The organism is Dermacoccus sp. GAS27A, from assembly GCF_044909235.1.
GTDB classification, from domain to species: domain Bacteria; phylum Actinomycetota; class Actinomycetes; order Actinomycetales; family Dermatophilaceae; genus Dermacoccus; species Dermacoccus nishinomiyaensis.
This window is the reverse complement of sequence record NZ_JBIYDW010000002.1, coordinates 228,326-285,996: the sequence shown is the minus strand read 5'-3', so window position 1 is coordinate 285,996 and position 57,671 is coordinate 228,326. Positions and strand designations below refer to the sequence as shown.

49 protein-coding genes and 1 pseudogene (2 of these 50 running past the window's edge) are annotated in these 57,671 nt (G+C 68.6%); 35 read left to right on the top strand and 15 right to left on the bottom strand.

The window, feature by feature from the left end; all coding sequences use genetic code 11:
* On the bottom strand, positions 1–2 hold a 2-nt sliver of the coding sequence (gene thiM / locus ABH936_RS03280; RefSeq protein WP_288756644.1) for a hydroxyethylthiazole kinase. Its footprint begins 961 nt before the window's first position; a 2-nt sliver of its 963-nt coding sequence is all that appears in the window; only part of the start codon is in view: it crosses the left edge, with 2 bases visible at positions 1–2; its stop codon lies beyond the left edge, outside the window.
* A gap of 439 nt (positions 3–441) precedes the next feature.
* Between thiM and ABH936_RS03275 the strand changes: the two genes are divergently transcribed.
* Together ABH936_RS03275 and ABH936_RS03270 are read left to right on the top strand one after the other, a co-directional pair.
* Complete coding sequence (locus tag ABH936_RS03275) at positions 442–1,323, top strand: Dyp-type peroxidase (protein WP_288756643.1); 882 nt, start codon at positions 442–444, stop codon at positions 1,321–1,323.
* A 237-nt stretch (positions 1,324–1,560) separates the two neighbouring features.
* Complete coding sequence (locus ABH936_RS03270; protein WP_074046082.1) at positions 1,561–2,187, top strand: GNAT family N-acetyltransferase; 627 nt, start codon at positions 1,561–1,563, stop codon at positions 2,185–2,187.
* A gap of 272 nt (positions 2,188–2,459) precedes the next feature.
* Here the strand turns inward: ABH936_RS03270 and ABH936_RS03265 are convergent, their stop codons facing one another.
* Together ABH936_RS03265 and ABH936_RS03260 are read right to left on the bottom strand one after the other, a co-directional pair.
* On the bottom strand, positions 2,460–3,347 hold the full coding sequence (locus ABH936_RS03265) for a CPBP family intramembrane glutamic endopeptidase (protein WP_144708304.1): 888 nt from the start codon (positions 3,345–3,347) through the stop codon (positions 2,460–2,462).
* 1,307 nt (positions 3,348–4,654) lie between these two features.
* Complete coding sequence (locus ABH936_RS03260) at positions 4,655–4,858, bottom strand: hypothetical protein (protein WP_062256080.1); 204 nt, start codon at positions 4,856–4,858, stop codon at positions 4,655–4,657.
* Between the two features lie 191 nt (positions 4,859–5,049).
* On the opposite strand from ABH936_RS03260, the gene ABH936_RS03255 reads away from it, so the two are divergent.
* The 13 genes from ABH936_RS03255 to ABH936_RS03195 all read left to right on the top strand — a co-directional run bounded on the left by ABH936_RS03255 (position 5,050) and on the right by ABH936_RS03195 (position 23,112).
* Positions 5,050–6,696, top strand: coding sequence for an SDR family NAD(P)-dependent oxidoreductase (locus ABH936_RS03255; protein WP_062257413.1), 1,647 nt, complete (start codon positions 5,050–5,052; stop codon positions 6,694–6,696).
* Between the two features lie 96 nt (positions 6,697–6,792).
* The gene (locus ABH936_RS03250) at positions 6,793–9,552 is read left to right on the top strand and encodes a DEAD/DEAH box helicase family protein (protein ID WP_404602628.1); all 2,760 of its coding nucleotides are present in this window, start codon (positions 6,793–6,795) and stop codon (positions 9,550–9,552) included.
* Positions 9,549–10,781 (top strand): restriction endonuclease subunit S, encoded by a 1,233-nt coding sequence (locus ABH936_RS03245; RefSeq protein ID WP_083607287.1) that lies wholly within the window; start codon positions 9,549–9,551, stop codon positions 10,779–10,781. The genes ABH936_RS03250 and ABH936_RS03245 overlap by 4 nt, the downstream gene beginning before the upstream one ends.
* Entirely contained in the window at positions 10,778–11,716 is a 939-nt protein-coding gene (locus tag ABH936_RS03240) for a restriction endonuclease (RefSeq protein WP_241725596.1), read from the top strand. The genes ABH936_RS03245 and ABH936_RS03240 overlap by 4 nt, the downstream gene beginning before the upstream one ends.
* A gap of 136 nt (positions 11,717–11,852) precedes the next feature.
* Positions 11,853–13,373 carry an RNA-binding domain-containing protein gene (locus ABH936_RS03235; RefSeq protein ID WP_241725597.1) on the top strand — a complete coding sequence of 507 codons (1,521 nt, stop codon included), beginning with the start codon at positions 11,853–11,855 and terminating at the stop codon, positions 13,371–13,373.
* A 225-nt stretch (positions 13,374–13,598) separates the two neighbouring features.
* Positions 13,599–13,904, top strand: a complete 306-nt coding sequence (locus ABH936_RS03230) for a type II toxin-antitoxin system RelE/ParE family toxin (RefSeq protein WP_074046090.1) — start codon at positions 13,599–13,601, stop codon at positions 13,902–13,904.
* A gap of 13 nt (positions 13,905–13,917) precedes the next feature.
* Positions 13,918–15,009: a HigA family addiction module antitoxin gene (locus ABH936_RS03225; protein ID WP_241725599.1), complete on the top strand. Its 1,092-nt coding sequence runs from the start codon at positions 13,918–13,920 to the stop codon at positions 15,007–15,009.
* A 51-nt stretch (positions 15,010–15,060) separates the two neighbouring features.
* Positions 15,061–16,563 (top strand): class I SAM-dependent DNA methyltransferase, encoded by a 1,503-nt coding sequence (locus ABH936_RS03220; protein ID WP_074046092.1) that lies wholly within the window; start codon positions 15,061–15,063, stop codon positions 16,561–16,563.
* 174 nt (positions 16,564–16,737) lie between these two features.
* Positions 16,738–16,995 carry a hypothetical protein gene (locus tag ABH936_RS03215; RefSeq protein WP_143181537.1) on the top strand — a complete coding sequence of 86 codons (258 nt, stop codon included), beginning with the start codon at positions 16,738–16,740 and terminating at the stop codon, positions 16,993–16,995.
* Entirely contained in the window at positions 16,992–17,348 is a 357-nt protein-coding gene (locus tag ABH936_RS03210) for a hypothetical protein (RefSeq protein ID WP_062257424.1), read from the top strand. Before ABH936_RS03215 ends, ABH936_RS03210 begins: the two co-directional genes overlap by 4 nt.
* Positions 17,345–20,671, top strand: a complete 3,327-nt coding sequence (lysX, locus tag ABH936_RS03205) for a bifunctional lysylphosphatidylglycerol synthetase/lysine--tRNA ligase LysX (RefSeq protein WP_404602627.1) — start codon at positions 17,345–17,347, stop codon at positions 20,669–20,671. Before ABH936_RS03210 ends, lysX begins: the two co-directional genes overlap by 4 nt.
* 283 nt (positions 20,672–20,954) lie before the next feature.
* Positions 20,955–21,848, top strand: a complete 894-nt coding sequence (locus tag ABH936_RS03200; protein WP_171969859.1) for an SGNH/GDSL hydrolase family protein — start codon at positions 20,955–20,957, stop codon at positions 21,846–21,848.
* A 154-nt stretch (positions 21,849–22,002) separates the two neighbouring features.
* A complete protein-coding gene (locus ABH936_RS03195; protein WP_239303399.1) occupies positions 22,003–23,112 on the top strand; it encodes an LLM class flavin-dependent oxidoreductase in 1,110 nt (369 codons plus the stop codon).
* A 139-nt stretch (positions 23,113–23,251) separates the two neighbouring features.
* On the opposite strand, the pseudogene ABH936_RS03190 reads toward ABH936_RS03195, so the two are convergent.
* A pseudogene (locus tag ABH936_RS03190) lies at positions 23,252–23,485 on the bottom strand (DUF2252 family protein); the annotation flags it as partial.
* Between the two features lie 321 nt (positions 23,486–23,806).
* Here ABH936_RS03190 and ABH936_RS03185 point away from each other — a divergent pair.
* From ABH936_RS03185 to ABH936_RS03165, 5 genes are all read left to right on the top strand, one after another.
* Positions 23,807–24,283, top strand: coding sequence for a low molecular weight protein-tyrosine-phosphatase (locus tag ABH936_RS03185; RefSeq protein ID WP_241725602.1), 477 nt, complete (start codon positions 23,807–23,809; stop codon positions 24,281–24,283).
* A gap of 764 nt (positions 24,284–25,047) precedes the next feature.
* Positions 25,048–25,653 (top strand): antitoxin, encoded by a 606-nt coding sequence (locus ABH936_RS03180; protein ID WP_338811655.1) that lies wholly within the window; start codon positions 25,048–25,050, stop codon positions 25,651–25,653.
* A gap of 180 nt (positions 25,654–25,833) precedes the next feature.
* The gene (locus ABH936_RS03175) at positions 25,834–27,621 is read left to right on the top strand and encodes a hypothetical protein (protein ID WP_404602626.1); all 1,788 of its coding nucleotides are present in this window, start codon (positions 25,834–25,836) and stop codon (positions 27,619–27,621) included.
* Positions 27,622–27,662: 41 nt separating this feature from the next.
* The gene (locus ABH936_RS03170) at positions 27,663–28,040 is read left to right on the top strand and encodes a DUF6394 family protein (RefSeq protein ID WP_038569849.1); all 378 of its coding nucleotides are present in this window, start codon (positions 27,663–27,665) and stop codon (positions 28,038–28,040) included.
* A gap of 3 nt (positions 28,041–28,043) precedes the next feature.
* Positions 28,044–29,792 carry an NAD-binding protein gene (locus ABH936_RS03165; RefSeq protein ID WP_404602625.1) on the top strand — a complete coding sequence of 583 codons (1,749 nt, stop codon included), beginning with the start codon at positions 28,044–28,046 and terminating at the stop codon, positions 29,790–29,792.
* A gap of 90 nt (positions 29,793–29,882) precedes the next feature.
* On the opposite strand, the gene ABH936_RS03160 is transcribed toward ABH936_RS03165, so the two are convergent.
* A complete protein-coding gene (locus tag ABH936_RS03160; RefSeq protein WP_144708300.1) occupies positions 29,883–30,512 on the bottom strand; it encodes a GNAT family N-acetyltransferase in 630 nt (209 codons plus the stop codon).
* A 235-nt stretch (positions 30,513–30,747) separates the two neighbouring features.
* Between ABH936_RS03160 and ABH936_RS03155 the strand changes: the two genes are divergently transcribed.
* The gene (locus ABH936_RS03155; protein ID WP_006945141.1) at positions 30,748–31,176 is read left to right on the top strand and encodes a DUF6918 family protein; all 429 of its coding nucleotides are present in this window, start codon (positions 30,748–30,750) and stop codon (positions 31,174–31,176) included.
* 361 nt (positions 31,177–31,537) lie between these two features.
* Positions 31,538–32,029 carry an NUDIX domain-containing protein gene (locus ABH936_RS03150; protein ID WP_404602624.1) on the top strand — a complete coding sequence of 164 codons (492 nt, stop codon included), beginning with the start codon at positions 31,538–31,540 and terminating at the stop codon, positions 32,027–32,029.
* A 34-nt stretch (positions 32,030–32,063) separates the two neighbouring features.
* On the opposite strand, the gene ABH936_RS03145 is transcribed toward ABH936_RS03150, so the two are convergent.
* Both ABH936_RS03145 and ABH936_RS03140 read right to left on the bottom strand, forming a co-directional pair.
* Complete coding sequence (locus tag ABH936_RS03145; protein WP_404602623.1) at positions 32,064–32,285, bottom strand: hypothetical protein; 222 nt, start codon at positions 32,283–32,285, stop codon at positions 32,064–32,066.
* A 211-nt stretch (positions 32,286–32,496) separates the two neighbouring features.
* Positions 32,497–33,264 (bottom strand): TIGR00730 family Rossman fold protein, encoded by a 768-nt coding sequence (locus ABH936_RS03140; protein ID WP_239303403.1) that lies wholly within the window; start codon positions 33,262–33,264, stop codon positions 32,497–32,499.
* 94 nt (positions 33,265–33,358) lie between these two features.
* Between ABH936_RS03140 and ABH936_RS03135 the strand changes: the two genes are divergently transcribed.
* Positions 33,359–34,726 carry a threonine/serine exporter ThrE family protein gene (locus ABH936_RS03135; protein ID WP_006945152.1) on the top strand — a complete coding sequence of 456 codons (1,368 nt, stop codon included), beginning with the start codon at positions 33,359–33,361 and terminating at the stop codon, positions 34,724–34,726.
* Between the two features lie 195 nt (positions 34,727–34,921).
* On the opposite strand, the gene ABH936_RS03130 is transcribed toward ABH936_RS03135, so the two are convergent.
* The 3 genes from ABH936_RS03130 to ABH936_RS03120 form a co-directional block, all read right to left on the bottom strand.
* On the bottom strand, positions 34,922–35,437 hold the full coding sequence (locus tag ABH936_RS03130) for a DUF1697 domain-containing protein (protein WP_404602622.1): 516 nt from the start codon (positions 35,435–35,437) through the stop codon (positions 34,922–34,924).
* Between the two features lie 149 nt (positions 35,438–35,586).
* Positions 35,587–37,140 (bottom strand): amino acid permease, encoded by a 1,554-nt coding sequence (locus ABH936_RS03125; RefSeq protein ID WP_404602621.1) that lies wholly within the window; start codon positions 37,138–37,140, stop codon positions 35,587–35,589.
* Between the two features lie 204 nt (positions 37,141–37,344).
* On the bottom strand, positions 37,345–38,028 hold the full coding sequence (locus tag ABH936_RS03120; RefSeq protein WP_404602620.1) for an HAD family hydrolase: 684 nt from the start codon (positions 38,026–38,028) through the stop codon (positions 37,345–37,347).
* A gap of 204 nt (positions 38,029–38,232) precedes the next feature.
* On the opposite strand from ABH936_RS03120, the gene ABH936_RS03115 reads away from it, so the two are divergent.
* From ABH936_RS03115 to ABH936_RS03060, 12 genes are all read left to right on the top strand, one after another.
* Complete coding sequence (locus ABH936_RS03115; protein WP_404602619.1) at positions 38,233–39,150, top strand: hypothetical protein; 918 nt, start codon at positions 38,233–38,235, stop codon at positions 39,148–39,150.
* A 174-nt stretch (positions 39,151–39,324) separates the two neighbouring features.
* Positions 39,325–40,593: a hydroxyacid-oxoacid transhydrogenase gene (locus tag ABH936_RS03110; protein ID WP_404602618.1), complete on the top strand. Its 1,269-nt coding sequence runs from the start codon at positions 39,325–39,327 to the stop codon at positions 40,591–40,593.
* Positions 40,594–41,097: 504 nt separating this feature from the next.
* The gene (locus ABH936_RS03105) at positions 41,098–41,331 is read left to right on the top strand and encodes a hypothetical protein (RefSeq protein WP_038569865.1); all 234 of its coding nucleotides are present in this window, start codon (positions 41,098–41,100) and stop codon (positions 41,329–41,331) included.
* Positions 41,332–41,636: 305 nt separating this feature from the next.
* Complete coding sequence (locus ABH936_RS03100; protein WP_404602617.1) at positions 41,637–42,422, top strand: DsbA family oxidoreductase; 786 nt, start codon at positions 41,637–41,639, stop codon at positions 42,420–42,422.
* Positions 42,423–42,573: 151 nt separating this feature from the next.
* Positions 42,574–44,055, top strand: a complete 1,482-nt coding sequence (locus ABH936_RS03095) for a ferric reductase-like transmembrane domain-containing protein (RefSeq protein WP_404602616.1) — start codon at positions 42,574–42,576, stop codon at positions 44,053–44,055.
* A gap of 29 nt (positions 44,056–44,084) precedes the next feature.
* On the top strand, positions 44,085–44,603 hold the full coding sequence (locus ABH936_RS03090) for an FMN-binding protein (protein ID WP_074040838.1): 519 nt from the start codon (positions 44,085–44,087) through the stop codon (positions 44,601–44,603).
* A 43-nt stretch (positions 44,604–44,646) separates the two neighbouring features.
* On the top strand, positions 44,647–45,459 hold the full coding sequence (locus tag ABH936_RS03085) for an FAD:protein FMN transferase (protein ID WP_404602615.1): 813 nt from the start codon (positions 44,647–44,649) through the stop codon (positions 45,457–45,459).
* Positions 45,460–45,629: 170 nt separating this feature from the next.
* Positions 45,630–46,589 carry a glycosyltransferase family 2 protein gene (locus ABH936_RS03080; RefSeq protein ID WP_404602613.1) on the top strand — a complete coding sequence of 320 codons (960 nt, stop codon included), beginning with the start codon at positions 45,630–45,632 and terminating at the stop codon, positions 46,587–46,589.
* Entirely contained in the window at positions 46,586–48,919 is a 2,334-nt protein-coding gene (locus ABH936_RS03075; RefSeq protein ID WP_404602611.1) for a hypothetical protein, read from the top strand. The genes ABH936_RS03080 and ABH936_RS03075 overlap by 4 nt, the downstream gene beginning before the upstream one ends.
* Positions 48,916–50,160, top strand: coding sequence for a threonine/serine exporter family protein (locus tag ABH936_RS03070; RefSeq protein ID WP_404602609.1), 1,245 nt, complete (start codon positions 48,916–48,918; stop codon positions 50,158–50,160). Before ABH936_RS03075 ends, ABH936_RS03070 begins: the two co-directional genes overlap by 4 nt.
* A gap of 14 nt (positions 50,161–50,174) precedes the next feature.
* On the top strand, positions 50,175–50,336 hold the full coding sequence (locus ABH936_RS03065) for a hypothetical protein (RefSeq protein ID WP_156444999.1): 162 nt from the start codon (positions 50,175–50,177) through the stop codon (positions 50,334–50,336).
* A 161-nt stretch (positions 50,337–50,497) separates the two neighbouring features.
* Positions 50,498–50,884, top strand: coding sequence for a hypothetical protein (locus ABH936_RS03060; RefSeq protein ID WP_006945166.1), 387 nt, complete (start codon positions 50,498–50,500; stop codon positions 50,882–50,884).
* Between the two features lie 273 nt (positions 50,885–51,157).
* Here the strand turns inward: ABH936_RS03060 and ABH936_RS03055 are convergent, their stop codons facing one another.
* The 5 genes from ABH936_RS03055 to ABH936_RS03035 form a co-directional block, all read right to left on the bottom strand.
* Entirely contained in the window at positions 51,158–52,447 is a 1,290-nt protein-coding gene (locus tag ABH936_RS03055; protein WP_404602606.1) for a lipase family protein, read from the bottom strand.
* A gap of 278 nt (positions 52,448–52,725) precedes the next feature.
* Positions 52,726–53,718 (bottom strand): 5,10-methylenetetrahydrofolate reductase, encoded by a 993-nt coding sequence (locus ABH936_RS03050; protein WP_038569879.1) that lies wholly within the window; start codon positions 53,716–53,718, stop codon positions 52,726–52,728.
* 324 nt (positions 53,719–54,042) lie between these two features.
* Entirely contained in the window at positions 54,043–54,564 is a 522-nt protein-coding gene (locus ABH936_RS03045) for a 2'-5' RNA ligase family protein (protein WP_144694670.1), read from the bottom strand.
* Positions 54,565–54,680: 116 nt separating this feature from the next.
* The gene (locus ABH936_RS03040; protein ID WP_144694668.1) at positions 54,681–56,003 is read right to left on the bottom strand and encodes an ABC transporter permease; all 1,323 of its coding nucleotides are present in this window, start codon (positions 56,001–56,003) and stop codon (positions 54,681–54,683) included.
* Between the two features lie 258 nt (positions 56,004–56,261).
* Positions 56,262–57,671: the 3' portion of a pyruvate dehydrogenase gene (locus ABH936_RS03035; protein ID WP_404602641.1), read on the bottom strand. Its footprint extends 336 nt past the window's final position; only the last 1,410 of its 1,746 coding nucleotides appear in the window; its start codon lies beyond the right edge, outside the window; it ends in the stop codon at positions 56,262–56,264.

The following is a 57,671-nucleotide window of genomic DNA, read 5'->3' as shown; positions in this document are numbered from 1 at the left end:
ATCGTGCGTCTCCTTCCTCCGCCGGCATGATCCGGATCAGGTGTAGGCACCCTCGTGAAGAGGATGCTGGCGGTCGGCTTGCGCCTCTCAGCCGTGATGGCTCCCGCGGGACGCCCCCAGCTTCGCAGATGACGTACCCCGCGTGGGCGTCGTGTCCCACGGACGCAGGTGCGGAACGTCGATGGCGTGTGGACGTGTTCGCCCGGCCAGCCCCACCGCCGTACCCGTACCTCCCCCTCGCGCGTCACGACGCCGAGCGAGAAACACACCGCGCCCATCACAGTCCGTCGCGCAGCACGCGTCAGCACCGACGAGCCCGTCGCGTCATCACCCCAGGAAGTTCGCGTGGGGCCTGGCGGCAACGGTCACCTCCGCCACCCCCAACGGGTGGGTCACGTAGCCTGGTGGCAGATCAGCCACCCCGCGCGCGAGGAGTCAGACATGCCCCAGGCCCAGATCGGCATCTTCGTCGATGGTGCGACATCGAGCGAGTACGTCGAGTTCGAGGTCGAGCCCGGCTCGCTGACGAAGCTGTCGCAGCTGCTGCCGCTGTTCGAGGCCGAGCAGGACGACGTGGGCGTCAACTTCGTCGTCGGCGTGCGGCCGTCGCTGATGCAGCAGATCGCCGCCGATCACGCCCCCGAGAACGTTCATGACTTCGACACCGACGTCGTCGGAACCGACGGCTACGTCATCCCCGGTACGCAGCACGACCTCGTCTTCTGGGTGTTCGGCGGCGCGCGCGACAAGGTGTTCGACGCGACGCGTCACCTCATCTCGTTGACGCGCCAGGTCGTGCCCGGCATCCGCGTCGTCGACGAGACGGAGGGCTGGGTCTACCAGACGAACCGCGACCTCACCGGCTTCATCGACGGCACCGAGAACCCGACGACGATCGAGCAGTACGACGAGGCCATCGTCGCCGACGGCAAGCCGGGCGCCGGCTCGAGCGTGCTGCTGCTGCAGAAGTGGCCGCACAAGCAGGCGAAGTGGGAGGCCCTCTCCACCGAGGAGCAGGAGAAGGTCATCGGCCGCTCCAAGGTCGACTCGATCGAGATGGACCCCAAGCCCGAGACGTCGCACGCCGAACGCACCGACCAGGACGACTTCGGCCACATCGTGCGCCGCAACATGCCGTTCGGTGACGTCGGCGAGCACGGCACGATGTTCGTCGGCTTCGCGTGCGAGCAGAAGCGCCTGCACGACATGCTCGAATCGATGGCCGGCGTCGGTGACCACCCGCGCGACGAACTGACGAAGTACTCGAACGCCGAGACCGGCTCGTACTACGTCATCCCGCCGGTCGACGCGTTCAAGGGCTGACGGCGATCCCTCATCGTCGCGCCCGAGAGCGGGCGACTGATCGAAGACGGGCGCAAGATGGCGACTAACTCACGAGTAGGCAGGCATCCACGTGCCTACTCGTGAGTTACCCGCCACGCTGCGACCTGCAGCAGGCCCTGATCTGCGAACCCGACGCGCGGGGTATCCCGGCACCCCTGGCAGACCCCACCCGAAATCCGCGCGACACGGTACGTCGAGCACGCCTACGCTCGGACGATGACGAACCCCGCCGACCTCGAACCGATCCCGGTGCCGCGCCTCGAGCGTGACGGTGTGGTGCTGCGCGCCCACACGATCGACGACGCCGACGAGGTGACGCGACGTGGCGCCGACCCGCTCGTCCAGCGGTGGACGACGACGCCCGCGAACTACACGCGCGACATGGCGCTCGAGTTCGTCACGCGCATGACGGGGCCGAGCCGCGACGCGATCTGGTGGGCCATCGAGGTCGACGGCCGCATTGCAGGTTCGATCGACCTGACGACGTGGGGGCGCGGTTTCTCCTACGGCGCGGCGAGCGTCGGTTTCGCGCTCAGCCCCTGGGCGCGCGGGCGGGGCGTGATGACGCGCGCCGTGGCGGCGGCCGTCGAGTATGGCTTTGACTCGCTGGGCCTCGACACCATCATCTGGGAGGCTTACGCGGGCAACGTCGGCAGCTGGAGAGCAGCCTGGGGCAACGGCTTCCACGAGTTCAGCTACATCTCCAGCCTGCTCGTGGGCAAGGACCGCCTCGAGGACGCCTGGCACGCCGTCCTTCGGGCCGACGAACCGCGTGAGCCGCAGGGCGATTGGCACCTGGCGATCGAGAAATCCACCACGCCTCGACACCAGCGAGGCCTCTGAAGGGCCAGCCCCGCCCCCGCCAGGCGCGGCCTGCTCCCCGACGTGACACACCTGCGATTTTCGTCCACATTCGGCATTCGCCAGTGCCCGACGACGATCGCAGCGTCGCGCCCGCCGGGCGTCATGGCTATCGGGCGAGCTCACCGGCACGTCACGCGGAGACGAAAGCGCCGATGACGTCGCGCACCTGCCGCCCCGCGACGAACAGCCGCGGCGAGCAACCGCGGCGAATGTGGACGAAAATCGCAGATGTGGACGCGGATCGCAGCTGGTCACAACCAGCGGCCGACCTGTTCGTGCTGCGGGCCGGGGAGACGTCGGACGGGGGTCTTCCAGTCGACGCCGTACTGCTTGCCGACCCACCACCACAGCCACGCCGTGATGCCGAAGATGAGCGGCAGCGAGAACAGCAGCGCAGCAGGGTTGACGGCGCCCTGCTCGAGCGAGTTCGGCGTCAGTGGCGCGAGCAGGAACGACATCGTGTTGTTCGCCGCATGCACGAGGATCGCCAATTCGAGGCCGCCGGAGCGCCACACCAGCGCTCCCATGCACAACGCGAAGCAGGCGATGTCGATCTGGCCGACCCAGTCATACCCGTGGCCGAGCATGAACAGCGGCACGGGCAGGATGATGCCCCACAGCGGCGACTTCAGCCACGTCCCGAGCGCCTGCTGCGGCATGCCGCGAAACAGGTACTCCTCGCCCGCGCACTGCAACGGCGTCAGCACGAGGATGATGACGTACGACGCGACGAGTGACGCCGAGAGAGGCGGCACCGTCAGTTCGTCGCGGCCGAACAGCAGGGGCGGCACGAGGATCACGAGGGCATAGATCGGCACGACGACGCGCGCCGCGCGCCCCAGCAGACCCCAGCGGAATCGCCCGAACACCGAGTGGATCGACCCGCGACGCCCGGCGCCCCACCACGACGCGAGCACGACGATGGGGACGAGCGCAGCAAGCGGACCGAGCATCGCCATCAGGTCGGCCGGGTTGCCACCGTCCTCGAGGCTCTCGCTCGCAGCGGGCAGGCCGAGGCCCTCCCATGCGAGCACGACGACGCCCAGCGCGATCATCATGACGATCGTGACACCGAACGCCACACCCAGCGTCGCGAAAGGACGCCACCATTGCGCGACGCGCCAGTCGATGCGTGCCATGCGGTGATACGGCAACGGCTTCGGTTCCTCGAACGCCCACGCCGGGGGTGGCTTGCGCGGACCGGCTTGCGCTGCAACGGGATACGCAGCGCCGGGCGACGCCGGCGCCAACAACACCCCAGGCGGATACTGAGGCTGCGGAGCTGACGGCTGGGACCAACTAGCCGGCGCAGGCGCACCCGAAGCTGCGGGCCGGGGAGCTGACGGCGGGGGCCACCCGCCAGGGGCAAGCGCTCCAGCCTCGGGGGCCCCTGGCGCCGGGGGAGGCGACCCCATCGATCCTGTGGGCGGCAGTGACCAACCGTGCGGCATGGGTGCGCCTTCGTGCCATGCGTTGGGCTGCTGCCCCGTCGGTGCCGCGGCGTCGCTCGCGGAAGCTGCCGACGTGTGCGCCCGGGAATCCGGCGCGGGCGAACCCGGAACCGACGCCGGGGTCTCGCGCGGTCGCGGGGGAACGTAGCGCCAGGCGTCGTCGTCCGGATGGGTGCGTTCGTCGGTCACGACGCCTACTGTGTCACGCGTCGATGAGGGTGCGCTGAGCACCATGACACGACGCGGTGAGCCGGCGCTCGGCCTTACGACATGAGATGGCAGGGGTCGTGCGGTGTCGCCGTATGGCTCGGGCGACCCGTCCGCCGCCGTTCACACGCTGCACACCGTCTTCTGAGCACAGCCGATCGATGACGGCCTGCGCCACGACGCCGGCGAATGCGGCGCCCATGAACACGAGAAGCGCGCCGTCTGGCCACGCGTCGACAGCGCGCCGGAGCCACCCGGAACAGCCACGCGACCTGCCGGCAGCGCCCAGGAACACGAGAAGCGCGCCGTCCGGCCACGCGTCGTCAACGCGACGGGGCCATTCCCGGGAGCCCTGTCGGCGGTGCCCGTCAACAACGCGGACAGCGCGACGGTGGGCCACCCGTCATGCAAGCCCGCCGTCGGACGATCTGGTCGTGCGCAGCGAGCGACTGCTTTCTGACGCCGCACCACCCCCCGTCACCTCGTCCGACGGCTAACAGAGACGGCGCACCTTGAGACACCCGGCCCCACCTGCGAATCTCGTCCACATTCGCAATGTCCGTCCACCTTCGCGAACCGCGTCCCCATGTGCGGTCCTCTGTCACATCGGCGATCTTCGTCCACGTTCGCGTCGTCGGCCCCCGTCACGGATGTGGACGAAAATCGCAGATGGGTACAGACCGGCGGCGCCAAGAAGACGAGCGTAGGGGGACACGCCCCGGCGGCCGAGCCGGCCACGCCAGGCCGATTTCACCGCGCGGACGACACCCGGCGGGCGGCGCCGAACGTCAGCCCTGCGAACCGCGCCACAGGCGCATGGCGACGACGAGCGCCCCGACGAGCGCCGCAGCCATGAGGCACACCGCGACGGGGTGGGCGCCGGTGCTCGCCATGCGGATCAGGACGACGGCCATGACGGCCAGCGAGATGCCGACGACGAGCGTCACGATGAGTCGTTCCGCGAGTGAGATCTTGCGGTGTTCGTGGTTCATCGTGCACCTTTCACCTGCTGACCTCGCGTTCGGCCGAACGCCCCCGAGGCCCTGCGCGCCGACCCCACCGCCACCCGCCCCGCGAAAGCACCGCCGGCTCCGGTCATGGCGGGGCAGAGTCTCACGGGGAGGCACACCCACCCATGAGGGCAGCGCCGGCTCGCCTCACCGGCAACCTCTAGAATCACGGCGTGAACGAACAGCCCGCAGAGGACGACGACGCCCGTGACGACGCGTCCGTCACACCTGAGCAGGAACAGCTGTTCGCCGAGACCGCGATCGATGCCGAGGACATGGCGACGACGTTGCGCGTCATCGGGATGCTGCACGAGCTGCCCGCGGGCCACCCCGACATCGAGACGGTGAAGCGCGCCGCGGGCACGATGTACAAGCGGGTGCGCAAGGCGCGTCGCGCGGAGGCGAGGGCTGCTGAGCTCGGCCCGTTGCGCGAGCAGGACGCGAAGGTGCTGGCGTCGACGGCGACGGGTTCGCCGCTACGCATCGACGACGAGACGAAGGGAATCCCGTTGACGTCCAACGTCATCGGTGAGGTCGCCGGAGAGCTCAACACGCCGCGCGGGTGCTACATCTGCCACGCCAAGTACACGACCGTCGACGCGTTCTATCACTGGTTGTGCCCGAACTGCGCGGCGATGAGTCACGCGAAGCGTCACCAGCGCGTCGATCTGCGCGGCAAGCGCGCCCTGCTGACGGGCGGTCGCGCCAAGATCGGCATGTACATCGCGCTCATGCTGCTGCGCGACGGCGCGCACCTGACGATCACGACGCGTTTTCCCCGCGACGCCGCGCGTCGTTTCGCGGAGCTCGCCGACTCACCGGAGTGGATCGACCGCCTCAAGATCGTCGGCATCGACCTGCGTGACCCGACGCAGGTCATCGCCCTCGCCGACGAGGTCGCGGCCGACGGCCCGCTCGACATCCTCATCAACAACGCGGCGCAGACGGTGCGTCGCTCGCCGGGAGCGTACTCGAATCTCACTGCGGGAGAAGATCTTCCGCTGCCGCGCGACGTCAAGCTGCCGCAGATCGTCCAGTTCGACCGCATCAGTGACGCTCACCCCGCGAACCTCGCCGGCACCCTCGCGGCCTATCAGCACACCCACGCCACTGACGAAGCCGAGCCCCAGCCCGACGCCGGACGTGACGTCCACGCGCCCGGCGTCACGCCCGCGGCCGGCCCGCTCAACCCGTCCGATGCTCTCGACCCGGCCCGCAGCGCAGCGGCGATGACGTCGCTCGCTCTGTCGGCGGGTCAGGCGAGCCTCGAGGCGCATCAGGCGGGTGCGGCCGTCGACGCGGGTGGCCTGTTGCCCGACGTCGTCGACACGAACAGTTGGAAGCAGAAGGTCGAGGAAGTCGATCCGCTGGAACTCCTCGAAGTGCAACTCTGCAATTCAACAGCGCCGTTCCTGCTCGTCAGCCGTCTGCGCCCGGCGATGCGTGCGGCCGTCGCGCAGGGGGCGCGGCGCGCGTACGTCGTCAACGTCTCGGCGATGGAGGGGCAGTTCTCGCGCCGTTACAAGGGCCCCGGCCACCCGCACACGAACATGGCGAAGGCGGCGCTCAACATGATGACGCGCACGTCGGCGGGCGAGATGTTCGCGACCGACAAGATCCTCATGACGGCCGTCGACACCGGCTGGATCACCGACGAACGCCCGCACCACGAGAAGCTGCGCATCGCCGAGGAGGGCTGGCACGCGCCGCTCGACCTCGTCGACGGCGCCGCCCGCGTCTACGACCCGATCGTCATGGGCGAGAACGGCATCGACCAGTACGGCGTCTTTCTCAAGGACTTCGCCGAGCACCCCTGGTGACGGGGGCGCTCAGGCGGAATCACTCGTCCGCCGGGCAGGGGCAGGCAGATTCTCGTCACCCACGCCCTCTGTCGCGAAGCCAACTAATCTGACTCCATGACCGACGACGAGCGCCTTCAAGCCGAGCAGCGTGCGCGCAGGCTGATCGACGAGCAGCTCACGCGGGCCGGATGGGTCGTTCAGGATCTCAAGGATCAGGCCCTTGGCGCGGCGGTCGGCGTCGCCGTCCGTGAGGTGACGATGAAGTCGGGGCATGGACGCGCCGATTACCTGCTGTATCTCAACAAGGGCGTGGTCGGCGTCGTCGAGGCGAAGCCGATGGGCAAGACGCTGTCGGGGGTCGAGTGGCAGTCGGCGATGTACGCCCAGGGCCTCACTGATGCGCAGAAGCTGCGCGCGACGATGGTCGGCGGCAAGTTGCCGTTCGTCTTCGAGGCGTCCGGGTCGGAGACGCATTTCACGAACGGTTACGACCCGCATCCTCGCGCGCGGGCGGTGTTCAACTTTCCGAAGCCGGAGACGCTGCTCGCGATCATCGCCGATGCACGCACCAACCCCGACGCGCCGACGTGGCGCGGCGCCCTGCAGACCATGCCCGAGCTCGACGAGCGGGCGCTGCGTCCGGCCCAGATCACGGCGATCACGGGCATCGAGCGCAGCCTGCGCGAACAGCGGTTCGACCGCGCGCTCGTGCAGATGGCCACCGGTGCGGGCAAGACGTACACGGCTGTGACAGCTAGCTACCGGCTACTGCGGTTCGGCGGCTTCAAGCGCGTCCTGTTTCTCGTCGACCGCAACAACCTGGCCGATCAGACAGCGGCCGAGTTCGCCAACTTCCGTACGCCTGACGACGGCCGCCGCTTCACCGAGCTCTACCCCGTCGACAAGCTGAAGAGCGACGCTCCGGCCGATTCGGCGAGCGTCGTCATCTCGACGATCCAGCGCGTCTTCAAGACGTTGCGCGGCGAGAAGGTCCCCGCCGGCGACGACGCGATGCTCGACAGCCAGATCCCCGACAAGCCGGTGACCGTCACCTACAACACCGCCCTGCCGCCCGAGACGTTCGACCTCATCATCGTCGACGAGGCGCACCGTTCGATCTACGGGCAGTGGCGGGCCGTGCTCGAGTACTTCGACGCGCACGTCATCGGCTTGACCGCGACGCCCGGCAAGCAGACGTTCGCATTCTTCCGGCAGAACCTCGTGAGCGAGTACACGTACGAGGAGTCGGTATCGGACGGCGTCAACGTCGACTTCGAGATCTTCCGCATCGAGACGGAGGTGACGGCTGAGGGCAGCCGCATCGAGGCGGGTACGCATGTGCCGCTGGTCGATCGTCGGACCCGTGAGAAGCGGATGGCGACGCTCGACGAGGACGTCGTCTATACGCCCACCCAGCTCGATCGGATGGTGACGTCGACCTCGCAGATCCGTCTCGTCCTGGAGACGTATCGCGACAAGCTGTTCACCCACATCTTCCCCGGTCGCAGCGAGGTGCCGAAGACGCTCATCTTCGCCAAGGATGACGCGCACGCCGAGGAGATCGTGCGGTGCGTGCGTGAGGTGTTCGGGCGCGGCAACGAGTTCGCCGCGAAGATCACGTACAGCGCAAAGGACCCGAAGGGCCACCTCAAGGCCTTCCGCACGAGCTCTCAGCTACGTGTCGCGGTGACGGTCGACATGATCGCGACCGGCACGGACGTGAAACCGTTGGAGTGCGTCATCTTCATGCGCGACGTCAGCTCCGGGCAGTACTTCGAGCAGATGAAGGGCCGGGGTGCGCGCACGATCTCGAAGTCGGACTTCCAGGCCGTGACGCCGGATGCCGAGGCGAAGACGCACTTCGTCCTCGTCGACGCCGTGGGCGTGACCGAGCACGAGTTCGTGGCTCCGCCGCTCAACCGTGAACCCGGCATCAGCCTGGAGAAGCTGCTCAAGAAGGCTGCCGCGTACGAGCTGACGGAGGACGAGACGGCGACCCTCGCATCGCGCCTGGCCGCGTTGGAGCGTCAGGTGAGCGACGCCGAACGCGCCGAGCTGGACGACGTCGCCGGGCCGAGTTCCGATCTGGGCTCCATCGTGCGCGGGCTCGTGCACGCTGTGAACCCGGACGTGCAGGCGGCCGCCTCTGAGGGCGCGCCCGACCCGGCAGCGGCGGTGCGTGACCTCCTCGACGAGGCGGTGGCGCCGTTGGCCAACAACCCGGTGCTGCGTTCACGCATCATGGAACTGCGGCGGCAGCACGACCGCATCATCGACGAGGTCACGCGTGACACGATCCGGCGCGCCGAGGGGGTTTCGCGCGCCGACTCCGCGCTGGAGATCGTCGAGTCGTGGAAGAAGTACCTCGAGGACAACCGCGACGAGATCACGGCGCTTCAGGTTCTCGATGAGTTCAAGACCCACCGGGTGCCCTTCAAGGCTCTCGACGACCTGGCCCGGCAGATCGAGCGCAGCCCGCAGCGGTGGACGACCGAGAAGTTGTGGGCGGCCTACGAACAGCTGGACGGCGCCAAGGTGCGCCCGAACCCGCACGCCCGGGCCACCGACCTCGTATCACTCCTGCGCTATGCGCTGGACCTCGATGACGAGCTCGTCCCGTACGAGGACGTCGTGCAGGAGCGCTACGAAAGCTGGCTCGCGCAGCAGGCGCAGGCGGGCGCGACGTTCTCGGAGACGGAACGCTGGTGGCTCGACCGCATGCGCGACTTCGTCGTCACCTCGGCCGGCATCACGGTCGACGCGCTCGACGCGGAACCGTTCACCCAACGCGGTGGCATCGACGGCGCCCTGCGCGACCTCGGCGCCAACGCCGGCATTCTTCTCGAAAGCCTCGACAAGGAGCTCACCGCATGAACGTGCCTGATGGATGGCGGGCGGCCCTCCTAAGTGACGTGTGCTCGGTCGGGCCACGCGATCCCGCTCTACCAGAAACGGCGCCCTTCGTCCCGATGGACGCAGTGAAGGTGGGCGTCCGCGAACCCGCCTATTACGAGCCGCGGGGTAAGCGCGGCAGCATACGCGCCAAAGACAATGACCTGCTGTTTGCACGTATCACCCCCTGCCTGGAGAACGGGAAGGTTTCTCTCCTTCCGCCATCGAGTGGCCCCACCGGAGGAAGCACCGAGTTTCTGGTCGTCCGCCCAGGAACGAATGTCGACCCTCGTTATCTTTATCTCTGGTCCTTGAACCCCGCGGTCCGGGAGAGGGCTAAGGCAGAGATGACGGGGACAACCGGCCGCATGCGTCTTTCACGCAGCGCGCTCGGCGCCCTGCCGTTCCCTCACCCGCCCCTCCCCGAGCAGCGGCGGATCGTGGAAACGGTGGAGGAGCACATGGCCCACCTCGACGCCGCTGACGCCTCCCTCGCCTCCGCCGAGCAGCGTCTCACGTATGCCGAGGTAGCCCTTGCTCGCAGCTACTTCGATCGCGACACTGGGGATGGTTCTGCCTGGCGCTGGTCCACCATCGGAGATGAGTGCAGCGTTGCCGTGGGGGCAACCCCCAAGCGAAGCGAGCCTTCGTTGTGGGGAGGGGACATACCGTGGGTGTCGAGCGGCGAGGTGGCTTTCACTCGCATCACAGACACCCGAGAACACATCTCGGAGACGGCTCTCGGAGACCGTTCTAAGCGGTTGCACCCGCCGGGCACGGTGCTGCTTGCCATGATCGGCGAAGGGCGCACTCGAGGCCAGGCTGCAATCCTCGAGACCTGGGCGGCGCACAACCAGAACTGTGCTTCGATCCGGACAGCGGGGTCGTCGATCCACCCGAATTTCTTGTACCTGTTTCTCAAGTACAAGTACGCGGAAGTGCGGGCTGGCGGTTCAGGCGGAAACCAGCCAGCGCTGAACAAGGCTCGCGTTCGGGCCATTCCTATTCCTGTCCCTCCTCTTGCCGAGCAGCTAAAGATTGCGGCTGCGATGGAGGCCTGGGCTGAGCAGGCACACCGGACCACTTCGGCTATCGTCACCCAGCGCCGAAAGTCCGCAGCCCTACGCCGAAGTGTCCTCGCTGCTGCGTTCTCGGGGCACCTCACATCCACGACAGACCCGAGCGACCTGCTCCAGGAGTCAATCGCATGACCATTCCAGATTTCCAGTCGCTCATGCGGCCCGTACTCGCCGCGCTCGCTGATGGGGAGGTGCGTCGCAGCCGCGACGTCAAGGACGCGATGGTCGAGCAGTTCGAGTTGACCGCCGAAGAGCGAGCCCAGATGCTGCCGAGTGGTCGTCAACGCACCATGGACAACCGTGTGGGCTGGGCCACGACCTACCTGTCGCAGGCCGGGTTGATCGAGCGGCCGCAGCGCGGGCAGCTACGGATCTCTCCCGCAGGTCGTGAGGCCCTGCGACGTTTTCCGGAGCGTATCGACATGAAGGTGCTGGAGACGTACCCGGAATATCTCGCGTTCCGCGACCGCACCCGCATCAGCACCTCCAACGAGCCGAGCGCCATCACACCCACCACGAGCGTCCCGGAAACCCCCGAGCTGGACCGCGCGACGCCGAGCGAACTCATCGAACGAGCGCGCCGCACCAACCGCGCCGCGGTCGAGGGTGAAGTGCTCAAGAAAGCCCTCACACTCTCCCCGACCGGCTTCGAGGATCTCGTCATCCGCCTGCTGGAGGCCATGGGGTACGGGCGCGCCGGCTCGGTGGAGCGCACGAGCGCAACCGGCGACGCAGGCGTCGACGGCATCATCAGCCAGGATCCCCTCGGCCTCGACCGCATCTACGTTCAGGCGAAGCGGTACGCCGAGGACCGCCCCATCGACCGACCCCGCATCCACGAGTTCGCCGGCGCACTCCTCGGCAAGCAAGGCGATCGTGGCGTCTTCATCACGACCTCGCGATTCACCCAGGGCGCCCACGACGAAGCCGATCGCATCAATGCGCGCATCGAACTCATCGACGGCGCCAAGCTCGCGCAGCTGCTCGTCGTCTACGGCGTCGGCGTCCAGACCGAGGAGACCGTCGTCCTGTACGGCCTGGACGAGGACTTCTTCGAGAGCTTGTGAGCCGCCAGCAAGCACCGCCATTTTGGCGAGGCGGTGCGGGCAATCACCCCACGATCGTCGGACCCGCACACTCGAGAGTTTATCCAGAGTACAACTCACACTCTTACAACTGGAGTGTGAGTTGTACTCTGAGAGTGTGAGTTGGAATGAAGAGGAGCTCCTCGCGACGTTCGAGAGCCTTCGAGTGCGCAAGGGCGACTCGGCCTCTGTCGAAGTGAAGCGCGCAGAGCACGGCCTACCCGAGAGCTTGGCGGAGACCTCTTGCGCCTTCGCCAACATGCCGGAGGGCGGCACCATCATCCTCGGTGTCGACGACCCTTCCTTCGAGGTCATCGGTGTGCGCAACGCTGCAGAACTCGAGGCAGGGCTCGTCTCTCAGGCTCGGAACGCCATCACCCCGCCGCCTCAAATCCACGCCTACACCGTTGAGGTGCAGGGCAAGCCGCTGGTCGTCGCGGAGGTCGTGCCTCTGCGCGTCATGGACCGCCCCGCCACATACGCAGGCAAGGCCTACCTGCGTCAAAGCGACGGCGACTACGTCATGCACGAACACGAGTTGCGCATGCTCGATGTGGACAAGCTCCACGCCACCGAGCAGGTCGAATACGACAAGCGGCCAGTGACGGGCTTGACGCTGGCCGACCTCCAACCGGATCTCCTCTCGCAGTACCTCGCCAACACGCGGCGTTCCGACCCGCGGCTCGGAACGGCAACCGACTCCGACATTCTGCGCTGGACCGGGGTGGTCGTCACGAGCGGCGAACCCACTGTTGCCGGCCTGTACGCACTGGGCTTCTACCCTCAGGGAGAGTTCCCCGGCCTCAGAGTCACTGCTGCCGTACAGCTACCAGGCGGGTCGGACGAGCGCGCGAAGAACCTGGTCGACTTCACCGGGCCCATCCCCGTGCTGCTCAAGGAGCTCATGTCATGGGTGGAGCACAACGTCGATGTCGTCCGCCGCTATCGCGACGACGGTCACATGATGAGCGAACACGAGCTGCCTCTGCGCGCCGTCCGTGAACTCGTCGTCAACGCGCTGGTTCACCGCGACCTGGGCCCGAACACGCTGGATCTGGGCAAGTCGATCCAGATACGCCTGACTCCCACCGGTCTCTTCATCCTCAACCCCGGCGGTCTCAGGGGGGTATCGCGACAGCAACTCGAGAGCCAGGATCATGCCCAGGCGGCAGTGAACCAGCGGCTCTACAACATCGCGAAGAGGGTGCAGACCGACGACGGCGCGTCCATCATCGAAGGCGAGGGCGGAGGGATCCGCACCGTCTTCGCCGCAGCCCGGGAAGCCGGATTGCGACGTCCCACGCTGACGGATACCGGCGTTCAGTTCAAAGCCACATTGTGGCGTCCCGACAGGGAGCCACCCACGCCCCGCCCCACGATCCCTGAAAACCCGACCTCAATCGGTCCCGCCCACCACGCAGGGAACACGGGAACCATCTTGGCGGCACTCGCGCAAGGCCCGCTGACTGCACGACAGATCAGGGAGCAGACGAAACTGAGCAGGGGCAGCACCTACTACGCACTCAACCAGCTCAAGGACAGCGGCGCTGTCGTCATGCACGGAAAGCAAGGCGACCGCGGCACGATGTACGAACTCCGTCGAGGACAGAGTCCGACTCACACTCCGGTCAGACTCTGAGCGAGGCCTGCCCCCTCGCCTCATGACCGAAAGCCGCCGTGCCCGAGCGCGCCAGGCCATCCTCACTGGGCCGAACTCGTAACCGGCCCACGCGGCACGAAGGCACGCCAGCATCACTACCTGAAACATCGCGAATTGCGTGAAAAAGTCGCCCTACATCTTCCGTTAGACGGGAATCGAGCTAGCGAGTAGAGTTGTGACAGCACCGGACCGAGAGGCGGATGCATGGAACTGAGGTTCGAGGACGAGGAGTTGGAACGTCTCGCCTACGATCCGGCTTTTCGTTCCAAGCGTTGGCATCCCACTCTCGTTCGAGCGACACGCAAGCGTCTCCAGCAGCTCAACGACGCGCCCGATGAACGGACGATCCGCAACATCGCCGGCGCGCATCTGGAACAGCTCCACGGAGAGCGCGCGGGCACATCGTCGATCCGCGTGGATCGGCAGTACCGCCTCATCGTCCGCTTCGTCACGGATGAACACACGGGGCGCACCGCAGTCATCATCGAGCTCGTCGACTACCACCCCTGAGAGGAGATCAGTCATGCCCAAGCTGCTCGCAGAAGTATTTCCCCCCGGAGAGTTCCTTCAGGACGAACTGGATGCGCGTCAGTGGACGCAGGCCGAGTTCGCTCAGATCATCGACCGACCGGCGCAGCTCGTCTCCGAGATCATCAGCGGCACGCGCGACATCTCACGCCAGACAGCCGCCGAGTTCGGCGCAGCCTTCGGGCAGTCACCGCAGTACTGGCTCAACCTCCAGAGTTCGTACAACCTCTGGCTCGCAAGCCAGAGCGCCTCGCGCACGGACGAGCTCGACGCAGTGGAGAAGCGTGCCCTCCTGGCCGCTCGCGCGCCCGTCGCCGAACTGCGCAAGCGGGGCCTCGTCACGACGAAGGACCTCGACCAGACGATCGTCGAGGTGTGCGGCCTGCTCGGGATCGACGACATCCGCGACGACGTCCCGTTTCTCGCTGCGGCACGTCGCGCGAACCGCGACCATGACGTCTCACCCACCCAACGCACCTGGTTAGCCTGTGCTCGCCGAGCAGCCGAGGAGGTGCGGGAGGTCGCGCCCTACTCCCCTGAGCGGCTTGGTGAGCTGGCATCACGCCTGCCACAGCTCTTGAACACGCCGGAGGCCTTCGAGGATCTCCCGCACCTCGTCGCCGACGCGGGGGTTCGCCTCGTCTACGTCGAGCAGTTCCCGAGCAGCCACCTCAGCGGGGCGACGTTCCTCCACGCTGACGACCCGAACCAGCCCGTCATCGCGCTTTCCGGTCGAGGCAAGCGGCTGGACAAGGTGCTGTTCACACTGCTGCACGAGGTCGGGCATCTGCTCGAAGGGCACGTTGCCCCCGATGAACTCGTCATCGACGAAGACGGTCACGACGACCCTCGAGAAGCGGCAGCCGACCAACGGGCTGCTGCCTGGTGCTTCCCTGGCGGCCTCCCCCACTCTGCGGGGGCGATCCGCAAGCCATGGGTGGATCGAACAGCCGCGAAGTTCGGCGTTCACCCCATCGTCGTCGTCGGGCATCTTCAACATCTCGGAAGATTGGACTGGAGGACGAGCCTCGTCCGGGGGGCACCCACCGTCGTCGACCAGCTGGAATCCTGGTCAGCCAAGGCCTGACCGGCAGCTCTTCCACACGCCAGAACTTCCGCTCACCAGTCAAGGGGACGCATGACCACCGCACGGCAGCTCGTCGACAAACTCTGGTCGTACTGTGACGTCCTGCGCGACGACGGCGTCGGCGTCATCGAGTACACCGAACAGCTCACCTACCTGCTCTTCCTCAAGATGGCCGACGAACGCGCCAAGCGCCCACTCAAGGCCGAGCGAATCATCCCCGAGGAGTACTCGTGGGATCGACTCGTGCAGGCCACCGGCAACGATCTCGAACTCGAGTACACGCGCATCCTCAACGGCCTCGCACGCGAAGAGGGCGTCATCGGCACCATCTTCCGCAAGGCGCAGAACCGCGTCACCGACCCCGCGAAGCTGCGCCGCCTCGTCGTCGATCTCATCGGCAAGGAGAACTGGTCGCAGACGGGCACCGACATCAACGGCGACGCCTACGAAGGCCTCCTCGCCAAGGGCGCGAGCGACAAGGGCTCGGGCGCCGGGCAGTACTTCACGCCCCGCGCCCTCATCCAAGCCATCGTCGACGTCGTCGACCCAGGAGTCGACGACCGCGTCACCGACCCAGCCTGCGGCACGGGCGGCTTCCTCCTCGTCGCCCACGAACACGCCTCCGCGAACGTCAACGAGATGACGCCCAACCAGCGCCACAACCTGCAGCACTCGTTCGCGCACGGCGTCGAACTCGTCGACGGCACCGCTCGCCTCGCCGCGATGAACCTGCTGCTGCACGGCATGGGATCGAGCAACGGCGACTCACTCATCGACGTCCGCGACTCGCTGAGCGCCGACACGGGCGAGCGGTGGTCGGTCGTGCTCTCCAACCCACCCTTCGGGCGCAAGTCATCCGTCACGATGATGGGCGCGGACGGACGCGAGAGCCGCGACGACCGCGAGATCGAGCGACAGGACTTCGTCGCCACGACGAGCAACAAGCAGCTCAACTTCGTGCAGCACATCATGACGATCCTCGAGACCAACGGTCGCGCCGCCGTCGTGCTGCCCGACAACGTCCTCTTCGAAGGCGGCGCCGGCGAGACCATCCGCCGCAAGCTGCTCACCGACTACGACCTGCACACGATGCTGCGCCTGCCGACGGGCATCTTCTACGCCCAGGGCGTCAAGGCCAACGTGCTGTTCTTCGACCGCAAGATGGCGCGGCCTGGCCGGCCGTGGACGCAGAAGCTGTGGGTCTACGACCTGCGGACCAACAAGCACTTCACCCTCAAGCAGAACCCGCTGACACGCGCCGATCTGGACGACTTCGTCGACAACTACCGGGTGGGTGCTCGCGAGACGCGCGAAGAGTCAGCACGCTGGAAGGCGTTCACCTACGACGAGATCATCGCCCGCGACAAGGCCAACCTCGACATCACCTGGCTGCGCGACGAATCGCTCGAAGACCTCGACTCACTGCCGTCCCCCGACGTCATCGCGCGCGAGATCGTCGAAGACCTCACCGCAGCCCTCGCCGAGTTCGAAGCCGTCGCGACAGCACTCGAAGAGCAGCTGGGGCACACGCACGCCGGGGACACCACCGCATGAACGAACCCGGCATCCGTTGCCCCCGCTCATGGGGGACGACGGCTGTCGGGTGTGATGTGCGACCCGTCACGCGCCCCCGGCGTGCCCGATTCCGCGCCATCGCGCGCGAAGAGGGCGCCCCGCAGGCCGCACGGTCTTCCAGGCAGGGGCGAAACGCTTTGCTAGCGTCATGACATGACTGCCACCCCTGCCAGAGAGGGCTCTTCGACGCCTGCGGGCGCGTCGTCAGCCCCGTCAGGGCGCGGCGGCTCCCGCGGCGTCGTGCTGCGCGAGGACGCCTCGTCGCTCGTGTTCCTGTTCGCCGGTGCCTGCGCGATCACGATCGCGGCGACGCGCGCGTACCTCGTCCTGACCGACTACCCGCGGGTCGGCGGCGAGGTCTCCCACATCGCGCATGCCCTCTGGGGCGGGCTGCTGCTGACGATCGCGTGAAGCTCGGTTCGCTCGCGGCGTCGATGTACCTCGCGTCAGCGGCCGTCGGTGTCATCGCAGGCATCCTGTCGCTCATCGCGTTTCGTGCCATGAGCGCGAAGCACCAGAACGTCGAGCGTGCGTTCCGCTACGGCTCCATCGCGATGGTCCTCATGCTCGCCGTCGCCAACTCCCTGCGCGCCTACACGAGCCAGTTCGAGATCCTGCTCGAAGCCGCCCTCCAGGCCCTCGCACTGTTGACACTCAACCTCTGGGCCCGCGCCGAACGCGCGAGACAGGAAGCAGCCCGCCTCCCAGAGACCCCCCATCCCGCAGCGAACGCAGAGCACGTCGAAGGAGCACCCTCAGCATGAGCACCCCCACCCGTCACCACCCCGCGGTGGCGAACGACCACGGATGGCTGCCCAAGCTGCTGGGGCTGCTCGTCGCCCTGGGCGGCGTGTGGTCGCTCGTGTCGATCCCGCTGCCGCGCAGCGACTTCGCCGACTGGGTCGACGACCTCTTCGCCGTCGTCGGCGTCCCCGCCGGCCCGAGTCTCTTCCTCGCCCTGTGTCTTCTCATCACCGCCGCCGCTCTGAAACGCGGGCTGCGCGCCGCGTGGGTCGTCGCCCTCGCCGTCCTCGCCCTCCAGTTCGTGGCCTGCGCGATCGTCGCCGTCAGCATCTGCACGGACAGCCTCGACGAGGAAGTCGACGACATCACGATCGCCCTCATCGTCGTGACGACGATCGTCACCGGCGCATGGCTCGTCCTGCTCGTCATCCGGCGCAAGGACTTCCCGGCCCGCATGCGCTCAGGCTCCCTGCGGCGCGCGATCGGCACGCTGCTAGCCGGTCTGCTCGCCTGCATCGCCGTCATCTTCATGCTCTCCTGGGCGGCCCCCGGCGACCTGCACGGCGGTGAGCACCTGTGGTTCTCGATCCGCAGCGTCACCGGCATCTCCATGCCGCACGGCATCTCCGACGGCGCCAACGGGCCCCACTGGCTCGCCGCGTTCGCCGGCATCCTCGCCGCCGGCGTGCTGCTGCTGACGGTGTGGCGCTACACCGAATCGGCCGAACGCTCCGAGGTGCAGTCGGCCGACGACGAACTGCACGTGCGCCGCCTGCTCGCGCTGCACGGCAACCAGGATTCGCTCGGCTATTTCGCGACGCGCCGCGACAAGTCGGTCGTCTTCGCCCCCGACGGCGAGGCCGCCGTCAGCTACCGCGTCATCGGCTCCGTCTGCCTCGCCTCTGGCGACCCGCTCGGTGCCCGTGAGTCATGGCCCGCCGCCATCGGCGCCTGGCAGGCCCTCGCCCGCGAGCACGCGTGGCGCTCCGGCGTCCTGTCCGCCTCGGAGACGGGTGCGCGCGCCTACGTCGAGGCCGGGCTCAAGGCCCGCCCCCTCGGCGACGAAGCCGTGGTCGAACTCGACACGTTCAGCCTCGAAGGGCGCGCGATGCGCCCCGTCAAGCGCGCCGTCGCGCGCGTGCGTGAGGCCGGCTGCACCGTCGACGTCGAACGCCACTCGCGTCTCGACGCCGAGACGCTGCGCCAGATCACCGAACTGTCCGAGAAGTGGCGTGGCGACGAACCCGACCGCGGCTTCTCGATGGCCCTCAACCGCCTCGAGGACGCGACGGACGGCCGCTGCGTCGCCGTCCTCGTCCGTGACGCACAGGGTCAGATCGTCGCACTGCAGTCGTTCGTGCCGTGGGGCATGCGAGGGCTGTCGCTCGACCTGATGCGCCGCTCCCCGAAGGCGCCGAACGGCGTCAACGAGGCGATGGTCGCGGCGCTCGCCGACGCAGCGTCCGACCTCGGCGTGCGCGACGTGTCGCTCAACTTCGCGATGTTCCGCTCCGTGTTCACCGGTGCCGACAAGGTGGGCGCCGGCATCGGCGTGCGTCTCGCCGACCGCATCCTGTCGATCGGCAACCGCTTCTGGCAGCTCGAATCGCTGTACGAGGCGAACGCCAAGTACCTGCCGCGCTGGGACACCCGGTTCGTCTGCTTCGACTCCGTCGGCGGCCTGCCGCTCATCGGCATCGCCTCCGGCCGCGCCGAGGGCTTCCTGCCCGGCCACGCACCGCGCCCCAGCCACGACGCGGACACGATCGTCCACCTGCCCGACGGCACCGAGGCGCCGCTGGCGCAGCTCGTCGCCGCGCAGGACGAGGAGCTGCTCACGCCCGCACGACCCGTGCAGCGCCTCACCGAGCAGCAGCGCGTGCGCCACGCCAAGCTCGACGTCCTGCGCGAAGCCGGCATGGAGCCCTACCCCGTCGACGTGCCGTACACGATGACGGTCGATCTTGCCCGCAAGGCGATTGCCGAAGGCAACGAGGTGGACGCCGGCGTCGTCTCCCTCAGCGGCCGCGTGCGAGCGCTGCGCGACCTCGGCGGCGTCGTGTTCGCCGTCATCGAGGAGCACGACGTGCGCCTGCAGGTCGTGCTCGAGGCGGGCGCTGTCGATCCGCAGTTCATGCGGTTGTGGCGACGCACCGTCGACGTCGGCGACCACGTCTCCGTGACGGGCACGCTCGGCCACAGCCGTAGCGGCGAACCGTCGCTGCTCGCGTCGTCGTGGTGCATGGCGTCGAAGTCGCTGCGCTCCATCCCCAGCGACCACACGGGCTTCACCAACCCCGAGGCACGCGTGCGTCAGCGCTACCTCGACCTCATCGTCAACAAGGATTCGGCAAATCTGCTGCGCGCGCGCTCGCGGGGCGTCAGCGCTCTGCGTCGCGCGTTCGAGAAGCGCGGCTACATGGAGGTCGAGACGCCGATGCTGCAGGCCGTGCACGGTGGCGCGAGCGCGCGACCGTTCCGCACGCACATCAACGCGTACAACGCCGACCTGTACCTGCGCATCGCGCCGGAGCTGTTCCTCAAGGAACTCGCGGTCGGCGGCATGGACCGCATCTTCGAGCTCAACCGCAACTTCCGTAACGAAGGCGCCGACGCGACGCACAACCCGGAGTTCACCTCCGTCGAGGCGTACGCCGCGCACGGCGACTACAACACGATGCGCGTGCTGACGCGCGAGCTCGTCCTCGAGGTCGCCACGGCCATCCACGGCGAGCCCGTCGCCGTCCGCCCCGACGGACACGGCGGCGTCGAGCGCCTACGTCTCGACCACGAGTGGCCCGTCGTGCCCGTGCACAAGGCGGTCTCGCAGGCGACCGGCACGACGCTGACGTCGAACACGCCGCTCGAGGAGGTGCGCGCCGTCGCCGACGCGCACGACGTGCACTGGGCGGAGACGATGACGGCCGGTGAGGTCGTGCTCGAGCTGTACGACGAGCTCGTCGAGGGCCAGACGACGATGCCGGTGTTCTACACCGACTTCCCACTCGAGACGTCACCGCTGACGCGCACGCACCGCACCGACCCGAAGCTGTCGGAGCGCTGGGATCTCGTCGCGTTCGGCGCCGAGATCGGCACCGCGTACTCGGAGCTCGTCGACCCCGTCGACCAGCGCAACCGCCTCACCGAGCAGTCGTTCAAGGCCGCCGCCGGCGACCCCGAGGCGATGGAGGTCGACGAGAACTTCCTCGCCGCCCTCGAGTACGCCATGCCCCCGACGGGTGGGCTCGGCATCGGCGTCGACCGCCTCATCATGATGCTGACGGGCAACAACATCCGCGCGACGCTCGCGTTCCCGTTCACGCGACCCAACGAGGGGCAGTGATGGCGTAACCGTCGCCCTGCCGCCTTGTTCACAGCGTGGCGCGCATCGGTCGGCCAGGAGCACTCTCCTCCTCGACGGGTGCGCGCCACGCTTCGTTCGGGGTGTGGGATGTGGACGGGTCGGGTTGCGGCGCGGGTACGTCGAGCCGCGGCGGGGTTGGGGCTTTGGTGCGGGGGCGTCGGGTCTGGCGAAGAGCCAGCCTGAAGGGCCGATGCGGATAACGGTGCGGTGAACGCCGCGCGTCATTGCGCCGAAGTGCAGGTGAATGGGTGACGATGGGGGCATGCGTGACATCTCGGCGACCGACGGGGACGCCGACCGACGACCCCCTGCGCCGCGTGACCCTGTTTCACGGGAAACCACGTCGGGCTCCGCCGCACCGGATGAGGCGGCATCGGCCGACGCGCCATCCGATACGGGCGGGTCGTCGCTGCCCGGATATTCGCTGACGGACGTGCTGTTGCACGGCCCGGTGCTCATCGCGCAGGGGCGTCAGGTGCAGCGCGACGTGCCGCGCCTACCCGGTGCGGCCGGGCGCGAGGGCGTCACGAGCACGATCTGCGAGCACCACGCCGAGCGGGACGGTCACGAGCCGCATCTCGTCGTGCTCGGAGACAGCGTGGCCGACGGTGCCGGCGTCGAACACCATCGCGACTCGATCGCGGGGCGCCTCGCGAGCCGCATGTCGGATCGGCTCGAACGGCCGGTCAGCTGGCACGTGCTCGCCCGCTCGGGCGCCGACGCCCGCGACGTCGCCCACCTCACCCAGCCCGCGAGCGCCCAGGCGCAACTCGCGCGCGCTGACGTCGTCGTCATCAGCGTCGGTGTCAACGACGTGAAGAACCTGCGCACCGAGGAGGCGTGGCGCGTCAGCCTGACGAAGCTGCTGACCCGCGTGACGGCGCTCGCCGGCGACTCCCCCGTCGTCCTGCTCGGATTGCCGCCGATCGAAGCACTGCCCGCGATGCCGCAGCAGCTCGGTAATGCCCTCGGCGGGCGTGCACGTCGGTTCGAGGCGATCGCTGCGGCGATCGTCGCGGACTACCCCACCGTCCGCCACGTACCGCTGACGAATCCGAAATGGGCGCGCGACAAGGCCTTCGCCGACGACGGATTCCATCCCTCGCCGTGGCTGCACAAGAAGCTCGCGAAGGAGATCGACGCGCTGCTCGCGTGATCGGCGTTCGTGCGCGCACGGCGCTATCGGACGCGGGCCGAAGCGACCACGCCCGGCCAGGTGAGTCACTTCGTGCTCGTCGAGTCAGTCCCGACTGGCGCAGCGAGCACCATGTGACGCAGCCGGCCGGGCCCCTTCGGGATGCGGCCCGGGAATGAGCGAGGCCGGGGCCCGCGTTGACGAGTGCGTGAGTGATTTCGACGCCGCCCAGAACACCGACCTGCGATCCCCTGACGAGACCTCCCACTCGGCCGGCTCCTTCGCGAAGAAGGCAGCCGACATTCCGCTGTCGATCCTCGACCTCGCGCAGGTCGGCAGCCATGAGAGCGTCGGCGACGCGATCCGCAGCAGCGTTGAGCTCGCGCAGCGGGCTGAGGCGACGGGTCGCTTCGAGCGCATCTGGTTCGCGGAGCACCACAACATGAAGCACATCGCGTCGGCGGCGACGTCGGTGCTGCTCGCGCATGTCGCGTCGCAGACGCAGACGATCCGCGTCGGCTCCGGCGGCGTCATGCTGCCGAACCACTCGCCGCTGACGATCGCCGAGCAGTTCGGCACGCTCGCCGAGCTGCACCCCGGCCGTATCGACCTTGGTCTCGGACGCGCGCCCGGCACGGATCAGCGCACCTGGCAGGCGCTTCGACGTGACCCGCACGCGAGCGACCGCTTCCCGCAGGACGTCGTCGAGCTGCAGGGGCTGCTCTCCGATACGAGCCCGCTCGCGGGCATCGAGGCGATCCCCGGCAAGGGCACGAACGTGCCTCTCTACATCCTTGGCTCGAGCATGTTCGGCGCGAAACTCGCTGCGGCACTAGGCCTTCCGTACGCGTTCGCGAGCCACTTCGCACCCGATCAGCTGCAGGCCGCCGTCTACGCCTACCGTTCGGAGTTCAAGCCGAGCGCCCAGCTCGACGCGCCGTACGTCATCGCCGCGCTCAACGTCGTCGCCGCAGACACCGACGACGAAGCGTCCGCGATGTACGAAAAGGTGCTGCGTTCGCGCGTCGAGATGATAGCGACGCGCTTCGGCGTGGCCGATCGCGACTTCACCGACGCCGAGCTCGACATGCTGCTCGACTCGCCCGCCGGCCACCAGGCCAAGCACATGCTCACCTACACCGCGATCGGCGGCCCGGAGCGCATCGCCGCGTACCTCGAACAGTTCGCCGAGCACGCCATGGCCGACGAACTCATGATGACGAACTCCGCCCGCGGCCTCGACGCCCAGAAGCGCGCACTCGAGATCGTCGGCGGGATTCGCTGACGAACCCGCCCGGCGAGATTGGTAGCGGACAACGGCTCGGGCCCGACCTTCACGAGATGGCGGGTGACTCACAGGTAGGCAGGCAACTGGCCGCTTACCTGTGGGTTTACCCGCCATCCTGCATGGCGACGCCGCGACGTCACCCGTTCAGGTCGGCGTGGTCGCGCTCGACCTGGTCCGCACAGTCCTGCGCGTACGCGGCGAGGGCCTCGTCGAGATCCTCGGCACCCTTGAGGTAACCCCGAAGCGCTGACGGGTGGAGCGTGCGCGTGTGCCCGCGCGCGAGGATGACGGCGCAGACCTGGCCGAAGTCTTCGAGCATCTGCCCGGCGAGGTCGAGCGGATCGATCGAACCTTCGCGTTGCGGAACTGCCGCAACGGTGACGCGGGCAGGCGCCCCTCCTGCGTCGAAAGGACGTAGTCGACGGCATCACGCTGCTGTGGCTGCGACAGCGCTGAACGAGCGATATCGGTCGGGGCAACACGTTCGGCGGCTGCGCTCGGCGTCGAACTGCGCCTGCGGTGTGAGTTCGGCTGCGTCGGCCGAGGGGTCGAGAGCGATGACCATGCCGTCATGTTCGCGCTGCCGCGCCACGGCCATCGGGCCTGACTCGGAACGCTTGACCTGACGACTCGATGCCCGCAGGGTCGCCGCGAATGGCCGCTATCGGTGGCAGATGCCAGGATGGCGAGCATGACTTCCGTCGTCTTCGTCTGCTGGGGAAACATCTGCCGCTCACCGATGGCCGAGCGCGTCGCCGCGAAGTATTTCGCCGAGCACGGGCTCGGTGACGTCGAGCTGACGAGCGCCGCCACGTCGCGCGAGGAGATCGGCAACCCCATCGACCCGCGCGCCGTCCGTGAACTCGAGAAGGCCGGGTACGACGCGTCGAACCACGCGGCGCACCAGATCACGCGCGACGAGATCGACGCCTGTGACCTCGTCGTCGCGATGGAGGACATCCACCTCGAGCGCATGCGCGACATCTACGGTGGCGAGCTGCCCGACCACGTCGTCCTACTCACCGACCACGACCCGCAGGCGAACCCCGGCGACGGCGTGCCCGACCCCTGGTACGGCGGCCAGGACGGCTTCGTCACGACCCTCGCGACGATGGAACGCGCCATGCCCGGCCTCGCCGACGCGGTTCGCACGATCAAGCAGAGCTGACGAAGCTCAGCACACGAGGTCGGTCTGCACGAGCGGCCCGGGGGGGTGCTGCCCGGCGTGCCCGACGACGTGCCGTCCAACGTCGCGATGACGCGGCGGGCGTACGTCGGGTCACCCATCGCCTCGACGAGCAGCTCCTGCCACCCGAAGTTGGTCGAGCTCGCCGTCGCCTCGTCAAGACCACCGATGAGCAGCGCGCCGGTGGCGCGACGCTTCGTGCCGACGACACGCTGCTCCATCCCGACGGTAAGCCCGCCCGGCGGCTGCCGGCCTCGAAACCTGTCGCGACGTCACCGCTCGCGGGCTGCCATTGGAGGTGACGACGCATGACGTCGGCGTCGGCGTCGGCGATCGAGCCGGCGGCGCCGCGATCGTAGAGACGGACGAGGTCGTGGGCGCTCGTGCGTGTGCCGTTGCCCTGGGCCCGCACGCGCAGCCGCTTGAGCGCCGGCGCGTGGGCGCCGTCAGCCGGGTAGTACCAGCGCTCCTAGTCGCGCAGGGTGACGCGCGCGTCAGGATCGAGTCGGCCGCGGCTCACGGCCTCCGCATACGTGGCGAGGTGGAGCGCCTTGATCGCCGACGCCGACTGCTGCGGCGAGCGCGCCGGGAGTGTCGCTCGACAGGGCTGCGGTCATGGCGTCGCGGCGCGAGGGACCACGCGATGGTCATGTCACGCGAGCTGTTGCGCCGGGGAACTTTGGAGGCGCACGCTGGGTTGTACGAGTCAAGAGACCCATCGACGCAGGGAGACCACGATGTCATTCATGGACAAGATCAGGGCCAAGGCCACCGAACTCGGCCTCGACGAGAAGGCCGCCCTCGCCAAGGAGAAGGCCGCCGCGGCAGCCGACGCCAACCGTGACAAGATCGCCGGCGCCGTCGACAAGGCCGGCGCCACCGTCGATTCGAAGACGGGCGGCAAGTACAGCGACAAGATCAGCAAGGCTCAGGGCGCTGCGCTCAAGGGCGTAGACAAGGTTGCTGAGCAGGGCGCCGGGGCAGGCGCGGCAGCAGGTGCGGGCGCCGGCACGACGACGGGTTCGTTCGGCGAGACGGCCGTCGGCTCCGAGCGCGCCTACGACGCCGACCTCGCGGCCGGCGCACAGGACAGCGGTGAGACGGCGACGCAGCGCGCCGTCGGCCAGGACGGCATGTCGGCGGCTGATGACCAGTCGCGCGGTGAGAACCCGGTCGAGCGCGCCATCGGCGCCGACGCACCGTCGTCGTCGCTCGACCCGAACACGTCGTACCAGGGCGAGGGTCTCGAGTCGGCCGGCTCCGAAGGCGACTTCGGTGGCGAGCGCCGCGCCAACACGAACAGCGACGGCGAGACGCCGATGCGTCGCGGCGGAGACGCTCCGCAGAGCTGACGCGAGCGCGCGACGCCCGCGGTGGGCGGCACTGAGCGACATTCCCCAAGGTGGTGGTGCCGGGTCTCATGGCAACCTGGCCCCACCGCCCCACTCGGATCTGCCCGCGCCGTGGCAACGTCCGTCTGCCGAACGAATGCCCCTTTGGGGGCACCGCCAAGGGATGAAACCATGGCGGGCATGGACCCCCGGATCAGCCTCGCGCCGCACATGTGGGACGGCCAGCACGAGCTGCGGTGGTCGATCGAGCGCATTGCCGACGAAGCCCTCGACCGCGCGGGCGTGGAACTCGACCCGCGCGGCTACCTCATCGGCATCCCTGACGGCGACGATGCGCTGCCCGTCCTCGTCGAACCGCAGCGCGACGCGTTCGACGTCACCCGCCTCGAGAATTTGCACCCGCACTTCACGTCGCTGTTCGAGGAGCGTCGCGCGCGCATGTGCCCGTCGCGCACCGACGATGAGTCGACGGCGACCTGGCACCCCGACCACTACCTCGCCGCTCTGCGCGAGGGGTGCCGCCGCGACGTGATGCGCGAGGCCCTGACGCGTGCGGCGACGTTCGCCGACCGCGTCGTCCACGTCGGCATCAGCATCGTCGTCGGCGACTATCGCGTCTTCCCGGTGCTCGCGGTGCTGCGCGACCCTGCGAGTGAAGTGCCGCGCCTACGCACGACGCTCGCTGACGGCCTCGGCGTGCCCGGCAACTTTCCCGAGGCCGTCATCGACGACGTGCTGCGCGCCGCGAGCCACGAACTCGACCGCGTCCACCCCGGTTCGCTCATCGGCCTCGACGCCGGCGCGGTGCTGCGTTCGGCGGCCGACACGTTCATCAACGGGTGCGCCTCACGCGCCGGGCAGAAGTTTCCGCACGGCCTGCGCGACGCGTGCGACGCCGTCAGCGCGCAGACGTACGAGGGCCGCGCGAGCCTCGGCTCCGTCGTCCTCGCCCCCCAGGGGCACCCCGACGTCGCGTGCGAGGTGACGTTCGAGCACGACGTGCCCGTCGGCGTGCCACGCTCGTTCCGCAAGGCCCTCGAGATGACGGGCCCCGGCTTCGAGCTGCTGTGCGACGGGCGCACCGTCTACGGCATCGGGCGCATGCTCGAGGGGTACGCCCCGGCGACGGAGGAGGTCTTCGAGATCAAGGTCGTCGGCAACGGCGCGTGGGAGCTGTGGCACGCCGACACGCCGTTCCTGCGCGTCGACAACGGCGAGCCGAGCCTGCCGCGCGACGTCATCGACGTCGAGACGTTCGCGCACGCCGTCAACCGCGTCTTCCCCGACGCGCTCAGCGAGCACGTCGACGCGCTGTGGGGCATGACGCAGGCCTGCGTCCGGCAGCAGCACGGCACGATGCTCGTCGTCCACCCCGACGCGCGCCGCGAGGGGGAACGCCTGCTGCCGCAGGCCTACACGATCGAGCCCACGCACCTGGGCGCGCACGCGTTCGATGCGCTGACGAAGATCGACGGCGCTGTCCTCGTCAGCCCTGACGGCAAGTGTCACGCCGTCGGCGTCATTCTCGACGGCGCAGCCACCGGCACCGGCGACATCTCACGCGGTGCTCGCTACAACTCCGCCATCCGGTACCTCGCAGGGCGAGGCAAGGGCTCGATGGTCATCATCGTCAGCGAGGACGGGCGCGTCGACATCCTGCCGCACGTGGCGCGGCGCGTGCGGCGCGCGTCGGTCGAACGCGCCGTCGCACAGCTCGTGCGAGCCGCCGACGGCACGACCGACTACGAGAAGTTCTCGCGCCTCGACTCGCGTGCCGCAGCGCTCGAGTTCTACTTCGACGCCGAGCAGTGCGAGGCCGTCAACGAGGCCCGCGAGAGCGTCGAACAGCAGCGCTGGGCCGAGGAGCGTGTGCGCATGCAGGTCGTGCCCATCGCGCCGCACCCGGCCATGGACGACTCGTACTTCATCTCACCGGGAGCCGAAGGGCCCCCGGCCCCGCCGAACTGAGCGTGCCGGCCCGCAGCGGCGTCCCCGTTAGGCTCGGGGACATGAACCTCGAGAAAGTCGTCTTCGGCTTCTTCGTGCTGCTGTCGGCCACGATGAACTTCGGTTTCTTCATCGGCGACATGGCCGAGCCGAAACTGCACAACATCAACGAGCTGTACGTGGCGATCTTCGTCAACCTCATCGCGCTCGTGCTGAAGTTCGGCGACCGCACGCAGATCGGCGCCGTGCACCTCGCGACGTCGCTCGTCGCCGTCCTGCAGCTCGTCGCGGCGGCCGCGTACTACGTCCTGTCCGGCGGCTATCACAACAGCCCCGGGACGACGGCGAGCATCGTCAGCCTCTCCGGTGGCGCGCTGCTCGCGAACATCGTCTCGGTCGTCCTGCTCGTGTCGGAGACGATCTCCTACCGTCGCCGCTGAGCCATGAACAACCTGCTCGCCTTCCTCGTCCGACGCCCGACGCGGGACACTCCGCGCGTGCGGCGCGCCGTGGAGATCCCCGACGAGGCGCCGTCGACGGACGCGATCTTCATCGTCATCCGACGCATGCGCGCGCCGCTGATCTTCATCATCACGGTGTTCGCGATCTCCGTGCTCGGCCTGACGCTCGTGCCCGGCCGTGATGAGGCCGGCCACACGACGCACCTGAGCGCGTTCGAGGCGTTCTACTTCATCTCCTACACCGCCTCGACGATCGGGTTCGGCGAGATCTACCCGTTCACGACGCCGCAACGCATGTGGGTGACGGTGTGCATCTTCATGACGGTCGTCGGATGGGCGTACGCGATCGGAACGCTGCTGTCATTGCTGCAGTCGGCCAGTTTTCAGCACGCGCTCGCGATGCAGCGCTTCCGCACGAAGGTCAAGCGCATCCGTGAGCCGTTCCTCATCGTCTGCGGGTACGGCCAGGCGGGGCGTCAGGTCTGTCGCGAACTCGACTTCCAGGGGCGCCGGTTCGTCGTCATCGACCGGCACGAAGGGCGCCTCGACCGCATCATGACCGACGAGCTGCAGAGTGAGGTGCCCGCGCTCGAGGCGAACGCGAGCCTGCCCGCGGTGCTCGGCATGGCGGGCCTCGCCAACCAGCACTGCGACGGCGTGCTCGCCCTGACCGATGACGACACCGACAACCTCGCCATCGTCATGAACGCCACGGTGCTGCGCCCCGGCATGAGCGTCATCGCGCGCTGCACCGACGCGCGCGTCGAGGAAAGCATGCGCGACTTCGCCCCGAACGCCGTCATCAACCCGAGCGACCGCTACGGCGCCTACCTCGTGCTCGCGCTGCAACGACCCGAGACGTACCGGCTCGTCACGTGGCTGATGGACCCGCGCGACCTGCCGCTGCCGCCGCGGTACGAACCGAAAACCGGCGGGACGTGGGTCGTCGCCTCCGATGACGACTTCGGCGCCGAGGTGTCGAACGACCTGCATCGCGCCGGCATGCACGTCGTCATGGCCGACCCGGAAGAAGGCCACCCCGACGTCAGTGGCGCGAGCGGTTTCATCGCCGGTACGCGCAACGACACGACGAACCTCGCCCTCGCCGAGCACGCGAAGCTCGAGCGCAAGGACCTGTTCGTCGGCGTGCGCCAGCAGTCTGACGCGCGCGCGTCGATCATCACGGCGCTCGGCATCGACTCGGTGTTCACGCCCACCGAACTCGTCGCGCAGGAGAGCCTCGCGCGCGTCATCACGCCGCTGTTCTGGAGCTTCGTCGAATACGCGGTGACGCAGCCGGAAGAGTTCGCCGAGCGCCTCCTGATGAACCTGACGAACCGCTGCGGCGACGTCGCGAAGGACCGCGCGATCATCGACCTCTCCGCGGCCGGCTCGCCCGCGCTGCATCGCTGGCTGCTGCACGCCGAACTGACGATCGGACAGCTGCTCGCCAACCCCGACGACCGCGACTCGAAGCTCCCGCTCGTCGCGCTCATGCTCATCCGAAACGGTGAGCACATCTACGCACCCGACGACACGATGACGGTGACACCCGACGACCAGGTGCTCGTCGTCGGCCACCACTGGGGCCTCGAAGCACTCGTGCAGACACAGTTCAGCGACGCCTCCGCCGAATACATCGCCACCGGCGTGCAGGTGCCCGAGACGTGGGTGTGGCGGCGTCTGAACCGGTCGAAGCGGCGCAGTCGCTCGCGTCAGCCGGTGGGGTGACGGGGTTCGGGCTGGTCGTCCGGGGCTGACAGGCTCGGGGTCGTCGATCTTCGCCCGAAGACGCGTCGGATGTGACGCGATTCCGGGCAATCAGGCCGGGTGGTCGGGGGCCTCCCATTCGCGACGCAGCAGCGAGTAGAGGCAGGCGTCGACGAACGCGCCGTCGATGACGCCGTCATCGACGAAGTAGCCCTCTCGCCGGAAACGCAGCTTCTCGAGCACGCGGCCTGACGCGACGTTGCCGGCGAAGACGTCGGCCTGCACGCGGTGGACGTCAGGGAGGCTGAACGCGTGGTCGACGAGTGCACGCACCACTTCCGTGCCGATCCCCTGGCCGGCGACGGCATCGTCGAGTGCGTAGTGGATGCGCGCGACGAGATGCGGTGTCGGAGCGTCGTCCTTCGTCCAGGCGCGGGTGATCGCGAATCCGCAGTCACCGATCACGTGCCCCTCCCGTTCGACGACGAACTGGACCTCGGATCGTTCGTCGCTCGGCTTCGTCATGCGTTCGATGCGCCGCTGGAACTTCTCCCGAAGCTGCGCTGCGGCGAGGCCGCCGTGGCTGAGCCAGCGGTAGACGTTCGGGCGGGTGCGGTAGGTGACGACCGCGTCGATGTCGTCACCCGTCATGATGCGCAGGACCGTGCGCCCGGTGACGAGCGGGTGTCTCGGCGCTGAGGACGGAAGGGTGGTGCGGCGCTGTTCGCGGGGTTCGGTCACCGTCCTGTTGTACCGCGAGACGCCCGCCCGCTCTGCCCGGCCCCAGCCCGTGGGATCGGCTCTGGCGCGCCGCCCGTCGGCGGCGGCTGGCGAACGTGGACGAAAATCGCAGATGTGTACGGGGTGGGCGCCCTCGTGTGGTGGGGCAGGCCCGAAGGCGCATGATGCGCGGGCCGTCGACGAGGGCTGACGCTAGGCTGACGGGCGAAACGAACCGCCACAGAAAGGCATCATCATGTCGCTTTCCGAGAAGCTGCTGCAGCCGGCCGTGCGTCCCGCCGTCGCGAAGGATCTCGCTGCCACGATCGACTCCGAGGTCTCCGGCAAGAAGGGCCTGAGCGGCGCCGCGATCAAGACGGCGTACGCGGGCGCGAAGAAGAAGGTCGACGTTGCGTCGGCGCTCAACGACAACCTCGACCAGATCGTCGCGATCTTCGACCCGTACTGGGACGCCTTCGGTGGCCAGGGCGACTTCGGCGCATACCTCAAGGGTCGCGGCGACGAGGTGAGCGCCGACATACTCAAGATCGCCGATGCGCGCGCCAACTCGACGTCGCGCGACCAGATCGCGAAGGTCTACGGCACGTTCCGCGGCAAGGCCGCCGACATGATCAAGGACGCGCTGCCCGCCATCGGCGCGACGTTGCAGAAGCACGCCGCCTGACCGGCCCGCTCGACGCTCCCGTATCTGACGGTGCGGGGGCGTTCGCGTCTCGGGCTTCGGGCGTGCCCCGTTCGAGGTCACTGCGGTGTGGGCGGGCCTGGCACCGACGGCAGGCGGGCTCGAGACCGTAGAGCAGCAACTGTCTGACGGCGGGGATGCCCTCCCACCAACCGCCGGCGTCAACGGTCGGGATGCTTCGTCAGGCTCATCCTCGGGTGCGTTGACGTCGAGCCACTGACGCTGCCAGTCGGTGAGGTCGGCGTCGTCATCGGTGTCATCACGACTGACGTTGTCAGCATCATCGCCGCCATCGGTGGCTTTAAGGCTATTACCTTTATAGAGACGCGGATGTGATCCTGAAATGACAGATATCCTCACTTCCCCCTTTCGAGGGCGACAGCTTGTTTCGAAAGTGATGATTTATATTCTGGATGAAGACCTGGAGTCTTTTCTCGTATTTAGTCAGCCCGCATATCCCGACGCGGGTATCCAGGTTCCCGCAGGAACTATTGAAGAGAACGAGGCTCCGGAGTGCGCTGCTCCGCGCGAGCTAGCTGAAGAGACTGGTCTATTCTTCGATTCGCGACTAACGTGCTTCGCGGTCTCGTCCTACGACATGGCATCGTTCAAGAACGAAGCACATCTGCGCTATTGGTTCGTTGGGGTGAATGATGGAACGTTCGACTCTGATGGATGGACCCACGTAGAAGAGAGAGGCGGTAACCTCTCGGATCTAACTTGCTCTTTCAATTGGAGGTTGATTGACGATGGCCGGAGGTTAATAGCAGGCCATGGCCACCTCGTTGAAGCAGCTCGCCACTATGTTCGATCGGAGATTACTTCGCATGAATGACGACGCCTCTTGTTGTCCGCGTTTCATCAGCGGTTTATCTTGCATCCCAGGCTCCGCCGGCAGGCGACTCGTTGCTCACTGCCGTTCTCGCCCAGGGAAACCCGCCGTCAGCAGGCGCCACCGTCGCCACGTGCGCGTCATCGACGTCGGCGGCCTCACCGCTCAAGCGCGCGAGCACATTCGGACGCGCCTCGACCCGACGCACGGGCAGGCGGTGGTGCACCCACGCGTCATCGTTGTCGCCGTGCGAATCCATCCCTCACCCCTCGTATGGAATCAAGGCCGCAACGCGGCGCGGACTCGTCAGCAGGGCTGTGTTCGAGCCCGCGCCGACGCCAGCGCCCCATCGGCGAATGGGGACGAAAATCGCAGATGTGCACACCCGGGCCGGGGCAGCAGACCGGTGGAATCCGCCGCCGGCGTACGGGCAGACCGAGGCGCGGCACGGGAGCGCCGTCCGGCATCGCTCAGAATCCGCCGCGCAAACCCGCACCGCTGACGATGCAGCGCGCGGCGAGAGCGTCGAGGGCCTCATCGATGGTCGGGGCGACGACGGCGTCGTCGATGACGCTCTGCCGGATGAACCCGGCGTCCGCCAGACCCTGCACCGCGTCGAGCAGCGGGCGCCAGAACCCTTTTACGTCAAGGAAACCCACCGGCTTGTCGTGGTAACCGATGGTGCGCCACGTCCAGACCTCGAAGATCTCCTCGAGCGTGCCGAGGCCGCCGGGCAGCGTGAGAAAGGCGTCGGCGCGCGTGGCCATGCCGGCCTTGCGCGTGTGCATCGTGTCGACCTCGTGGAACTCCGTGAGGTCGTGCCGCCCCCATTCGCGCTCGACCATGAGCGACGGAATGAACCCGACGACCTCGCCCCCGGCGTCGAGCGCGCCCTGGCTCACCGCGCCCATGAGGCCGCCGCCGCCCGCGCCGTACACGAGCGTCAGACCCCGTTCGGCGATGACTCGCCCCGCGTCGTACGCCGCGTCCATGAGCGCCGGGTGGGCGCCCGGCGTCGACCCGCAGAACACGGCGACGCTGCGCATCGTTCCGGCACTCGCGCCCGCTGAAGTCGACGACGCCGCGGTCGGCGTCGCCGCGATGCGGCCCGATGTGGCGGCGCTCATCCTGTCGCCATGCACGGCGTCCGCGGCCGTCGCGTCGCGAGAGGCCGTCGAACCGCTGACGGGTTCGTTCGCGCGCTCGCCGTGGCCGTCTCTCGCGCCGGTTTCACTCATGCACTCACCCTAGAGCCGGGCGGTGACAACGCACCCTGCCTGCTGGGCGAGCGTCCGAGTGGACTCCGCCCCCGCGTCCTGACACCGTGACGGCGTGCCTTCCTCCCGCCCCATCGACGACCTGTTCACGTTCACCCTGCGCGCCGGAAGCATGTTGCTGCGCAACGGATCTCCGTCGGCCAACGTCACCCAGGCCATGCTGACGATCACCCGCGTCAACGGTTTCGCGACCACGACGGCGAACGTCACGATGGGTCAGATCACGCTCAGCTACACGCCCGCGGACGACGCGACACCCGTCACGCGCGTTCAGACCGTCGGCGCGGCCGGCCTCGACGTGCACGTGCTGACGGTGCTCGAACACATCGTCGAGGATGTCGTCACCTCACGCATCGACATCCGTGAAGCGCTGCGACGTCTCGACGAGCTGGAGGCCGAACCGCCGCAGACGCGCACTCTCAAGACGCTCGGCACAGCGGCGATGGGCTTCGGGTTCGCGTGGCTGCTCGGCGGGTCGCTGGGCGTCTGCCTCATCGCGACGGTGTGCGCCGTCATCATCGACGTCGTCAGCGCCTGGCTCGCACGCGTGCAACTGCCGTCGTACTACGGACGCGCGATCGCCGCCGGGCTCGCCGTCGCGACAGGTGCGGTGCTCGTCGCAGTGTTCCCGATCGGCTCGCCGGGCGTCATCATCACCGCCGCGCTCGTGACGCAGCTGGCCGGCAGCGCCTCCGTCAGCGCCATCCAGGACCTGTTGACGGGCTGGTACCTGACGGCCTGCGGGCGCCTCATCGAATCGACGATCCTGACGCTCGGGCTCGTCGTCGGCGCCATCGGCGCGGTGTACGGCGTGGCGCACGTCGGCGTGCATCTCGACATCGAGAAGACCGGCAACGGCAACCCCGTCGCGTGGCAGACGACGCTTGCCGCCGCGCTCATCGCCATCGGATTCGCGCTGCTCAGCCACGCACGCTGGCGCCACCTGCCGCTGTTCGCGCTGCTCGGCGCCGCGGCGCGCGCCATCTACCTGCTGCTCAGCGCCGCCGGGATCTCCAACTTCACCGCGACGAGCGTCGCCGCGATGGGGCTCGGCATCGTCAGCGTCGTCATGGCACGCCCGACGCACCTGCCGACGTCCGGCGCCCTCGACGTCGCCATCTCGCCGCTCGTGCCGGGCATGGTGCTCTACAAGGGGTTCGCGGCGCTCGCGACGCACTCGGGTAGCGCCGGCGCGTACCTGTTCGAAGCGATGGCCGTCGCCCTCGCCATCGGCACCGGCGCCGTCCTCGGGCAGTTCATCGCGAGCCGCTCCCTGTGGAGCGCCCGCAGCGTCCAGTACAAGCACGCGTCGCAGCACGGCGACGCCGACCTCGACGACACCGAGTTCGCCGCCAAGGGCCTGTCGACACCCGACTTCCGCCGTCCGTTCATCGACCACGGCGGTGAAGCGCCTCGGGGGTGACGGGCTGGCCGCTGTTGCCTGCGAGTGACGAGTTGGGCGCCGCGGCCTGGGTGTGACGGTGGGGCGCCATGGCAGGGGTGACGACGGGCTGGGCGTCGTCGGCTGCGCGTGCGGGTTGGTGAGGCGGCTGGAGGCGACCGGCCCGCACGATGGCGGATGCCCGCTGGTGCTGGTGCTGGTGCTGGTGCTGGTGCGTCAGGCGAGCATCTTCTCGAGGGTGTTGAGGTTGCGCGTGGTGGTCGTCGACTTCCAGCGCGGGCGGGCGAGCACCTTGGCGACGGGCGACGTCGTCGTGGCGCCTTTGAGGGTGCGCCAGTAGAGGTCGTCACCGGCGGCCAGGACGTGTTCGTCGCTGGGGTTGGCGTCGATGGCGGCCTGGGCGTCGTCGTAGGCGGGCGCGCCCCCGAGCACGACGTAGCGGTGGTGGGCGTCGTCGGGCGTGAACGGCCAGGCGTCGACGATGTTCGCGAGTTCGTCCGCGTCACGCACGAGAACGTAGGCTTCGTAGCCGAACTCGTCGCTCAGGACACGCTCGGCGAGTGTCTTGAGGTCGTCGGCGGGGCCGTCGAATGCGAGGCGGACGTTGCCCGTCGCGAGCCACGTCGTCACCTCGCGGGCACCCGCCTCCGTCAGCACTTCGCGCAAACGCGGCATGGGCACGCGCACGCCCCCGACGTTGATGCCGCGCAGGAACATGACGTAGGTGCTCACAGCTCGATCCTGCCACCCGACGTCGCGTTCGCTGCCGAAGCCGAGGGCTCGGGGTGAAGGCGGGCGAAAATCGCAAATGTGGACAGGAATCGCCGTTGTGGACGCCGTTCATCGATGGGGGCAGGAATCGCAAGGGCGGACGGGAGTGCTCAGGCGTCGTTGCGGTGAGCCTCGGTCGAGGTAGCCGTCGTGTCGTCGGCATCGTCGGGGTCATCGGGGTCGTCGTGTTCGGCGAGCCCCTGCTCGGCGGCCTCGACGATCTCTTCGTCCGAGCCACCCGTGAAGCCGTGACGGGCGAACGCCGCGACGAGCACGATCGCTGCCACCGCGAGCGAGAACCACAGGTTCTGCGACTGGCCGTCGTCGAACGCCATCATGACGAGGATGAGCAGGATGAACGCGATCGTCGCGTACGTCAGCCACGGGAACAGCCACATGCGCACCCGCACCGTCGTGCCTGCCTCGTCCATCGCGCGGCGCGAGCGCAGCTGCGTGAACGAGATGCACAGATACACGAACAGTGCTGCGCATCCGGCCGTCGACAGCAGGTAGGCGAAGATCTTGTCGGGCAGCACGTAGTTGAGGGCGACGCAGAAGAAGCCGACGACGACGCTGGCGAGGATCGCCGCGACGGGCACGCCGCGCTTGTTCGTCCGCCCGAACGACTTCGGCGCGTCACCACGCCGGCCCAGGCTGAACGCCATGCGGCTCGCGGTGTAGAGCGCCGAGTTGAGGCAGCTCGCGACGGCCGTCAGGATCGCGAGGTCGAGGACGGTCGTCAGTCGGCCGAGCCCGATCGTCTCGAGCGTGTACTGGTACGAACCCTTGGACGCGAGGTCGGGGCTCGTCCAGTCGACGAGGCACACGACGACCATGATCGAACCCAGGTAGAAGATCGAGATGCGCCAGATGACGCTGTTGACGGCCTTGCGGATGCCGCCGACGGGGTTGTTGGACTCGGCCGCGGCGATCGTCACGATCTCGGTGCCGAGGTACGTCGTCGTGGTCGTCAGCATCGCGGCGAAGATGCCGCCGACGCCGCCACCGAAGAACCCGTGGTCGGTGAGGCCGTGCACGCCGGAGACGTCACTCGTCGGCAGGATGCCGAGGATCGCCAGTACGCCGAGCGCGATGAACCCGATGATGATGACGACCTTGATGAGCGCGAACCAGAACTCGAACTCGCCGTAGTTGCCGACGCTGACGAGGTTCGTCGCCGTCAGGATCGCCGTGATGAGGAACGCGAACACCCATTGCGGCCAGTCGATCCAGTTGTGCAGGATCGTCGCGCCGGCGGTCGCCTCGACGGGGATGATGAGCGCCCACGCCCACCAGTACAGCCAGCCGATCGAGAACCCGGCCCACTTGCCGAGCGCGCGGTCGGCGTAGACGCTGAACGAACCCGTATCCGGGTTGACGGTCGCCATCTCGCCCAGCATGCGCATGACGAGGACGACGACGAGACCGGCCGCCGCATAGCTGATGATGGCGCTCGGGCCGGCCAGCTGGATCGCGTTCGCCGAGCCGACGAACAGGCCGGCGCCGATGACGCCGGCGATCGAGATCATCGTGACGTGACGCGGTTTCAGCCCCGATTCGAGGGCGCCCAGTGGGGCGTCGTCGGTGGGCGGCTGGGCGGACGATTTCGACGGTTCGGGCGAGACGGGCGAGGCCCGTCTGTCGCCACCGGCTTGAGTCGACATGTCAACACCGTCCCCTGTTCGACGGGTGATTGCCACTCGGACGGTCGGCGAGTCCGGGATGTGACGCACGTCCGACCCGGGACGAGTGGGGTGAGAACAAGCGAAATGGTCGAACACGAGCGCTGTGCCGCTCGCATTCGAACATTTCGCTCGATGTCTTCGGGGTGCCCCAGCCAGATGGACCTACGGGCCCGATCTACGGCGTCAGTTCAGGCGGTCGAGCCAGGTGCCGTCGCGCAGGTCGGTGATGGCGTCGACGACGCCGGTGGCGCCCGCGTCATGCATCTCGGCGGCGGAGAAACCGCCGGTGCGCAGCCCCATCGTCGACATGCCGGCCTTCTTCGCGGCCTCGACGTCCCACGTCGCGTCGCCGATGAGGACGCCCTTCGAGCCGCCTGCCTCCTCCAGCGCGACCTCCAGGATGTCGGGTTCGGGCTTGCTGTTGTCGGCGTCGTCGGAGGAGGTGACGGCGTCGAAGTCGTCGCGCGTCAGCCCGACCTTCTCGAGCGCAGCGTCAGTGAACTCCTCCTTGCCGCTGCTCGCGAGCGCCACCTTGTAGCCCTTGCTGCGCGCGGCGCGCACGGCGTCGGCGGCGCCGTCGAATCCGCGCACCTCGGGCAGGAGCTTCTCGTACTCCTCCTCCCACGCGTCGCGCAGGTCGTCGCCGTGCTGGCTCTCGACGTCGTCGCCGACGAGGCTCGGGACGAGCTGGTCGCCGCCCATGCCGATCGAGCGGTGCACGCGCCACAGCGGCGGGTACAGGTCGAAGCGAGCGAACGCGCGCGCCCACGCGATGGCGTGGTGGTACGTCGAGTCGATGAGGGTGCCGTCGACGTCGAACAGGACGGTGTCGAAGGCCCCGGAAGCCTGCTGCGAATCGTCAGTCATCCCACCATCCTTGCCCGTTCGCGGCACCCGACGCAATGAACGCGGCGCCACCCCGACCGGCGCCGCTCACCGCGTCTGACGGCGAGGTAGCGGCGCATCGTTGCCCAAGCACGACGCGATTTCGGGCAATGATGCTGCGACGAGGGTGCGACGCGGGCTGATGCCGTCCGGGGCACGGTCAGTTGCCGCGCCTACGATGAAGACATGATCGACCCGAGCCGCCACGCCGTGCTGTGGCTGCTCATCTTCTTCGTCCTCGCGACGGCCGCGACGCGCACCACGACGCGCTACATCCGTCACCGCGCCGACCAGGCCGAGGCGTACCTCAAGGAGAACGCCGAGCCGGGCATGTTCCGCAACATCGCCATCGCGGGCATCCACATCCACCATCAGGTGTGGGGCATCCTCATGCTGCTGTTCAGCGGCCTCATGCTCATCACGTACCTGCCCGAGCGCGGCCTGTGGCTCAACGTGCTCGCGGCGATCTTCGGCACGGGAGCCGCCCTCACCCTCGACGAGTTCGCGATGTGGCTGCACCTCGAAGACGTCTACTGGCAGGAGGAGGGACGCCAGTCGATCAGCGCCCTGCTCGTCGCCGTCGCCATCACCGCAGCCCTCGTTCTGGGCGCGAACCCGCTCGACATCGTCCCCGGCAGCGACGGAGTGCCCGGCGTCGTCGTCGCGGTGGGCATCGTCATCAACTTCGGGTTCGTCGTCCTGACGATCCTCAAGGGCAAGCTGCTGACGGGGTTGATCGGTGTGTTCGTGCCCGGTCTCGCCGTCGTGGGTGCCGTGCGCGTCGCGAAACCCGGATCGTGGTGGGCGACCAAGCGATACAAGACAGGCGGGTGGCTCGATCGGCGCTCCCACGCGCGTTTCAACGACGCCTACGACGAACGCTGGAACGCCGTGCGCGACTTCATCGGCGGCCGCCCCTACCCGCGCGAACAGATGCGCGCGACGATGCGCTCACAGATGCAGGCCGCGCGTCGGCGCCGTCAGGAACTGCCGCTCGAGCGCGCGCAGGCCCGCGTCGCGCGTGAGATGCGCCGACATGAGCGGTTGACGGCCGCGCGGGTGCGGCGATCGTCGACGCGGGCGCGCTCGAGACGTCGACGCTGACGCGGCGAGGTGACGCCCGACGCCCCACACGGTGCGGAACTGCACCACGGGGACGTTCGCGCCGACCGATCGCCCCAATCGGCGCGATCTGCGCCGAGTGGGACGTCACGAGGTTCGAACAGTTCCGCCCCGGGCCAGGTGCCTCGTTCGTTTCACTCGCGTACCGTCGAGCCCATGGACGAGACGGTGTTCACCTACGGCAGCCCCCAACTGAAGTTCGGCCCCGGAGCCATCGACGAGATCGCCTGGGACGCATCCAATCTCGGCGCGCGCAGCGTCGCCGTCGTGAGTGATTCGGGCGTCGCGGACGCAGGCATCACGCAACGCGTCGTCGACGTCCTGACGGGCGGTGACATCAGTGTCGACACCTTCACCGGCGCCCGCGTCGAGCCGAGCGATGCCTCGCTGCAGGAAGCCACCGACTGGGCCCGCAAGAACGGGCCGTGGGACGCGATCGTCGCCGTCGGGGGTGGCTCGAGCATCGACACGGCCAAGGCCATCGCCCTCATGACGACGAACGACGGCAACCTCGTCGACTACATCAACGCGCCCGTCGGTGGCGGCAAGAACCCGACGAAGCCGCTCGTGCCCGTCATCGCCGTGCCGACGACGACCGGCACGGGCAGCGAGTCGACGACGATCTGCGTCCTCGACGTGCTGGAGGCGAACGTCAAGACGGGCATCAGCCATGCGTCGCTGCGCCCGCGGCTCGCCGTCATCGACCCGCAATTGACGATGACGCAGCCCCCCGGCGTCACCGCGGCCGCGGGCATGGACATCCTCTGCCACGCCCTCGAGAGCTACACGGCCAAGCCGTACACCGAATTCGCCGCCAAGCGTGCCGAGGAGCGCGTGCCGTACTGCGGCGCCAACCCGATCAGCGACATGTGGTCGCGCGAGGCCGTGCGTCTGCTCGCGACGTCGTTCCGCACCGCCGTCGCGGACGGTGACGACGTGGACGCGCGCGGCGCGATGGCGCTCGCGGCGACGTTCGCGGGCATGGGGTTCGGCAACGCCGGCGTCCACGTGCCGCACGCGTGCGCCTACCCGATCGCCGGCATGGTGCGCGACTTCCGCCCCGACGGCTACGACGCCGACCACCCGATGGTGCCGCACGGCATGGCCGTCGCGATGACGGCGCCCGCCGCGTTCGCGCTGCTCTACCCCGCCGACCCGGGGCGTCACCACGAGTTGGCCGCGTTGCTGGAACCGGACACCGCCGGCAGCGACCTCGGCTGCGATGCGCTGCCCGACGCCCTGCGTCGCCTCATGCGCGACATCGGCCTGCCCAACGGCCTTGTTGCACTGGGTTATTCGCACAACGACCTGCCGCAGCTCGTCGACGGCGCGATGAAGCAGCAGCGCCTGCTCGCGACGGCGCCCGTCGACATCACCGAGACCGACGTCGAACGCGTGCTGCGAGACTCGATGACGCTCTGGTGACGACGCCCCTGCCGTGAGGCGGGCGCTACGGTGGGGCTCGGCATCGCGGGACGTCGACCGCTGCGGGGGTTCACAGGTGGCCGGGCCCACAAGGCGCCCGCCCGTCCCCCTCTGCGATTCGCGCATCGATTCCGTCGTCACGCCGGGCCCCTGGCATGACGCCGCCCACGTCCGGCTCGCCGGTTCTGAGACGAGCGTCCGATCGGCTTTCCGGCTCAGTACGCCGAGCGCATCGCGAGGATCGGCGACAAGCCCCTGCGCTGACGGGTGAGGCCCGGTCGCCCGCGTGACGACGGCAGGACGCCGCAGCCCGTCAGCGTCCGGCGACCGTCACAGGTGATGCGCCCAGACGATCGGTCCCGACCGCGAGCGCGCTGGCGCCTGACGTGCGACCGACGACGCCTGCAGCGACGTCGGCGTCAGCGTCAACGTCCGAGCTGCAGCGCGATCATCGGCGCGAGGGTGCGGACGACGTCGCGCGGTGGCATGGAGGTGATCGGCTCGATGCTGTTCATCTCCAACCCGATCTCGGGCCTCGCGACCGGCCCGCAGTGGCTGCCGCACCCCTGGGGCACGATCGGGCAGTTCCTGCCCGTCGGTGCGGCCGGCACCGCGCTGCGATCAGTCGCCTACTTCGACGGGCGCGGGGCGTCTCAGGCGTGGATCGTCCTGCTCTGCTGGGCCTTCGGCGGGTTCGTCCTGCTGTCGCTCGGCAAGTGGCGCAAGACAGCGCACTGACGGCCAGCCCGGGCGCGACGAGCGACGCGGCATCATCCGGGCGCCGATCCATCATGGCTGGGTCGGCGCCCGCGCCATGTCGTGGCGGGCCTGTCGGGCACGGGGCGAATCGGGCACAGGCGAGTCAGGCGCGGGCATTGCGCAGAACACGGCGGTGCAGGAGTACGTGAGTCGGGCACGGGGCACTCGGGCGGGGCGAATCGGGCGCAGCCTTGTCACGCACCCGCTTCCGGCCGTCGGCGCGACGGATCGTCGCGGCCAGCACACGTCGGAATAGTTGAACAGTCAACGGTATTGACACCCGCATGAAGATCGACATCTGGAGCGACATCGTCTGCCCGTTCTGCGTCATCGGCAAGTGTCACCTCGAGCTGGCGCTCGAGAACTTCGAGCACGCGGACGACGTCGAGATCGTCTGGCACAGCTACGAACTCGACCCGAGCATAGAGCGTGAGCCCGGCCGCACGCTCGTCGACACGATTGCGACGAAGTACGGCATCAGCGCCGAGCAGTCGGCGGCGAGCCAGCGGGACGTCGCAGCGCGCGCGGCCGCCGTCGGCCTGACGTTCAACTGGCAGGACGCGAAGTACGGCAACACGTTCGACGCCCACCGCCTCATCCATCTCGCAGCGCATCACGGACTCGCGACCGCGGCGGAGACGCGCCTCATGCACGCGTACTTCACAGAGGGCGTCTCGATCGGCGACGTCGACGAACTGCAGCGTCTCGGCGAGGAGATCGGGTTGCCCGCCGACGACGTCCGCCGCGTCCTGGCCGGCGACGAGTTCACTCAGGACGTGCGCGCCGACGAAGCGGCGGCGCGTCAGATCGGCATCACCGGTGTGCCGTTCTTCGTCCTCGACGAGCGCCTCGCCGTCTCCGGTGCGCAGCCCGTCGAGACGTTCGAGCGCGCCCTGACGCAGGCCTGGCAGGGTCGTACGGCCACCTTGGACGCTGCGGCAACGCACGGCGCGCCCACGTCATCCGACGACACGGCGCCCGCCGACCCCGACGCCGACTCAGCCGACCATGGCCGCGCCGGCACCCACAGCCATCCCGGCACCTGCGACACCGACCACTGCGCCATCTGACCGCGGGCCCATACCCATCTGCGATTTTCGTACCCGTTTACCAGGAGTAAATGTGGACGAACATCGCAGATGGGTACGGCTCCGACGCCCTCATAGCCGCCTCACAGCGACGCCATACGGGGTGGTGAAGTGAGGGAGGGACAGTGGCGTCATGAGCACGCAGGTCACCATGCCGCCGACACCGAACAGACTCGGCGCCTCCGCCGTCGCGGCACCACGCGAACCGCGCGTCATCCCCTCCTGGTGGCGTGACGCGAGCATCGTCGTCGCCTGGGGCCTCGGCCTGTTCGTCGTCGCCCTGTGGGTGACGAACGGCGGGATCGCCGGCCTGACGTCCACGTCGGGCGTCCTCGACGAATCGGGCCGCCTCACGGGTCTGATCGCGAGCTACCTGCTCCTGCTGCAGGTGCTGCTCATGGCGCGAGTTCCGTTCGTGGAGCAGGCCTTCGGGCAGGATGGGCTGACGCGCCTGCACCGCTGGGTCGGCTTCTCGAGCTTCACGCTGATGCTCGCCCACATCGCCCTCATCACGCTCGGCTACGCCGCCGACGCGCACCAGAGCATCTGGGGGCAGATCGTCGACTTCACCCTCACCTACCCGGCGATGCTGCTCGCCCTGGCCGGAACCGTCGCGCTGTGCCTCGTCGTCGTCACCAGCATCAAACCGCTGCGCCCCGGTAGCGCGACTCGGTCCCCGCGCTCGCGCGCGCTGCGCTACGAGAGCTGGCATCTGCTGCACCTGTACTCCTACCTCGGCGTGGGTCTGGCCCTACCGCACCAGCTGTGGACGGGCCGCGACTTCCTCGCCTCGCCCGTCGCGACGACGTTCTGGTGGGCCCTGTACGCGGCGGTGGCGCTCACCGTCATCGTGTTCCGCGTGCTGCTACCGCTCGCGCGCACCCAGCGCGCCGGCCTGCGCGTGACGAACGTCGAGGAGATCGCGCCCGGCGTCGTCAACGTGAGCGCCGTGGGGCGTGCCACGGCCGCACTCGACGCGCGCGCCGGCCAGTTCCTGCAGTGGCGCTTCGGCGGGCCGGGCGTGACGCGCGCGAACCCGTACTCGCTGTCCGCCGCGCCTCGCGTGAGGGACGACGGGCAGGTCGAGCTACGCTTCACCGCCGCGATGATCGGCGACGGCTCACGCCGCTTGTCGACGCTGACGCCGGGGACGCGCGTCCTCGTCGAAGGACCGTACGGCCGCATGCACGCAGGTGCGGCTCGCACCCGGGCGTCGCTGCTCATCGGCGCCGGAATCGGCATCACGCCGCTACGCGCCCTGCTCGACGAACTGCCGAGCGACCCCGCGACGGGGCGGCTCGACGCGACCGTCATCCACCGTCACAGCACCGACGACGACCTCGTGCTCGACGACGAGATCGAGGCCATCACCGCCGCGCGCGGTGGCCAGTACATCGTGCTGCGCGGCCACCGCATCCCCGGCCGTGAGAGCTGGCTGCCCGAGGATCACCGTCACCTCAGCGACGCCGACGCCCTCTTGCTCGCCTGCCCGGACGTGCGCGAACGCGACGTCTACGTCTGCGGCGGGGCCGGGTGGATGCGCGCGGTCGAGCGAGCGCTGCGCGAGATCGGCGTGCCGCGCGAGCAGATCCACGTCGAGCACTTCACCTACTGAACCTACTGACTTACTGAGCGAGGACGATCATGAAACGCATCACCTGGTGGGCCATGAGCACGCTGACGCTGCTCGTGCTGCTGTTCAGCTACCGCACGTCGACCGAGGCAGTCGCAGCCGGCGGGGCTGGGGCGTCGAACACCGTTGCGATGCAGCAGAACACCACGACGGGCCAGAGCGAGGCGGGATCGACGCAGACGACGACATCGGGGTCCGGCACCGGTTCGGGTTCGACGCCCGCGGCCTCGGCTTCCACGTCCGGCTCGGCGAAGTCCGCGACCTACACGGGCACGAGCGTCGATACGCGTTGGGGGCCGGTGCAGGTGCGCATCACCGTCGCGAACGGAAAGGTCACCTCGTCGGAGGCCATCGTCTACCCGAGCGAGAACTCTCGCGATCAGGAGATCAACTCCGTGGCCATCCCGACGCTCAACTCCGAGGCGACGGGCACGACGACGAGCTCGATCGACATGGTCTCCGGCGCGACGTACACCTCGACGGGCTACATCCAGAGCCTGCAGTCGGCGCTCGACCAGGCCCACATCTGAGCCCGCGATGACAACGACGGCTTCGACGCGAGAAGAGATCATGATGCCCACCACCCCGGAACCGCCGTGGCGCACCCGAGCGTTCGTCGAACACACGATGGGCATGGCCGTCTCGCTCCATATTCGCGTCGCACACGACGAGTTCGACTCACGCACAGACGAACTGGCCGACGCAGCCCACCGCGCCTTCGCCGCCCTGCACCGCGCCGACGACGTGTTCTCGACCTACCGCGCCGACAGCGACCTCATGCGTATTCGCCGCGGTGAGCTCGACGAGACCGAGGCGGACCCCTGGTACGCAGACGTTCGCGCGTTGTGCGAGGAAGCCGCGACCGTCACGAATGGCCTGTTCACGACCGACCTCGTCGGTCCCGACGGCAGCCGCGGGTACGACCCGACGGGCCTCGTCAAGGGTTTCGCCGTCGAGCGTGCCGCCGACGTCCTGCGCGCCGTCCCCGGAATCGTGTTCTGCCTCAACGCCGGCGGTGACCTGACGTGCGACGCGGGGGCGGGCGCGAGTGCAAGCATCGAGCGCGTGTGGCGCGTTGGCATCAGCGACCCGCGCGACGCGGCGGGCGTCGTCGCGACGATCGAGCTGACGCAGGGCGCGCTGGCGACATCAGGCACCGCGCAGCGCGGCGCCCACATCGTCGACCCGAGGACGAATGTGGACGAAAATCGCAGAAGAGGACAGGAATCGCCGATGGGGCACGGGGGCGAGTGTGCGAGCGTCACCGTCGTCGGGCCGGATCTGGTCTGGGCTGACGTGTGGGCCACCGCCTGCTTCCTCGACCCCGACGCCCTCGCCTTCAGTCGCATGGCCGCCAGCTACCGCGTCGCGCACCTGCAGGCCTGACACGCTGCCTCCCACGGGTCTCGAGGCGCGGCCGGCATGCAGGTCCGAGACCGCCGCCGGCCCGGCCGCGAACGGACCCCGCCAGGAGGCGCGAGTCGGCGCGGGTGCGGTCCGCCGCTCCGGGCCGGCATGTCCGCTGCATCCGCGGTACCGCCACGTATTCTGGGGCGGTGAGCCCTGAATTGTCCGTCGTCGTCCCCATGTTCAACGAGCAGGACGTGCTGCCCCTGTTCGCCGAGCGTCTGCGCCCCGTCCTCGACGGCATGAATACCTCGTACGAGGTCGTGTGCGTCGACGACGGATCATCTGACGACACCCCCACCATCCTGCAGCGACTGCGCCGCGAGTGGCCGCAGATTCGTGTCGTGCGGTTGCGCGCGAACGCAGGCCACCAGGCCGCCATGAGCGCCGGCCTTGCGCGCGCTCTCGGCTCCTGGATGGTGACGATCGACGCCGACCTCCAGGATCCCCCGGAGGTCATCGCCGAGATGCTCGACGTCGCGAAGCGCGAGCACGTCGACGTCGTCTACGGCGTGCGCACCGACCGCACGACGGACACGGCGTTCAAGCGCACCACGGCCGAGGGCTTCTACAAGGTGATGGGCAAGCTCGGGGCGGGTGGCGCGATGAACGCAGCCGACTTCCGCCTCATGAGCCGAGAAACGGTCGACGCCGTCCTCGCGCTGCCCGAGCAGAACCGCGTGCTGCGCCTCGCCGTCCCGCACCTCGGTTTCCCGAGCGCCGAGGTCGGCTACAAGCGTGAGGCCCGCGCCGCAGGCGAGTCGAAGTATCCGCTGTCGAAGATGCTGAAGCTGACGTTGGACAGCATCACAGGCGTCTCCAACGCCCCACTCCGGCTGGCGACGTGGTTCGCCGGTCTGGGGTTCGTCACCGCCTTCCTGGTTCTCGTGTTCGCGCTCATCTCCAAACTGACGGGCCACTCGATCACCGGCTGGGCTTCCACCATGGTCGCGATCTGTGGCTTCGGGGCATTCCAGCTGTTGTGCCTCGGAATCCTCGGGGAGTACGTCGGGCGTTTGTACGTGGCGATGCAGGCCCGCCCGACCCACTACATCGCGTACGACAGCCTCGAGACCCCGACCACCGGGTCGCAGGACCTGCGCCGATGACGGCGCACCGCGCATCCGCGCCGGCCTCGGGAGCCAGCCAGGTCGAGACCGAACGAACCAGCCATGACACGGCGTCCGTCACACCCCCCAGCGAACGTCTCGTGGGAGTGGCGACAGGCCTCGCGGCGGGCGTGCTGACCGTCGCAACGATGATGCACAACGGCCTCACGGCCGCCGACGTCGCCCGCTTCTCGGCCGCCGTGCTCGTATCCGTCGTCCTCCCTGGCGCGATCGTGGCTCATGGATTCCGCGTGCGTGATCTGCCGACGCGGCTCGCGGTGGCCTTCACCGCGGGTCTCGGGCCACAGATCTTCGGCTGGTGGGTCGCCGTGCACACCGGTCAGGCCTGGCTGACGCTCGCCGCCCCGCTCGCCATCGCCGTCGTGGTCGGGGGCTTTGTGTGCCTGGTGACCAGACGTCGCCGCGATAGCGCCGCGCCGGCCCGAGCCCCCGGCCCCCGGTCAGAGCCCGATGCCCGGCATGGTGTTCGCGTCGGCAGCGCCCTCGCCCTGCTGTTCGCCTGGGCGATGGTGCTGCGCTCGTTGCAGACCCATTTATTCACGATCACTCCGCTCGATCATCACATCCGCTGGTACCAGGACATGGATTGGCACCTAGCGATCACTGCGGACGCCATGCACCACGCGCCCCCGACGGACCCCCAGTCGGCAGCGGAGGGCGCCCTGTCGTACCACTGGTTCAGCAATGCCCACGGCGCTGCCCTAGCCATGGCAAGCGGGGTTTCTGTCGACAAGATCACCGTCGTCGCCTGGTACCTCCCCGTTGCGGCAGCTGCCCTCGGTGTCGTGTTCGGCTTTGCCAGATGGCTGTCGCGCAGCAGTGCGGGTGGTGCTGGTGCCGCCCTACTGTTCGCCCTCCCTCCTGTGGTTCTCATCCTTCGCCCAGTCGACACTGGTTCCACGTCCGGCCTGGTCTGGCTCAGCCCGTCACACATCTTCAGCCTGCCGGTATGTGCCCTACTCGCGTGGGCCGTACTGCGTCTGTTGCGTGAACCACGCGTCACGGCGCCAGTGGTCACGGTGGCCCTCGTCCTCGCCCTCATGGGCCCCGGAACGAAGGTTTCGCTCCTGCCGACGATCCTCGGTGGCGTGGGGCTTGTCTTCCTTCGTGCCCTCGTGCGCCGCAGTGGTTGGTTGCGCCCCCTCGTCGTCGGCGTCATCGGCTGTTTGATCATCGTGATCACCGCCTCGGCGTTCGCCGGGGGAGGCGGCGGATCGAAGTTCGTCGCCGGAGCCACGGCCACTCAGATCAAGGTGTGGAACAACGTCGTGATCTCGGGCCATCGGCCAAGTTCCCTGATGCTTGTCATGCTGGTCACGAGCCTCATCGGTACGTACGCCTGCTGCTTGCTCGTGATAGCCGGCCGCACGAACCTCACACGGGGTGACGATGCCCTGCTCATGTATGCAGGGATGCTGATCGTTGCCTTCCTGGCCATGTTCCTCCTCGCGCACCCCTCCATGTCGCAGGTCTACTTCATGAGGGGCCTGGCTCCGGTGACGGCTGTCTTCATCGCCTGGGGTGGCTACGGCCTGTGGGTGGGCGTCGGCTCGCGGAACGCTCGTGCCGCTCTGATCATGGCTCTGGTGCTCGGATGGGTCGTCGGCACGGTGTGGCAGGACACCGAGTCCTTCCAGGCTGCCCGCACGCCGCGTATGTGGTGGTTGACCATGCTCGCCGTGCTCGTGGTCGTCACATGTTCTGTACTCGTCAGTCTCATCAGAGCCGACCCGTCGTCGCGCCGCCATACCGCTGGAGCGATCGCTCTCGCGGCCCTGCTGGGTTATGGGCTCACACCACCGATCACGTCATCGGTGCACACGCCGTCCCCGCCGCATCGGACAGTGCCGAGCGACCCGCCAACGCCGACCTCACCACTGTCACGCGACGAGCTCGCTGCGGCAGCCGCGCTTGCGCGTGCGAACCCCACGGGCCACCTCGTCGCGACTAACGTGCACTGCCGCTCCATCAGGACGACCCCGTTCTGTGATTCCCGCTCATTCTGGGTGGCGGCCTACACCGCATCACCCGTCGACATCGGCGCGTGGGGCTACAGCAACAGTGCACGGGTGCGCCACATGGTGGGCGGCCGGAGCTACCTGGCGCAGCCGTACTACGACGAAGCGGCCTTCCGTCAGAACGAGACGGCCTTCAGGCACCCGACGGCAACGAACCTTGCGGAGCTCAAGAAGCGGGGTGTGCGCTTCCTCTACGCCGACCGAAGGGCGTCCAGCGTCTCTAACGAGCTCCTGGAACTCACCACGCCCGTGTTCGTCTCACCGACAACCATGGTCCTACGCCTCAGATGAACGACGCCAAGACGCGTCAGTTGCTCGTCTATCTCGCAGCTGCTCACATGGCTGCCGGTGCGGGGGCGCACGAGGCCGAGGAGGACGTCGTGCGCGCCGCCCGCGCCATCGGGCTGCCCGGCGTGCAGATGCAGGCCAACCCGAACGGCGTGACGCTGGGGCTCGGCCATGGTGAGCCGGCGACGTTCGAGTCCGTCGAGGGTTCGTTGCGACTCGATCAGACGGCGCGTGTCGCCGCGATCCAGCACGGTCTGGAGCTGGGGTCGCTGACGCCTGCGGACGCCCTCGCCACGCTGCGCGGCCTGAGGAGGCAACGCGCCCGCTTTCCCGTCGTCGGCATGTACCTCGGCGGCCTCGTCGTCGCAGCGGGCATCGCCGGGATCCTCCAGCCGACCTGGCCGAGCGTGCTGTTCGCGGCCCTGGCGAGCCCCGTCACCGTCGCCCTGATCCGCCTGACGGGCCGTCGTCTCGTCCCGGCGGCACTGCTGCCGCTGTTCGCCGGGTTCATCGTCGCGGCCGCCGCATTCGCCGCCTTCGACGCCGGTCTCGTCGCCAGTCCGCTGCGCACGATGCTGCCACCCGTCGCGGTGCTGCTGCCGGGCGCCCTCATCGTCACGGGCCTCAGCGAACTCGTCGCCGGCGCCATGGTCAGCGGCGCCGCACGCCTCGCGCACGGCACGACGCAACTCATCATGTTCGCCGCAGGCGTCGCCGGCGCGAGCCTGCTGACGCACGCGCCGAGCAGCGCCTTCGTCAACACCCGCGTCGACGAGCTGGGCCCGCCCGCCGGGTTCATCGGCCTCGGGGCGGTGACGATCGGCATCTGCCTCATGGAGTCGGTGCCGCGGCGCCTCGCACCCTGGGTGCTCGCCGTGACGACGCTGACGTACGCGACACAGTGGTCGATCCAGAACTGGCTCGCCTACCCCGCCTGGGCCGGCGCGTGCGCGGGCGCGTTCGTCGCCGCCTTCAGCGCATGGGTGATGGCGCTCGCTCGCCCGACGCTGCCGCGCATGGTGTTGTTCCTGCCGAGTTTCTGGCTGCTCGTGCCCGGCTCGCTGGGGCTCGTCAGCGTCACGCAGCTCGCCATCGACCCGCACGAGTCGTGGAAGACGGCCACGAATGCCTCCGGCGCCATCGTCGGGATCGCCCTCGGGCTCGTGTTCGGCACGAGCGCCGCGCGCGGGCTGCGCGTCACGATCCGACGCACCCGCCGCCGCCGTCCCAACCGGCCCGCCTGATCTACGCTGGAGCGATGACGTCGTCCCCGCGCCTGCGCGCCTTCCTCCTCGCCCTGTGCGGCGTCGCACTGGGCATCGCACTCGCGCGCCTGTCGGGCGGTTCCCTCGCCGTCGTGCTCGCGATCGTCGTCGGCGTCGCGTGCTTCATCGTCATGCAGATGCGGCGCCGGGGCTGACAGCCCTGCCCAGCGCAGGCTATCCGGCACCAATCTGACCGAATCGGTGGCGCCGGCCGCGCCGTTGCAGGGAAGATGAAGGAACGCGTCTCTGCCGACGCGCTGACGTTCGACGTCGACGCCCGTCGACCTCGCCGAGAGTCCACGCTGAAAGGTCTGGCATGAGCACCTCACCCACGGAGCGTCGCGACGACGACTTCACGTTCCCGACCGCCGCCTGGGTCGCCATCGACGTCACGGCCCTCGGCGTGCTCATCCTGCTGCTGTGGATCTTCCAGCCCGAGAAGGGTCTGCTGCCCGAGCCGAGCTGGCTGATCGACCCCCTCGCCGGCTGGCTGCTCGGCAACGTCCTCGGGTTCGCGGCATACAAGACATTCCTCAAGCTGCCGCCGGCCGGCATGGCGGCGATCTGCCTCGTGCTGGTCGCCCTCTCGCCCGTCATCTTCCTCAAGTACCCGGCCATGGGTGCGTTCTTCTCCGCGCTGGCCATCGGCATCGGCGCGGGTTCGATCATCCACCGAACGCTGATCGAGCGCGGCACGCACTGACGCGTCTCGACCTCAACGTCGAGCGCAACACCGCAGCCCCCGTCGACGAGACGGGGGCTGCGGTGTTTCACGTGAAACACGCCGCAGTGTCAGCCCTGCGCGCTCCATGCGGCCCCCGACACGACGGAAAGTGCGGGCCCCGCCAAGCACGCTGCTCACATTGCCCGGCGGCCGGGTGCGGGCCGGACGGGCCGGTACGCACGAACCGCCCGGAATCACGAGGATTCTCGGGCGGTTCGTCGATCACGCGTCAGATCGCACGGCGTCCCGGTGTCACGGCATCCCGGCGATGGAACCACAGTTCGACGTCGCGGGCTTGCCCGCGAGACGGTCGACGACCCAGTCGCGCGCGGCCGATTGGTCGGTGATGTACGGGGCGAGGTGGTTGAGAATCGACTTGGTGCCCGTGCTCGGGTTGCTCAGCGGCGCGTACGTGACGTTGGAGCCCTTGCCGCACCAGTCGACTGCGAGCTGGCGGGCTTGACTGTGCGTGACGAGGTCGTCGGCGTTCGCCGTCGCCACGCGCACGGCAGCCGTCGGCTTGAGGCGGCCGATGCGCTGGGCGTCGATGAATTCGGAGAGCGCCGGTTCGCGCGCGACGATCTGCGCGAGCGATTCGCCCGTCTTCGTGTACTGCGACGTCTTCTTGCCACCGAACGCGAGGACGGTGTCGGCGGTGCACTGCCCGCTCGTCGTCGCGAGCATCGCCTTGCCGTTGCCGTTGAAGTTGTCGTCGACGATCTGTTGCAGCGCCGGGTACTCGCTGAAGGCGCCGTTGATGATGTATCCGATGACGCCGGCGATCGGACTGCCGTCGACGCCGGAGAGCACCGAGTTGAGGTCGGCGGGTGGCGCGCCGACGTAGGCGGCTGCGACGTTCAGCTCCGGCGCGTACGCGGGAGCGGCTTCGACGGCCGCGCCGGAAGCGCCGCCACCCTGGGAGTAGCCGTACGTCGCGACCTTCGAGTCGGCCGTGACGCTCGCGCCGGGCACCTTGCTCGCGACGCGCGCCGCGTCGAGCACCGCGTGGGCCTGGTCGGCACGGTTCATGTAGCTGTGGACGCGGTCGTTCATGCCAAGGCCGACGTAGTCGGTGACGACGACGGCGACGCCCTTCGACAGCAGTTTGTTCATCGCGGTCGTCTCGTAGTTGACACCGATCGAGCCGGGAACCTCGAGGTTGAGCGCGGAGGTGAGCATCTTCGACGGCGCGCACTGGTCGCCCTGGCCGATCGTGCCGACGGAGAAGCTGACGACGGGACGCGGGCCCGGGCCTGCCCACTTCGCCCACGGCTCGATGTAGGCGCCGGTGACGGCGGTCGGCTTGTCGTTCGTGTCGCGCGTCGAGTACATGATGCGCGTCGTCTTGCCATACACGCCGAGGCCGGTGAAGAACGGCTCACTCTTGATGAGGGTGCCGGGGGTGGCCGGGACGCTGGCGGGCGCGGTGTAGAAGGTGGCGGTGCTGGCCTGGGCGGCGGGCGCTGCAGCCATCGTCGTGACGCAGGCGGTGGAGGTGGCGGCATACGTGAGAGCGACGGCGGCGAGACGGTTTCGGCGCATGGGGGTTCCTTCGGGGGGAGAGTTTCCGGGGACCGGCATGAAGCAGCCACGCGATGTGACCCAACGCACAGTAACCCTCCCGCGGGGGCGGTTGGGGAACGGCGATCCGAAAAGTTACGCGAGCGTAATCGGGTGAGAGATCGCGATCTTCCCGTCACGACGGGTGGCCCGACGGGTCGAAAACCCCTCCCAGGGCGGCTGGTCTGGGGTTTCCAAAACCGACGCCGCTGCATGCCCCATCAAGACTCCGAGCAGCCCGAGCAAGCCCCGCCGCCCCGTCAGGCGCCGAACGCTGATTGCGGTTGACGTTCCTGCGGTGGCACCTCGGCTTCGTTGCCGGCGCCTCGTTCGAGAACGCGCGCGATGTCGCGGGCGAGCTGAACCGTGGCGTCGATCTCGACGCGGCGCGTCGACACGCTCTCGACGTTGAAGCCGAACGGCACGTCGAGGTAGCGACAGAAACGGGCGAGTTCGTGCGCGGCGGCGAGGCAGTGCTCGTAGGACGCCTCGAGGGTGTCGTGGCTGCGGCGCAGTTCGTTGCCGACCCAGCGGGGCACGTCGACGCCGAGCCATTCGAGGAAGTCGAGGGTCTTCTCCGAGCCACACAGCGACAGCGTGAAGATGAGGCGCGCCGGTCGGATGCCCCGCTCGGCGCAGGCGTAGGCGTAGTCGCTGATCGTGTTCTTCGCCTCGCCGGTGTCATAGACGACCTGGCTGACGAAGAACGCCGCACCCGACTCCTGTTTGCGCAGCAGCCGTTCGTGCTCGGCGGTCGTGCGTGCGTGGCGTTCGGGGATGACGACCCCGCCGAGCGTCACGTGCTCGTGCTCGGCGGCGAGGTCGACGGCGCGCGACAGGCTCGTCCGCACCGGCTTGTCGGACGAACTAGCGCCGACGAAGACGGTCGCGTCACCCTGGCGGCGTGAGGTGAGGAAGTCGCGCAGCTGCGCCTCGTCGTACTTGCCGACGCAGCGGTAGACGATCGCGTTCCCGTCCCACCCGGCGAGCGGGCCGGCGAGGAAGTCGGCCGGGTCCATCGTCTCGAGGTAGGGGAACGGCCGGTCGTCATCGGTGCGATCCGACTCGTCGTCGAGGTCGTAGAGGATGAGCGCGTCGACATCGAGGCCGTCGAGACGCGTGAGGGTCGCGTCGGCGATCTCCTGCGCACGTTCGGCGCTCGTCGTCGCGCGCGGCGGCGTCATGGCGAACAGCAACAGCTCACGATCGTCGGCGACGAGGTCGGCGAAGGGGCGTTCGGCATGGGCGCTCATGACGATCGAGGCTAGGCCCGCACCTCATCAACACCCGATTCGAGCGCCGACCCGTGAGACGAGCAGCCGCCTGCCACGGACCGAGAGCCGCGGATCATCGCCCGGAAACGCCTCGAGGATGACGCGCTCCTGGGCGATGATCAGGCGCAGTCGGCTCAGATGATGGAGTCCTCACCGTCAGGCGTCAGCCGTCGTTGCCCGATACGTCAGTGAGGACGCGGCCGTCGGCGAGGGTGATGTCGAGCTCGAGCGGCTTCCGATCGTTGTCACCGTCGTAGACGCGTTCTCGGTCAGTGTCGGTGACTTTGACAGACGGGGGTGGCGTCAGGCCTGGGCGAGGACATCGATCGTCGCGGTCGCGGGATCCCACCACCGCAGACGGTCGGCGACGAGGACGTCAGGCGCCGGTTCACCACCGCGGGCGTCGACGGCGGCCATGGCCTCCCCGAGTCGATCGCGCGGGATGCGCCGACCGAGCGTCACGTGCGGCGTCCACACCGGGTGGCGGACGAGGGGTGACGCCTGACGCAGCGCCGTCACCTCATCGACGACGGCACGGGGCGGCTCGGCGAGGTGCGCGAGCGTCACCCGTGAGCCCGTGCCGAACGTGATGAGGCCGCGCACGTCGAGACGGATCGGCAATGCGGCGGAGAAGAACTCGCGGGCGCGGGCGACCACGTCGTCGGGGATCGCAGATGCGACGACGAGCGACAGGTGCGGCGCGTTCGTCATGCCACGGTGGTCGAGTTGCGACGGCACGCCGAGCAATCGCAGCGCCCGCCACTGTTCCTCGACGGCGGTGGCGCTGCGCTCGTCGAAGCTCAACTCGAGCGCACAATCGGCCACGACGCGACGCTACCGAGGTCAGAGGATGAAGAAACCACCCCTAGGTGCTCGGTTGAGCCCCAGGGGTGGTTTCTGTACGACGCTCAGGGCCCCGTCAGGCCTGTGATCGGCGACGGTCAGGCCGGCGCGTCGCCGTCGCCGGGATGGTCGGCGGTGTCGTGACGCTCGCGGCGGTCGCGCCGCAGGGGAAGCTCCGCGGTGCGGTCGCCGCCGTCGCCGCGGCCGTCGACGTCATCGTTCGAGGCGGCCTCAGACGCCCGCTCCCGCGACTCGCGCTCGCAGCCGGGCCCCCGCCCGCCCTCCTGCCTGTGCGGCGGGTGGTGGCCGAGTTGATGCTCGACGAACTCGCCGACGGCGCCGACGCCGTCGTCGTCACTCGCGTCGACGCCGCCCGGGGCGAAGCGGTAGGTGTTGTTGCCGATCATGAACAGGATCCACAGGCCGATAACGCCCCAGACCGCCACGACCCACAGGGGGCGGGTGAGGTCGACGCCGCCGAAGTAGGCGATCGAGCGCACGGCGTCGACCCCCGCGCCGTTCGGCAGGTACGGGCCGACCGAGCGCCACGGCTCGGGCAGTACGTCGTAGGCGAACGCACCGCCGGCGGAGGGGTTGCCGAGGATGACGAACAGCAGGATCGCGAGGCCCACGCCGAGCGAACCGAATGCCGACGTCAGGCCGAACGTGAACGTGCTGACGGCGAAGACGAGCGCCATGCCCATGGCGGACATCTTCCAGAACGGGCCGGGCAGCGCGTCGAGCACGTACTGCGCCACCAAGGTGCCGACGATGCCCGAGAGCACCGCGTACCCGGCGAACAGCAGCAGACGCATCCGCGCCCCGATGGCGGTGTGCGAGCGGTTGCCGACGACGGTCGTCATCGACGCGGGAAGCAGGTAGGCGCCGACCATCCAGGCGAGGACGAGATAGAACGCGGCGGTTCCGCGGGCGTCGTCGGGCGCAGCCTTGACGACGTCGTGCGTGACGAGGCCGCGCTTCGCGTTCTGTGACGTCTTCGTCGCGACGGTCTGCGCCACCTGAGCGCGCGAGGCCCCTTGAGCCGAGGCGTAGTAGAGCGTGTCCTTCGGGTTCTTCTCCGTCCTGCTCGGGTTGAAGACGTAGACGCCGACGGCCTTGTCCTTCTTCACCTGCTCGATGGCGGCCTTCTCGTCGGTGCTGATCGTCGCAAGCACGGGCTGACCGTCGATGGCGTTGAGCTTGTTCGCGATGTAGCCGGCGTTGCCCTCGGTGTGGCTGACGACGATGAACGGCGCCTTCTTCGCCTTCGGCTTGCCGAAGGCACCCATGTACGACAGCCCCATGAGGCCCTGCACGAGCACGCACATGAGCGCGAGCACGATGAGGCGGGGGGCGAACTGACGGATCTGCTCGCGAGCGGTGGTCTGTGCAGGAGCAGACTCGTCGAGACGCTGCGCCATGGGCTTCCTCCGAAGGACGGGATGCGGGCGGTTTCGTGGGGGCCGGCCGCTCGCGTCGCGGCGAGCTGCCGGGCCGTGGTTCAACCGTACTTCCCCAGGCCCCGTCGAGTCACACTACACCTGTAGTGCCGCCGGAGGAAATCGCAGAACCCAGGCAGATTTCGCTTGGCACTCACGCCTGCGGCGCGCCACAACAGGACGCGACCGCTCTCGTCCCCCGGCCTCGCCGCCCGCCTCAGCCGGCGGCGAGGAGCGCCGTCACCAGCTACGCGGGATGTTGCGCAGGTTGGAGCGGCCCATCGCGACGGCTTCGCCGGCACCGCCGTTGAGCACGATGCGCGACATGGCCGTCGCGAACCCGAACACCTGGTCGCTCGTGATCTTCGGCGGGATCGACAGTGCCATCGGGTCGGTGACGATGTCGACGAGGCTCGGACCCTTGTGAGAGAGCGCCTCGGCGTACGCCTTCTCGAGGTCCTTCGGGTTCTCGACGCGGATGGCGTGCCACCCCATCGCCTGAGCGATGGTGGCGTAGTTGACCTCGGGCACGTCGACGCCGAAGTCGGGCAGCTTGTCGACGAGCATCTCGAGCTTGACCATGCCGAGCGTCGAGTTGTTGAACACGGCGAGCGTCAGCGGCAGGTCGTAGGCGCGTGCCGTCAGCATGTCGCCCATGAGCATCGACAGGCCGCCGTCACCGCACATCGCGACGACCTGGCGGTCGGGGTGCGCGAACTGGGCGCCGATGGCCTGTGGCAGCGCGTTGGCCATCGAGCCGTGCAGCATCGAGCCGATGAGGCGGCTGTGGCCCGTCGGCTGGATGTAGCGCGCGGACCACACGTTGCACATGCCCGTGTCGGCGGTGACGATCGCGTCGTCCGCGAGGGCCTCGTTGAGCAGCGACGCGGCGTACTCGGGGTGGATGGGGGTGTGCTTCTCCACCTTGCGGGTGTAGGCGCCCACCGCCTTGTCCATGAGCTTCTCGTGCTTCTTGAGCGTCTTGTCGAGGAACTTCGAGTTCTTCTTCTCCTCGACGAGCGGCAGCACGGCGTCGAGAGTCGCCTTGACGTCGCCCTGGATCGGCAGGTCGACGGCCGTGCGGCGACCGAGCACCTCGGCGCGCGCATCGATCTGCACGGTGCGCGTGTCGGGCAGGAACTGGTCGTACGGGAAGTCGGTGCCAACCATGATCATGAGGTCGGCGTCCTCGATGCCCTCGGCGGCGGCGCCGTAGCCGAGCAGGCCCGTCATACCGACGTCGAACGGGTTGTCGTACTGCACGAAGTCCTTGCCGCGCAGCGAGTGCCCGACGGGCGCCTTGGCCTTGCTCGCGAGCCGCATGAGCTCGTCGTGTGCCCCGGCGGCACCGGCGCCGGCGAAGATGGCGACCTTCTCCGCCGCGTTGATCTCGGCGGCAAGCTTCTCGACGACTCCGGCCGGCGGCACGAGCACGCCCGGCTCGGGCACGGCGACGGGCGTCACGTCGGAGGTGGCGGGCTCGTCGGCGATGTCACCGGGCAGCGTGATGACGGAGACACCCTTGAGCGTGACGGCGTGCTGGATCGCCGCCTGCACGACGCGGGGGCTCTGCACGGGCGTCGAGATGAGCTCGGAGTAGACGCTGCACTCGGTGAAGAGACGGTCGGGGTGGGTCTCCTGGAAGTAGTC

Coding starts and splice junctions, on each gene's coding strand:
- ABH936_RS03155 (WP_006945141.1), top strand. CDS start 30,748: ATGTCGCTTTCCGAGAAGCTGCTGCAGCCGGCCGTGCGTCCCGCCGTC.
- ABH936_RS03260 (WP_062256080.1), bottom strand. CDS start 4,858: ATGAACCACGAACACCGCAAGATCTCACTCGCGGAACGACTCATCGTG.
- ABH936_RS03245 (WP_083607287.1), top strand. CDS start 9,549: ATGAACGTGCCTGATGGATGGCGGGCGGCCCTCCTAAGTGACGTGTGC.
- ABH936_RS03230 (WP_074046090.1), top strand. CDS start 13,599: ATGGAACTGAGGTTCGAGGACGAGGAGTTGGAACGTCTCGCCTACGAT.
- ABH936_RS03220 (WP_074046092.1), top strand. CDS start 15,061: ATGACCACCGCACGGCAGCTCGTCGACAAACTCTGGTCGTACTGTGAC.
- ABH936_RS03075 (WP_404602611.1), top strand. CDS start 46,586: ATGACGGCGCACCGCGCATCCGCGCCGGCCTCGGGAGCCAGCCAGGTC.
- ABH936_RS03065 (WP_156444999.1), top strand. CDS start 50,175: ATGACGTCGTCCCCGCGCCTGCGCGCCTTCCTCCTCGCCCTGTGCGGC.
- ABH936_RS03060 (WP_006945166.1), top strand. CDS start 50,498: ATGAGCACCTCACCCACGGAGCGTCGCGACGACGACTTCACGTTCCCG.
- ABH936_RS03120 (WP_404602620.1), bottom strand. CDS start 38,028: ATGACTGACGATTCGCAGCAGGCTTCCGGGGCCTTCGACACCGTCCTG.
- ABH936_RS03085 (WP_404602615.1), top strand. CDS start 44,647: ATGCCCACCACCCCGGAACCGCCGTGGCGCACCCGAGCGTTCGTCGAA.
- ABH936_RS03050 (WP_038569879.1), bottom strand. CDS start 53,718: ATGAGCGCCCATGCCGAACGCCCCTTCGCCGACCTCGTCGCCGACGAT.
- ABH936_RS03145 (WP_404602623.1), bottom strand. CDS start 32,285: ATGGATTCGCACGGCGACAACGATGACGCGTGGGTGCACCACCGCCTG.
- ABH936_RS03110 (WP_404602618.1), top strand. CDS start 39,325: ATGGACGAGACGGTGTTCACCTACGGCAGCCCCCAACTGAAGTTCGGC.
- ABH936_RS03100 (WP_404602617.1), top strand. CDS start 41,637: ATGAAGATCGACATCTGGAGCGACATCGTCTGCCCGTTCTGCGTCATC.
- ABH936_RS03170 (WP_038569849.1), top strand. CDS start 27,663: ATGAACCTCGAGAAAGTCGTCTTCGGCTTCTTCGTGCTGCTGTCGGCC.
- ABH936_RS03055 (WP_404602606.1), bottom strand. CDS start 52,447: ATGCGCCGAAACCGTCTCGCCGCCGTCGCTCTCACGTATGCCGCCACC.
- ABH936_RS03175 (WP_404602626.1), top strand. CDS start 25,834: ATGGACCCCCGGATCAGCCTCGCGCCGCACATGTGGGACGGCCAGCAC.
- ABH936_RS03140 (WP_239303403.1), bottom strand. CDS start 33,264: ATGAGTGAAACCGGCGCGAGAGACGGCCACGGCGAGCGCGCGAACGAA.
- ABH936_RS03040 (WP_144694668.1), bottom strand. CDS start 56,003: ATGGCGCAGCGTCTCGACGAGTCTGCTCCTGCACAGACCACCGCTCGC.
- ABH936_RS03105 (WP_038569865.1), top strand. CDS start 41,098: ATGCTGTTCATCTCCAACCCGATCTCGGGCCTCGCGACCGGCCCGCAG.
- ABH936_RS03200 (WP_171969859.1), top strand. CDS start 20,955: ATGCGTGACATCTCGGCGACCGACGGGGACGCCGACCGACGACCCCCT.
- ABH936_RS03115 (WP_404602619.1), top strand. CDS start 38,233: ATGATCGACCCGAGCCGCCACGCCGTGCTGTGGCTGCTCATCTTCTTC.
- ABH936_RS03270 (WP_074046082.1), top strand. CDS start 1,561: ATGACGAACCCCGCCGACCTCGAACCGATCCCGGTGCCGCGCCTCGAG.
- ABH936_RS03195 (WP_239303399.1), top strand. CDS start 22,003: ATGAGCGAGGCCGGGGCCCGCGTTGACGAGTGCGTGAGTGATTTCGAC.
- ABH936_RS03265 (WP_144708304.1), bottom strand. CDS start 3,347: ATGGCACGCATCGACTGGCGCGTCGCGCAATGGTGGCGTCCTTTCGCG.
- ABH936_RS03090 (WP_074040838.1), top strand. CDS start 44,085: ATGAAACGCATCACCTGGTGGGCCATGAGCACGCTGACGCTGCTCGTG.
- ABH936_RS03240 (WP_241725596.1), top strand. CDS start 10,778: ATGACCATTCCAGATTTCCAGTCGCTCATGCGGCCCGTACTCGCCGCG.
- lysX (WP_404602627.1), top strand. CDS start 17,345: ATGAGCACCCCCACCCGTCACCACCCCGCGGTGGCGAACGACCACGGA.
- ABH936_RS03125 (WP_404602621.1), bottom strand. CDS start 37,140: ATGTCGACTCAAGCCGGTGGCGACAGACGGGCCTCGCCCGTCTCGCCC.
- ABH936_RS03225 (WP_241725599.1), top strand. CDS start 13,918: ATGCCCAAGCTGCTCGCAGAAGTATTTCCCCCCGGAGAGTTCCTTCAG.
- ABH936_RS03185 (WP_241725602.1), top strand. CDS start 23,807: ATGACTTCCGTCGTCTTCGTCTGCTGGGGAAACATCTGCCGCTCACCG.
- ABH936_RS03165 (WP_404602625.1), top strand. CDS start 28,044: ATGAACAACCTGCTCGCCTTCCTCGTCCGACGCCCGACGCGGGACACT.
- ABH936_RS03150 (WP_404602624.1), top strand. CDS start 31,538: ATGACAGATATCCTCACTTCCCCCTTTCGAGGGCGACAGCTTGTTTCG.
- ABH936_RS03070 (WP_404602609.1), top strand. CDS start 48,916: ATGAACGACGCCAAGACGCGTCAGTTGCTCGTCTATCTCGCAGCTGCT.
- ABH936_RS03215 (WP_143181537.1), top strand. CDS start 16,738: ATGACTGCCACCCCTGCCAGAGAGGGCTCTTCGACGCCTGCGGGCGCG.
- ABH936_RS03275 (WP_288756643.1), top strand. CDS start 442: ATGCCCCAGGCCCAGATCGGCATCTTCGTCGATGGTGCGACATCGAGC.
- ABH936_RS03180 (WP_338811655.1), top strand. CDS start 25,048: ATGGACAAGATCAGGGCCAAGGCCACCGAACTCGGCCTCGACGAGAAG.
- ABH936_RS03250 (WP_404602628.1), top strand. CDS start 6,793: ATGACCGACGACGAGCGCCTTCAAGCCGAGCAGCGTGCGCGCAGGCTG.
- ABH936_RS03095 (WP_404602616.1), top strand. CDS start 42,574: ATGAGCACGCAGGTCACCATGCCGCCGACACCGAACAGACTCGGCGCC.